General features: G+C 66.1%; 51 protein-coding genes and 1 pseudogene (2 of these 52 only partly in view). 33 read left to right on the top strand and 19 right to left on the bottom strand.

Translation table 11 applies throughout. The features are described from left to right. Nucleotides 1-178 carry the 5' portion of an ATP-binding protein gene (locus ACVOJ1_RS11160; protein WP_346480432.1) on the bottom strand. It extends 1,841 nt beyond the left edge of the window, so only the first 178 of its 2,019 coding nucleotides appear in the window; its start codon is at nt 176-178; its stop codon lies off the left edge, out of view. Nucleotides 179-438: 260 nt separating this feature from the next. Here ACVOJ1_RS11160 and ACVOJ1_RS11155 point away from each other — a divergent pair, with 260 nt between their 5' ends. From ACVOJ1_RS11155 to hglS, 4 genes and pseudogenes are all read left to right on the top strand, one after another. Further along, a complete protein-coding gene (locus tag ACVOJ1_RS11155) occupies nt 439-2,310 on the top strand; it encodes a DUF262 domain-containing protein (protein WP_346480431.1) in 1,872 nt (623 codons plus the stop codon). 45 nt (nt 2,311-2,355) lie between these two features. Continuing rightward, nucleotides 2,356-2,589, top strand: a pseudogene (locus ACVOJ1_RS11150) (HAD family hydrolase); the annotation flags it as partial. Nucleotides 2,590-2,620: 31 nt separating this feature from the next. Beyond that, a complete protein-coding gene (locus ACVOJ1_RS11145; protein WP_053519656.1) occupies nt 2,621-3,109 on the top strand; it encodes a hypothetical protein in 489 nt (162 codons plus the stop codon). A 100-nt stretch (nt 3,110-3,209) separates the two neighbouring features. Beyond that, complete coding sequence (hglS, locus tag ACVOJ1_RS11140; protein WP_262218526.1) at nt 3,210-4,571, top strand: 2-oxoadipate dioxygenase/decarboxylase HglS; 1,362 nt, start codon at nt 3,210-3,212, stop codon at nt 4,569-4,571. Between the two features lie 168 nt (nt 4,572-4,739). On the opposite strand, the gene ACVOJ1_RS11135 is transcribed toward hglS, so the two are convergent. Beyond that, nucleotides 4,740-6,254, bottom strand: coding sequence for an acetyl-CoA hydrolase/transferase family protein (locus ACVOJ1_RS11135; protein WP_053519658.1), 1,515 nt, complete (start codon nt 6,252-6,254; stop codon nt 4,740-4,742). 318 nt (nt 6,255-6,572) lie between these two features. Here ACVOJ1_RS11135 and glnE point away from each other — a divergent pair, with 318 nt between their 5' ends. Continuing rightward, on the top strand, nt 6,573-9,368 hold the full coding sequence (glnE, locus tag ACVOJ1_RS11130; protein WP_346480430.1) for a bifunctional [glutamate--ammonia ligase]-adenylyl-L-tyrosine phosphorylase/[glutamate--ammonia-ligase] adenylyltransferase: 2,796 nt from the start codon (nt 6,573-6,575) through the stop codon (nt 9,366-9,368). 111 nt (nt 9,369-9,479) lie between these two features. Here glnE and ACVOJ1_RS11125 read toward each other — a convergent pair whose 3' ends face one another. Beyond that, the gene (locus ACVOJ1_RS11125) at nt 9,480-10,046 is read right to left on the bottom strand and encodes a queuosine precursor transporter (protein WP_053520117.1); all 567 of its coding nucleotides are present in this window, start codon (nt 10,044-10,046) and stop codon (nt 9,480-9,482) included. Nucleotides 10,047-10,147: 101 nt separating this feature from the next. Continuing rightward, complete coding sequence (locus ACVOJ1_RS11120; RefSeq protein ID WP_346480429.1) at nt 10,148-11,107, bottom strand: mitochondrial fission ELM1 family protein; 960 nt, start codon at nt 11,105-11,107, stop codon at nt 10,148-10,150. A gap of 126 nt (nt 11,108-11,233) precedes the next feature. Between ACVOJ1_RS11120 and ACVOJ1_RS11115 the strand changes: the two genes are divergently transcribed. Both ACVOJ1_RS11115 and ACVOJ1_RS11110 read left to right on the top strand, forming a co-directional pair. Further along, complete coding sequence (locus tag ACVOJ1_RS11115; RefSeq protein ID WP_053520115.1) at nt 11,234-11,824, top strand: malonic semialdehyde reductase; 591 nt, start codon at nt 11,234-11,236, stop codon at nt 11,822-11,824. An 85-nt stretch (nt 11,825-11,909) separates the two neighbouring features. Continuing rightward, a complete protein-coding gene (locus tag ACVOJ1_RS11110) occupies nt 11,910-12,620 on the top strand; it encodes a YceI family protein (RefSeq protein WP_074902043.1) in 711 nt (236 codons plus the stop codon). A gap of 103 nt (nt 12,621-12,723) precedes the next feature. On the opposite strand, the gene ACVOJ1_RS11105 is transcribed toward ACVOJ1_RS11110, so the two are convergent. Further along, nucleotides 12,724-13,125, bottom strand: a complete 402-nt coding sequence (locus tag ACVOJ1_RS11105) for a hypothetical protein (protein WP_346475270.1) — start codon at nt 13,123-13,125, stop codon at nt 12,724-12,726. Between the two features lie 180 nt (nt 13,126-13,305). Here ACVOJ1_RS11105 and ACVOJ1_RS11100 point away from each other — a divergent pair, with 180 nt between their 5' ends. Further along, the gene (locus ACVOJ1_RS11100) at nt 13,306-14,130 is read left to right on the top strand and encodes a hypothetical protein (RefSeq protein WP_346480428.1); all 825 of its coding nucleotides are present in this window, start codon (nt 13,306-13,308) and stop codon (nt 14,128-14,130) included. A gap of 17 nt (nt 14,131-14,147) precedes the next feature. On the opposite strand, the gene ACVOJ1_RS11095 is transcribed toward ACVOJ1_RS11100, so the two are convergent. Both ACVOJ1_RS11095 and ACVOJ1_RS11090 read right to left on the bottom strand, forming a co-directional pair. Then, on the bottom strand, nt 14,148-14,945 hold the full coding sequence (locus ACVOJ1_RS11095) for a siderophore-interacting protein (protein WP_346480427.1): 798 nt from the start codon (nt 14,943-14,945) through the stop codon (nt 14,148-14,150). A 59-nt stretch (nt 14,946-15,004) separates the two neighbouring features. Further along, entirely contained in the window at nt 15,005-15,562 is a 558-nt protein-coding gene (locus ACVOJ1_RS11090) for a PadR family transcriptional regulator (RefSeq protein ID WP_053520111.1), read from the bottom strand. A gap of 573 nt (nt 15,563-16,135) precedes the next feature. Between ACVOJ1_RS11090 and aceE the strand changes: the two genes are divergently transcribed. The 3 genes from aceE to ACVOJ1_RS11075 all read left to right on the top strand — a co-directional run bounded on the left by aceE (nt 16,136) and on the right by ACVOJ1_RS11075 (nt 21,604). Further along, a complete protein-coding gene (gene aceE / locus ACVOJ1_RS11085; RefSeq protein WP_065175416.1) occupies nt 16,136-18,823 on the top strand; it encodes a pyruvate dehydrogenase (acetyl-transferring), homodimeric type in 2,688 nt (895 codons plus the stop codon). Between the two features lie 97 nt (nt 18,824-18,920). Then, the gene (locus ACVOJ1_RS11080; RefSeq protein ID WP_346480426.1) at nt 18,921-19,991 is read left to right on the top strand and encodes a protein kinase domain-containing protein; all 1,071 of its coding nucleotides are present in this window, start codon (nt 18,921-18,923) and stop codon (nt 19,989-19,991) included. Between the two features lie 62 nt (nt 19,992-20,053). After that, nucleotides 20,054-21,604 (top strand): UDP-N-acetylglucosamine--peptide N-acetylglucosaminyltransferase SPINDLY family protein, encoded by a 1,551-nt coding sequence (locus ACVOJ1_RS11075; protein WP_346480425.1) that lies wholly within the window; start codon nt 20,054-20,056, stop codon nt 21,602-21,604. A gap of 395 nt (nt 21,605-21,999) precedes the next feature. On the opposite strand, the gene ACVOJ1_RS11070 is transcribed toward ACVOJ1_RS11075, so the two are convergent. After that, a complete protein-coding gene (locus tag ACVOJ1_RS11070) occupies nt 22,000-22,374 on the bottom strand; it encodes a hypothetical protein (protein WP_346480424.1) in 375 nt (124 codons plus the stop codon). Nucleotides 22,375-23,072: 698 nt separating this feature from the next. On the opposite strand from ACVOJ1_RS11070, the gene ACVOJ1_RS11065 reads away from it, so the two are divergent. Next, complete coding sequence (locus ACVOJ1_RS11065) at nt 23,073-24,212, top strand: YncE family protein (protein WP_346480423.1); 1,140 nt, start codon at nt 23,073-23,075, stop codon at nt 24,210-24,212. Nucleotides 24,213-24,553: 341 nt separating this feature from the next. On the opposite strand, the gene ACVOJ1_RS11060 is transcribed toward ACVOJ1_RS11065, so the two are convergent. Then, entirely contained in the window at nt 24,554-25,669 is a 1,116-nt protein-coding gene (locus ACVOJ1_RS11060) for a hypothetical protein (protein ID WP_346480422.1), read from the bottom strand. A gap of 287 nt (nt 25,670-25,956) precedes the next feature. Here ACVOJ1_RS11060 and ACVOJ1_RS11055 point away from each other — a divergent pair, with 287 nt between their 5' ends. Together ACVOJ1_RS11055 and ACVOJ1_RS11050 are read left to right on the top strand one after the other, a co-directional pair. Then, the gene (locus ACVOJ1_RS11055) at nt 25,957-27,810 is read left to right on the top strand and encodes a PAAR domain-containing protein (RefSeq protein WP_346480421.1); all 1,854 of its coding nucleotides are present in this window, start codon (nt 25,957-25,959) and stop codon (nt 27,808-27,810) included. Continuing rightward, nucleotides 27,807-28,484, top strand: a complete 678-nt coding sequence (locus ACVOJ1_RS11050) for a GAD-like domain-containing protein (protein WP_197571270.1) — start codon at nt 27,807-27,809, stop codon at nt 28,482-28,484. Before ACVOJ1_RS11055 ends, ACVOJ1_RS11050 begins: the two co-directional genes overlap by 4 nt. 48 nt (nt 28,485-28,532) lie before the next feature. Here the strand turns inward: ACVOJ1_RS11050 and ACVOJ1_RS11045 are convergent, their stop codons facing one another. Continuing rightward, entirely contained in the window at nt 28,533-29,009 is a 477-nt protein-coding gene (locus ACVOJ1_RS11045) for a nuclear transport factor 2 family protein (RefSeq protein ID WP_053518805.1), read from the bottom strand. A gap of 219 nt (nt 29,010-29,228) precedes the next feature. Between ACVOJ1_RS11045 and ACVOJ1_RS11040 the strand changes: the two genes are divergently transcribed. Continuing rightward, on the top strand, nt 29,229-30,041 hold the full coding sequence (locus ACVOJ1_RS11040; protein WP_346480420.1) for an alpha/beta fold hydrolase: 813 nt from the start codon (nt 29,229-29,231) through the stop codon (nt 30,039-30,041). 20 nt (nt 30,042-30,061) lie between these two features. After that, entirely contained in the window at nt 30,062-30,232 is a 171-nt protein-coding gene (locus tag ACVOJ1_RS11035; RefSeq protein WP_346480419.1) for a hypothetical protein, read from the top strand. Here the strand turns inward: ACVOJ1_RS11035 and ACVOJ1_RS11030 are convergent. Next, complete coding sequence (locus tag ACVOJ1_RS11030) at nt 30,229-30,972, bottom strand: hypothetical protein (RefSeq protein ID WP_346480418.1); 744 nt, start codon at nt 30,970-30,972, stop codon at nt 30,229-30,231. The genes ACVOJ1_RS11035 and ACVOJ1_RS11030 overlap by 4 nt on opposite strands. Nucleotides 30,973-31,111: 139 nt before the next feature. On the opposite strand from ACVOJ1_RS11030, the gene ACVOJ1_RS11025 reads away from it, so the two are divergent. Further along, nucleotides 31,112-31,708, top strand: coding sequence for a hypothetical protein (locus tag ACVOJ1_RS11025; RefSeq protein WP_253161724.1), 597 nt, complete (start codon nt 31,112-31,114; stop codon nt 31,706-31,708). Nucleotides 31,709-31,762: 54 nt separating this feature from the next. Continuing rightward, nucleotides 31,763-32,731: a polysaccharide deacetylase family protein gene (locus ACVOJ1_RS11020; RefSeq protein WP_346480417.1), complete on the top strand. Its 969-nt coding sequence runs from the start codon at nt 31,763-31,765 to the stop codon at nt 32,729-32,731. Between the two features lie 3 nt (nt 32,732-32,734). Here the strand turns inward: ACVOJ1_RS11020 and ACVOJ1_RS11015 are convergent, their stop codons facing one another. Both ACVOJ1_RS11015 and ACVOJ1_RS11010 read right to left on the bottom strand, forming a co-directional pair. Next, entirely contained in the window at nt 32,735-33,577 is an 843-nt protein-coding gene (locus tag ACVOJ1_RS11015) for a class I SAM-dependent methyltransferase (protein WP_346480447.1), read from the bottom strand. A gap of 561 nt (nt 33,578-34,138) precedes the next feature. Further along, nucleotides 34,139-34,555 carry a hypothetical protein gene (locus ACVOJ1_RS11010; protein ID WP_053518813.1) on the bottom strand — a complete coding sequence of 139 codons (417 nt, stop codon included), beginning with the start codon at nt 34,553-34,555 and terminating at the stop codon, nt 34,139-34,141. 85 nt (nt 34,556-34,640) lie between these two features. Here ACVOJ1_RS11010 and ACVOJ1_RS11005 point away from each other — a divergent pair, with 85 nt between their 5' ends. Further along, a complete protein-coding gene (locus ACVOJ1_RS11005) occupies nt 34,641-34,925 on the top strand; it encodes a hypothetical protein (protein WP_065175406.1) in 285 nt (94 codons plus the stop codon). Nucleotides 34,926-34,949: 24 nt separating this feature from the next. On the opposite strand, the gene dmeF is transcribed toward ACVOJ1_RS11005, so the two are convergent. Next, entirely contained in the window at nt 34,950-35,924 is a 975-nt protein-coding gene (dmeF, locus tag ACVOJ1_RS11000) for a CDF family Co(II)/Ni(II) efflux transporter DmeF (RefSeq protein WP_346480416.1), read from the bottom strand. A gap of 51 nt (nt 35,925-35,975) precedes the next feature. Here dmeF and ACVOJ1_RS10995 point away from each other — a divergent pair, with 51 nt between their 5' ends. Next, complete coding sequence (locus ACVOJ1_RS10995; protein WP_049417302.1) at nt 35,976-36,260, top strand: metal-sensing transcriptional repressor; 285 nt, start codon at nt 35,976-35,978, stop codon at nt 36,258-36,260. A 24-nt stretch (nt 36,261-36,284) separates the two neighbouring features. On the opposite strand, the gene ACVOJ1_RS10990 is transcribed toward ACVOJ1_RS10995, so the two are convergent. Further along, a complete protein-coding gene (locus ACVOJ1_RS10990) occupies nt 36,285-36,662 on the bottom strand; it encodes a MerC domain-containing protein (RefSeq protein ID WP_053518817.1) in 378 nt (125 codons plus the stop codon). Nucleotides 36,663-36,729: 67 nt separating this feature from the next. On the opposite strand from ACVOJ1_RS10990, the gene ACVOJ1_RS10985 reads away from it, so the two are divergent. Further along, nucleotides 36,730-38,055, top strand: a complete 1,326-nt coding sequence (locus ACVOJ1_RS10985; protein WP_346480415.1) for a GTP-binding protein — start codon at nt 36,730-36,732, stop codon at nt 38,053-38,055. 10 nt (nt 38,056-38,065) lie between these two features. Here ACVOJ1_RS10985 and ACVOJ1_RS10980 read toward each other — a convergent pair whose 3' ends face one another. Continuing rightward, a complete protein-coding gene (locus tag ACVOJ1_RS10980) occupies nt 38,066-39,676 on the bottom strand; it encodes an ATP-binding cassette domain-containing protein (protein ID WP_346480414.1) in 1,611 nt (536 codons plus the stop codon). A 163-nt stretch (nt 39,677-39,839) separates the two neighbouring features. Continuing rightward, the gene (locus tag ACVOJ1_RS10975) at nt 39,840-40,739 is read right to left on the bottom strand and encodes a LysR family transcriptional regulator (RefSeq protein ID WP_053518823.1); all 900 of its coding nucleotides are present in this window, start codon (nt 40,737-40,739) and stop codon (nt 39,840-39,842) included. Between the two features lie 157 nt (nt 40,740-40,896). On the opposite strand from ACVOJ1_RS10975, the gene ACVOJ1_RS10970 reads away from it, so the two are divergent. Together ACVOJ1_RS10970 and ACVOJ1_RS10965 are read left to right on the top strand one after the other, a co-directional pair. Then, nucleotides 40,897-42,075: a serine hydrolase domain-containing protein gene (locus ACVOJ1_RS10970; protein WP_346480413.1), complete on the top strand. Its 1,179-nt coding sequence runs from the start codon at nt 40,897-40,899 to the stop codon at nt 42,073-42,075. Further along, nucleotides 42,072-43,256: an MFS transporter gene (locus tag ACVOJ1_RS10965; RefSeq protein WP_128988049.1), complete on the top strand. Its 1,185-nt coding sequence runs from the start codon at nt 42,072-42,074 to the stop codon at nt 43,254-43,256. The genes ACVOJ1_RS10970 and ACVOJ1_RS10965 overlap by 4 nt, the downstream gene beginning before the upstream one ends. A 3-nt stretch (nt 43,257-43,259) precedes the next feature. Here the strand turns inward: ACVOJ1_RS10965 and ACVOJ1_RS10960 are convergent, their stop codons facing one another. Further along, on the bottom strand, nt 43,260-44,876 hold the full coding sequence (locus ACVOJ1_RS10960) for an EAL domain-containing protein (protein WP_262100737.1): 1,617 nt from the start codon (nt 44,874-44,876) through the stop codon (nt 43,260-43,262). A 226-nt stretch (nt 44,877-45,102) separates the two neighbouring features. Here ACVOJ1_RS10960 and cycA point away from each other — a divergent pair, with 226 nt between their 5' ends. The 4 genes from cycA to ACVOJ1_RS10940 all read left to right on the top strand — a co-directional run bounded on the left by cycA (nt 45,103) and on the right by ACVOJ1_RS10940 (nt 50,888). Continuing rightward, nucleotides 45,103-46,476 carry a D-serine/D-alanine/glycine transporter gene (cycA, locus tag ACVOJ1_RS10955; RefSeq protein WP_180875803.1) on the top strand — a complete coding sequence of 458 codons (1,374 nt, stop codon included), beginning with the start codon at nt 45,103-45,105 and terminating at the stop codon, nt 46,474-46,476. A 61-nt stretch (nt 46,477-46,537) separates the two neighbouring features. Continuing rightward, the gene (locus ACVOJ1_RS10950) at nt 46,538-47,314 is read left to right on the top strand and encodes a transglycosylase SLT domain-containing protein (RefSeq protein ID WP_197571260.1); all 777 of its coding nucleotides are present in this window, start codon (nt 46,538-46,540) and stop codon (nt 47,312-47,314) included. A gap of 133 nt (nt 47,315-47,447) precedes the next feature. After that, nucleotides 47,448-48,800, top strand: coding sequence for a hypothetical protein (locus tag ACVOJ1_RS10945; RefSeq protein ID WP_346480412.1), 1,353 nt, complete (start codon nt 47,448-47,450; stop codon nt 48,798-48,800). Between the two features lie 9 nt (nt 48,801-48,809). Then, entirely contained in the window at nt 48,810-50,888 is a 2,079-nt protein-coding gene (locus ACVOJ1_RS10940; RefSeq protein WP_346480411.1) for a gluconolaconase, read from the top strand. Here the strand turns inward: ACVOJ1_RS10940 and ACVOJ1_RS10935 are convergent. Further along, nucleotides 50,866-51,270 (bottom strand): YciI family protein, encoded by a 405-nt coding sequence (locus ACVOJ1_RS10935; protein ID WP_065175397.1) that lies wholly within the window; start codon nt 51,268-51,270, stop codon nt 50,866-50,868. The two genes, ACVOJ1_RS10940 and ACVOJ1_RS10935, sit on opposite strands and share 23 nt — an antisense overlap. Nucleotides 51,271-51,457: 187 nt before the next feature. Between ACVOJ1_RS10935 and ACVOJ1_RS10930 the strand changes: the two genes are divergently transcribed. The 6 genes in view from ACVOJ1_RS10930 to ACVOJ1_RS10905 are tightly spaced (at most 54 nt apart) and all read left to right on the top strand, a layout consistent with a single transcriptional unit that may run on beyond the window. Then, on the top strand, nt 51,458-51,871 hold the full coding sequence (locus tag ACVOJ1_RS10930; protein WP_346480410.1) for a YciI family protein: 414 nt from the start codon (nt 51,458-51,460) through the stop codon (nt 51,869-51,871). A gap of 51 nt (nt 51,872-51,922) precedes the next feature. Then, complete coding sequence (locus ACVOJ1_RS10925) at nt 51,923-52,345, top strand: VOC family protein (RefSeq protein WP_065182537.1); 423 nt, start codon at nt 51,923-51,925, stop codon at nt 52,343-52,345. A gap of 38 nt (nt 52,346-52,383) precedes the next feature. Next, a complete protein-coding gene (locus ACVOJ1_RS10920; RefSeq protein WP_263177196.1) occupies nt 52,384-52,794 on the top strand; it encodes a VOC family protein in 411 nt (136 codons plus the stop codon). 30 nt (nt 52,795-52,824) lie between these two features. After that, the gene (locus ACVOJ1_RS10915; protein WP_053518847.1) at nt 52,825-53,181 is read left to right on the top strand and encodes a DUF1428 domain-containing protein; all 357 of its coding nucleotides are present in this window, start codon (nt 52,825-52,827) and stop codon (nt 53,179-53,181) included. A 45-nt stretch (nt 53,182-53,226) separates the two neighbouring features. Further along, nucleotides 53,227-54,495 (top strand): RNA polymerase sigma factor, encoded by a 1,269-nt coding sequence (locus tag ACVOJ1_RS10910; protein ID WP_346480409.1) that lies wholly within the window; start codon nt 53,227-53,229, stop codon nt 54,493-54,495. Between the two features lie 54 nt (nt 54,496-54,549). Then, nucleotides 54,550-55,504, top strand: the 5' portion of a protein-coding gene (locus tag ACVOJ1_RS10905; RefSeq protein WP_053518851.1) for a M28 family metallopeptidase. It continues 695 nt past the right edge of the window; only the first 955 of its 1,650 coding nucleotides appear in the window; the start codon lies at nt 54,550-54,552; its stop codon lies beyond the right edge, outside the window.

Raw genomic sequence — 55,504 nt, 5'->3', positions numbered from 1 at the left:
CGTCTGCTACACGGATGGCATGGAGCCCATTGAGTTCATTCGGTTCCAGAATGACCTTGACGTGCTGGGCGCCTGCGTCAAATCCGTTCCAGATTAGCTCCGAGACTGCCGTGATCGGGCTGACGTTGGACGCCAGCGACTTCAAGAAGTCTGGCTTGGCCTCGATCTTGATATCCATGGATTGGTTGTCGGCCATACCGTAGAGCGCTCCCCAAGTGGTAGTTCGCCGTCCTGGCCCGGACAAGCCGGCTGCGGGTATGGGGGAGGTGGCCATGAACGGTGAACGGCTAGAGGATACCGGGGCAGAGTTGTTCGGGCTATGCCCGCTCTGCGGACTCTGGGCCGGGGCCATCTCAAGGCCTGCGACCCCGGTTCGGCCTCATCGTTGACGGCGACCTCGGGGCATAATCCAGTTGTCAGGGGAGATCGGAGCGGGGAATGAAGTCGGAGACTTGGACGATCCAGCAGGTGTTCCAGGATCGGAAGCAGTACAAGGTGCCGTTCTACCAGCGGGCCTACGTCTGGACTTTGGAGAAGCAGTGGCCGTTGCTCTGGGCTGATATCAAGGACAAGGCCGAGGAGCGGCTGGCCAACACCCAGCCTGCGCCGCACTTCCTGGGCGCCATCGTGGTCGAGCCCCAAGAGAAGGTGGGCCTGCGGGGCGTGGATACTCTCCACATCATCGACGGCCAGCAGCGCCTGACCACGCTGCAGTACGTCCTGGCCGGCATCCGGCTGGCCACCCGCGAATTGAACATCACCGACTACGACTCGTACTTGGCGGCGGTCTTGGACAACCCCAATCCCACTACCATGGCCAATGCCGAGGTGGAGGTGTTCAAGGTCTGGCCAACATTCTCCGACCAGAAGGCGTTTGTGTCGGCTATGACCGCCGACAAGCTGGCCACCTTGCAGGCGCGGTATCCCGCTCACTTCACCCAGGCTGGCACCTTCCGGCGTATCGGGATTGTCCACCCGCCCGCGCTCAATGCGATCTGGAACTTCGCCGAATGGGCCAAGGCTTGGATCGAGGCCAATGGCGGGACGGACGCCGTCGAAGCCCTGGTCATGTCGGTGCTAACCGATCTGAAAGTGGTCCTGATCCAGTTGGAGAAGGGCGACGACGCCCAAGTCATCTTCGAGACCTTGAATGGGCGAGGGGCCGAGCTCCATGCCACCGACCTGATCCGGAACCACCTGTTCATGACAGTGGACAGCAGCAAGGAAGATCCGGCGGCGTTGTATGAAGCGAAGTGGAAGCAGTTCGAGCAAGACACCTGGAAGGTCGCCGAACGGCGCGGTCGTATCACCAAGCCGCGCCTGGAATGGCTGATCTTCTCGGCCATCCGTGCCCAGACAGGGCAAGAGGGCGACCTGGCTCGCCTGTACGTCGATTTCAAGAACTTCGCCCAAGGGCTGTCCACCACCGAGCAGTTGGCCATGCTGGACACCTACGGCAAGCACTACCTGCAACTGATCCAAGGCAAGGGCGACTTGCCGGTGGCCCGGTTCGGGCGGCGGCTCCAGCCGTTCGACACCACGACCACCCACCCGTTGGCCTTGCGCATATCGACAGCTGACGTGCCCGACAGCGAGAAGACCGCGATGTTCAACGACATCGTGTCGTACATCGTTCGTCGTGCTGTCTGTGGCCTGACCCCCAAGAACTACAACAACTGGTTCATGTCGGTACTGCGTCAGTGGATCAAGGGCGAGCCCACGCGGGAAGCCTTGAAGGACCTGCTGGCGTCATCACCGAACAGCCCGGCGGCGCGCTGGCCTGAGGATGACGAGTTTGTCCACGCCTTCCAGACGGCACCCACGTACTACGGCAATCTGGACGCGGGTCGGTGCCGAATGCTGCTCACGGAGCTGGAGGGCTGGTTGCGCCTGACCAAGCGCACGGAAGAGCCCATCATCCCCGACCTGTCCAATCTGGACATCGACCACATCCTGCCCAGGTCGTGGTACGAGCATTGGACCTTGCCCGATGGCAGCAAGGCCACGTTTGCCGAGAGCCAGGCCGCCGAGCAGCAGGAGTTGGTGGGATCTGTCCTGTCGGATCACTACCAGGCCATTCGCCGCCGCGCCAAAGCCATTCCCACGTTGGGGAACCTGACGCTGCTCAACCTGTCGGTCAATCGCGAGGCCCAGAACAAGGACTTCGCTACTAAAAAGCAACTGCTGATCGCCAACACTGTGTTGAGCCTCAATGGCGACTTGATGGCCCGCGAAACCTGGGATGAGGACGCGATTGCAGTTCGTGCCAAGCGTCTGGCAGACGCGGCCACGCAACTGTATCCGCGCTGACAAAAGGACTCCCGGATTGCTCCGGGAGTCCACCAGACTATGAGATTCGACCTGCCGATCGAGCGCTTCGTGATGGTCGGCAATTCGCTGCGCTCGGACATCGAGCCGGTGGTCACGCTGGGGGGCTGGGGCATCCATACGCCCTATGCGGTCACCTGGGCGCACGAGACCCAGCACGGCGTGGCCGACGACGAGCCGCGCATGGTCAGCGCCGATACCGCCTGGGACTGGCCGGCCGCACTGGCCGCGATCGAAGCCAAGGCCAGCGTCGCGGCCTGACAGGGCGCGACGGCTGCGGCAGAATCGGGGCATGAATGCTCGCCTGCTCACGCTGCTGATGCTCCTGCTGCTGGCGCCGGCCACCGTGCTGGCACAGCAGACGGCCGAACGCTCGGCAGCCTATGAGGTGGACACCGGCGACCGCTGGATCGACGCCCAGCTGCGCGACATCAACCACTACGCCGAGCGCTACCCCGATGCCTTCCTCGACGAGGTCTCGCGCTATGCCGATGTGCCGCGTGGCTATGTCAGCGCGCTGTTCAGCACCCACGGCTGGCAGGCGGGTGATCTGTACTTCGCCTGCTTCTGGGCCAAGGCCAGCGGCCAGACCTGCCGCGACAGCGTGCGTGCCTTCAGCCGTGACCCGGCCGGCGGCTGGCAGGCCGTGGTGAAGCGGATGCCCAAGGCACCGGACAACCTGCACTACCGCGCCGTGCGCCACGCCATCGTGGCCAGCTATGAGCATTGGGACCGGCCGATCACCCTGGATGCCACCCTGAAGCGCCAGCTCAACCGGTAGCGCCGGTCCGCTCCATGCTGCTCTGCATATCGCCGCCGGCCCCGCGCTCCGGCGACAATACGGGTTCGAGCTGTTCCCCGTTCCCGTAATCGAGTGACTGATGAGCGCCTCTTTCGTTTCGCCTGATGTGATCCGCCGCCTGTTCGCCCAGGCCATGTCCCGCATGTACCGCACCGAAGTGCCGCTGTACGGCACGCTGGTGGAACTGGTGGAGCGGATCAACGCGCAGGTGCTGGCGCAGGACCCTGCATTGGCTGCGCAGCTGCAGCGCAACGATGAGCGCGGCCGGCTGGACGAGGAGCGGCACGGCGCGATCCGCGTCGGCACCGTGCAGGAGCTGGCCACCCTGCGCCGCCTGTTCGCGGTGATGGGCATGTTTCCGGTCGGCTACTACGACCTGTCGGTGGCCGGTGTGCCGGTGCATTCCACCGCGTTTCGCCCGCTCACCGGTGCGGCGCTGGCGCAGAATCCGTTCCGCGTGTTCACCTCGCTGCTGCGCCTGGAACTGATCGAGGACGAGGCCCTGCGTGCGCAGTCGGCGCAGATCCTGGCCCGCCGCCGCATCTTCACCGATGCCGCCCTGGCCCTGATCGACCAGGCCGAGCGCGATGGCGGGCTGTCGCAGCACGACGCCGAGCGCTTCGTAGCGGAGGCGCTGGAGACCTTCCGCTGGCACGGTGACGCCACCGTCGACCTGCCGACCTACCATGCGCTGCACCAGGCACACCGCCTGGTGGCCGACGTGGTCAGCTTCCGTGGCCCGCACATCAACCACCTGACCCCGCGCACGCTGGACATCGATGCCGCGCAGGCGGCGATGATCGAGCAGGGCATGGCTGCCAAGGCGGTCATCGAAGGTCCGCCGCGCCGCGCCTGTCCGATCCTGCTGCGGCAGACCAGTTTCAAAGCGCTGGAAGAAGCCGTGCATTTCCCCGATGACCAGGGCGGTGATGCCGGCACCCACACCGCGCGGTTCGGCGAGATCGAGCAGCGTGGCCTGGCCCTGACGCCGAAGGGGCGCGCGCTGTACGACCAGCTGCTGGCGCAGGCGCGCAACAGCGAAGGTGCCGGCAGCACCGGTGGCGACTATGGCCAGCGCCTGCAGGCAGCGTTCGCAGCGTTCCCGGACGACCATGACACCCTGCGCCGCGAGGGTCTGGGCTACTTCCGCTACCAGCTGACCGAGGCCGGCCGCGCCGCGCCTGGCGGGATTGGTGACCTGCCGGCGGAAGCCCTGATCGCGGCGGGGCTGGTGGTGGCCGACCCGATCGTCTACGAGGATTTCCTGCCGGTCAGCGCCGCAGGCATCTTCCAGTCGAACCTGGGGGGCGAAGAGCAGCGCGCCTATGCCGCACATGCCAACCGCGAAGCGTTCGAGCAGGCGTTGGGCGTGCCGGTGAACGATGAGTTCGACATCTACGAGCGCCTGCAGGCCGAATCACTGGCGAGCCTGCGCGGTTGATGCGTTGGTCGCCGGGCATGGCCCGGCGCTACCAGGGACAATGCAAGGGTAGCGCCGGGCCATGCCCGGCGAAGCGGCGAAGGATGCAGCGGTAGCGCCGGGCCGCGCCCGGCGAAACGGCGAAGGATGCAACGGTAGCGCTGGGCCATGCCCGGCGAACCCTATGCCTCAACCCTTCATCGTGCCCGTATCGAGCCACCGCTGGTGCCAGGACAACGCTTCCGGCAGCAGGTGCGGGGTGTGCTTGCCATAGCTCTCACGGCTGGCGCGGTCGAAGTAGTCCTGCAGCTGCGGGCGGAAATCCGGGTGCGCGCAGCGGTCGATCAGCACCTGCGCACGCTTGCGTGGGGTCAGGCCGCGCAGATCGGCCAGGCCCTGCTCGGTGACGATCACCGAGACATCGTGTTCGGTGTGGTCGACGTGGCTGGCCATCGGCACGATCGCCGAGATGGTGCCGTTCTTCGCCGTGGACGGGCTGAGGAACGCCGACAGGAACCCGTTGCGGGCAAAGTCACCAGAGCCGCCGATGCCGTTCATGATCCGCGTGCCCATCACGTGCGTCGAATTGACGTTGCCGTACAGGTCCACCTCGATCATGCCGTTCATGCCGATGCAGCCCAGCCGGCGCACGAGCTCGGGATGGTTGGAGATTTCCTGCGTGCGCATGATGATGCGCTCGCGGTAGAAGTCGATGTTCTCCTTGAACGTCTCGTTGGCCTGCGGGCTCAGCGCGAAGCCCGTGCACGAGGCATAGCTCAGCACACCGTCGCGCAGCAGGTCGAGCATGCCGTCCTGGATCACCTCGGTGAACGCGGCCAGATCACGGAAACCACTGCTGGCCAGGCCTGCCAGCACCGCATTGGGAATGTTGCCCACGCCGGACTGCAGCGGCAGCAGGTTCGGCGGCAGCCGGCCGTGCTTCACTTCGTGCTTGAGGAAGTCGATCAGGTGCGCGGCGATCTGCTCGCTGGTCGCATCGATCGGGCTGAACGGGCTGTTGCGGTCCGGGCCGTTGGTGCGGACCACCGCCACGATCTTGTCGGGGTCGCAGCGCAGCGCGGTATCGCCGATGCGGTCGTTGGCGTTGACCAGCGGAATCGGCTTGCGATGCGGCGGCAGCGCGGTGCCGTAGTAGATGTCATGCATGCCATCGACGCCGGCCGGCTGCCACTCGTTGACCTCGACGATCACCTTCTTCGCCAGGTCCAGCCAGGTCTTGTTGTTGCCGACCGAGGTGGATGGCACCAGCGAGCCGTCCTCGCGGATGGCCGAGACTTCCACCACGGCGGTGTCGATCTCGCCGTAGAAGCCGAACCAGACGTGCTGCGCAACGTGGCTGAGGTGGATGTCGATGTAATCCAGCTTGCCTTCATTGATACGGTTGCGCGCATCCGGGTCGCTCTGGAAGGGCATGCGCATGGCGATGCCATCGGCCTTGGCCAGCGCACCGTCCAGCTCCGGCGCGGTGGAGGCGCCGGTCATCAGCTTGATCTGGAAGGGCTGGCCCTGGGCATGCACCGCTTCGATGCGGCGCGCCAGTTCCACGGGGACGGCCTTGGGATAGCCCGAGCCGGTAAACCCGCTCATGGCCACGGTTTCACCCGGCTGGATCAGCGCGGCTGCGGCCTCGGCGGAGACCACGCGGTCGCGGAGACGCGCGTTGGCGATGCGATCAACAGACATGACGACAGTGTTTCTGGGGGGAGCCTCGATTATCGGCCATCCCCCGGCGTACGGGGGGGCTACCTTCGTGGAATGGCTTTTCGCGGGCGGGGCTATCCATACCCGCCGGTTCTGTTTTGCAGTGCAGCGTGCAAAGTCCTTTCGCAGCCCGCAGGATGGCCCTGCATCCCGACGTGGGGGAGGGAGCAGAGCCCGCTGGCAGTTCGCTGCAAGCGGGCTTTTTTATTGCCCGCTGCCCAGGATGAATGCGCGCGATGGACGGCGGCGCAGCGACTTCCCGCCGTTGGCAAAGGCGCCCGGCGCCGCGAGAATCAACGCATGACCCTCGCCCCCGCCGAACTGCCTGCCGCGCTGCAGCCCCTGGTTGATCGTGCCCTGTCGCGCCTGGCCCAGGTGGCTCCGGAACCGATTCCGGCCGACCTGCGGCCCCTGCTGACCCACCTGGCCATCGCCAGTGACTTCGCTCTGGACACGCTGGTGCGGCAGCCCGGCCTGTTGTCGCAGTTGGCCCAGCCGGGGTGCCCGCCGTTGCCGACGCCGGTGCTCGACCCGGTGCAGCCCGGTGAATGGCCGGCGCAGCTGCGGCGTTGGCGTGCGGCGATGTCGACCCGCCTGGTCTGGCGCGATCTGGCCGGGTTGGATGACGTGGCGCAGACCCTGGCCGGCGCCACCGCCCTGGCCGAAGACTGCCTGCGGCTGGCGCTGGACGCCCTGCAGCAGGAATTCGCACAGCGCCACGGCGTGATCCGTGATGACGAGGGCCGCGTCGAGCAACTTGTCGTATTTGGCCTGGGCAAGCTCGGCGGTGGCGAACTCAACTTCAGCTCCGACATCGACCTGGTCTACGCCTACCCGCAGGGCGGTGAATCGGACGGACCGCGTCCGCTGGCCGCCGAAGAATACTTCGCGCGGCTCGGCCAGCGCCTGGCCAAGCTGCTGGATGAAACCACCGTCGATGGCTTCAGCCACCGCGTCGACCTGCGCCTGCGCCCGTTCGGCAGTGCCGGCCGCGTTGCGCTGTCGTTCGCTGCGATGGACCAGTACTTCCAGCGGGAGGGCCGCGACTGGGAGCGCTACGCCTGGTTGAAGGCACGTGCCGTGGCCGGTGATATCGCCGCCGGTGAGGCGTGGCTGCAGACGCTGCGCCCGTTCGTCTATCGACGCTATCTGGACTTCACCGCGCTGGACGGACTGCGCGAGATGAAGGCTGCGATCACGGCTGAAGTCGCCCGCCGCGAACTGCATGAAGACATCAAACGCGGTGCCGGTGGCATCCGCGAAATCGAATTCCTGTGCCAGGCACTGCAGCTGATCCGTGGCGGCCGCGAACCGGCCCTGCGTGAACGTCGCCTGCTGGTGGCGCTGCAGGCGCTGGTGGCGGCGGGCCAGATCGCGCCCGAAGACGGCGCATCGCTGGAGCAGGCCTACCTGTTCCTGCGCCGCCTGGAGAACCGGCTGCAGATGCTGCGCGATGCGCAGACGCATGTGCTGCCCAGCGATGCGATCGACCGCGAGCGCATCGCCCTGGGCCTGGGTTACCCCGACTGGGAAGCGCTGCGCGCTGCACTGACCGTGCAGCAGCAGCGGGTCAGCACCGAGTTCGCTGCGTTGCTGGCACCGCGCAAGGGCCAGGCGGCGCCGGATGCGCTGGCCAACTACTGGCGCAGCCTGCCGGGTGGCAGTGACGCGCCGTTGCTGGCCGAAGCCGGTTTCCTCGATGCGAACGGCGCCGATCAGTCGCTGCGCGATTTCGCGCAGAGCACCGGCGTGAAGTCGCTGTCCGACGCCGCGCGCGCGCGGCTGGACCGCGTGCTGCCGGCGCTGCTGCACGCCGCCACGCGCTCGCCGCAACCGGATGCCGCACTGAAGCGCGTACTCGGCCTGCTGCAGGCGGTGCTGCGCCGGACCAGTTATCTGGCCCTGCTGGACGAACAGCCCAGTGCGCTGGCGCGGCTGGTGGATGTGCTGGCGCGCAGCGCGCTGCTGGCCGAGCGCCTGGCGGCCTATCCGTTGCTGCTGGACGAACTGCTGGACGTGCGCGTGTCCGGCCCGATGCCGGATGCGGCCGGCATGCTGGCCGAATGCCAGCAGGCGCTGACGGTCGAAGACCCGGAAGCCGCGTTGCGCTGGCTCAACGAAACCCGGTTGGCCCTGAGTTTCCGCATGGCGATGGCCACGCTGGACGGCCGCCAGGGCGCGGTCGACAGCACCCGCCAACTGGCCGAGCTGGCGCAGGCGGTGGTGGTCACGGTGCTGGCCATGGCCGAGTCCGACATGCAGGCCGCCCACGGCGGCATTCCCGGCGGGCGCTTTGCGATCATCGGCTATGGCAGCCTGGGGGGCCTCGAACTCGGCTTCGGTTCCGATCTGGACCTGGTGTTCCTGCACGATCATCCGGCGGGCGTGGAGGCCAGCGATGGCGCGCGCGCGCTGGAGCCGGGACGCTGGTACGCGCGGCTGGCACAGAAGGTGATGGCCCTGCTCGGCGCGGTCACCGCCGCCGGTCGGCTGTACGACATCGACGTGCGCCTGCGGCCGGACGGCGGCAAAGGCTCGCTGGTCTCGTCCCTGGCCAGTTACACCGAATACCAGCGCGAACGCGCGTGGACCTGGGAGCATCAGGCGCTGGTGCGTGCGCGCGGCGTGGCCGGTGATGTCAGCCTGCTGGCCGACTTCGAGCAGGTGCGTGCGCAGACCCTGGGCCGTGCACGCGACCCCGCCACCCTCTATGCCGATGTGCTGAAGATGCGAGGGCGCATGCGCACCGAACTGGACCGTAGCGATGCCGCGCGCATCGACCTGAAGCAGGGCGCCGGTGGCGTGGTGGACCTGGAGTTCCTGCTGCAGACCGGTGTGCTCGAGCGCAGTGCACAGGTACCGGCGCTGCTGTCACCCCGCGACACGCCGTCATTGATCGATGCACTGGCCGCAGCGGAATTCCTGCCGGTTGCCACCGCGCAGGCACTGCACGCTGCGCATGCCACTCTGCTGGATGTGGGCCTGGCCTGCACGCTGGACCGTCGCCCGCGGCTGGCACCGACCACACCGGCCATCGAAGCGGCCTGCGCAGCAATCAGTGCGGCCTGCCGGGCGGCCGGCCTGCCGTTCGGCTGATCGGCAGCGAGGCCGCCGGGCATGGCCCGGCGCTACCCGAACAGGCGCGCTGCGCCATGCCGGCGTCATCCAAACAAACGCAGCGGTAGCGCCGGGCCATGCCCGGCGGAATCACCGCGCGCTTTCCGCGCGCAGCGGCGCCATCTTCCACAGCAGCGCGCGGAACGGCGCCAGCAGGCACACGCCAATGGCCAGCTTCACGGCCAGATCGCCCGCCGCCCAGCTCACCCACGGCAGACTGGAACCGGCAAAGGCGATCGACCAGAAGATCGTGGTGTCCACCGTCGCGCTGCAGGTGGTGGCTACCATCGGCGCACGCCACCAGCTGCCCCGGCGCAGGCGGTCGAATACGGTGATGTCCAGCAGCTGCGCCACGATGAAGGCCGAGCACGATGCGATGGCGATGCGCGGCGTCGCCACCCAGACCGACAACAGCACCGCCACCGCGAAACCGATCCAGGCTACGCGCCGGGCGGGTCCCGGGCCGAAGCGACGGTTGATCAGATTGCTCACCAGGAACGCGACGGGATAGCTGAACGCACCCCAGGTCAGCCAGTCGTTGATCGGGTACTGCACCAGCACGTTCGACAGCAGCACCACCGCGCCCATCGCCAGCACGGCCAGCACCAGGGCGCGCGGGGTCAGCGGGGCAAAAACGGGGGCAGGACGCACGGACATGGCGAGCCAGGAGGACAAGGGGAATCGCCCATTATCCGCCCGGCCAAAGGCAAATCCAAAACCACCCGTTCAGGAACACACCAGCCGTCAACGGTGGGGCGTTACCCCAATGCCAGCCGCGCCCTGACCTCGGCGGCGATGCGCGCGGTTTCGCGCAGCGGCTCGATGCGGTCGTACTGCCAGTCCAGCCAGCGTGTCTGCAATCGCCCGCGCTCGTGCAGCTGCTGCTGGAAGCGGGCGAGGCGTGCCTGCGCGGTCTCCGCCAGCGCCACCATCACCGGCATGCGCGTGGCGCAGGCTTCAGAGAGCAGGTTCACCGAATCGGGCGATACCACCACACGGTTGGCCCAGCCGAGCAGGCCGCCATACGGATTCACCCCGTCGCCGCCATCGCCCCAGATCACGTGCGGCAGGTCGGCGAAGGTCGCGCGCAGGATCTCGGCCAGTGCCGGCGGGGTGCGTCGCGAGGTGGTGGCCAGCAGGCTGCCGCCTTCGCTGCGGATCTGCGCGGCCAGGGCGCGGAACACACCGACCATCGCCGTTTCGTCCCACGGCGCCAGCGGCGTCGGGCCGCCCACCAGCAGTGCAGTGCGCGGACCGGGCAGGGTGCTGAAGCCGGCGAACGCGGCCCGTCCCCAGGCCAGCCAGTCGTCATCGACCGGGTTGAGGCTGCCGATCAAGGTCAGCACATTGCTGCCGCGCAGGCGATCATGCTCGGGTACCACCACCACGTCCCAGTGGCGGGCGCCGATGCGCGGGTCGAGGATCTGCACCACCTGCGTGCCGCGGGCGCGCAGCACGCGCAGCGCACCGGCGGCCTGGCGGCCACAGCCGATCGCCAGCGCGGGGCGCTCGGCCGCCAGTGCCGCGAACGCATCGCCGTAGCCGTTCACGTCACCGGGCAGGCGCCGTGGTGACATCCAGCGCCAGGGCGCCTGAGGCTGCAGCACCACCGGCCGATAGGTGCCCTGGCGCAGCGCCGAGGCCAGCGCGACCGCCTGGCGGACATTGCCTGCACGGCCATCGGTGACCGTCCACGGTGCGCTCGATCGTTTCACCATTGGCATTAATTCGTTTCAGCCCTGCTGGGTGTTGCAACAGTCGCGACACTCTACACTGCGGCTGGTCGTTTCGCCCCGCGTTGCCCGCGGGCACTGACTCCCCTTCGCCGCCCTGGAGATGCACCGATGTCCCACGCGCTTGACGCCGCCGCACTGGATCAGCTGTTCCGCACCGCCCGCACCCAGAATGCCTTCCTCGACACCCCGGTGGACGACAGCCTGCTGCAGGAACTGTACGAGCTGGTGAAGTGGGGCCCAACCGCGGCCAACGCCAGCCCGGCGCGCTTCGTGTTCGTGAAGTCGGCCGAAGCCAAGGCCAAGCTGGCCCCCGCGCTGTCCGAAGGCAACCATGACAAGACCATGGCCGCACCGGTCACCGTCATCATCGGTTTCGACCTGGATTTCCATGAGAAGCTGCCGTACCTGTTCCCGCACGCCGACGCCAAGTCCTGGTTCGACGGCCCGCAGGAAGGCCGCCACGAGGCCGCCATCCGCAACGGCAGCCTGCAGGGCGCCTACCTGATCCTGGCCGCGCGCGCGCTGGGCCTGGATGCCGGCCCGATGTCCGGCTTCGACCCGGCCAAGGTCGATGAAGCCTTCTTCGCCGGCACCAGCATCAAGTCGAATTTCCTGGTCAACCTGGGGTACGGTGACCCGGCGGGCCTGTTCCCGCGCCTGCCGCGTCTGTCGTTCGACGAAGCGGCGCGCATCGCGTAAGTCGCTGTATCGGTTTCGGGCCCGCCGGTTGCGGCGGGCCATTGCTGCACCCTGTACCCACCCTACGATCCGGAGAGTTCCTCAGATGAGCGCCACCCGTAAACTGCTGCTGCCGCTGGCCCTGACCCTGGCCATCGCCGCCTGCTCCAAGCCGGCCGATACCGCTGCCCCGGCCGCTGATGCCGCCGCTCCGGCCGCCACCGAACAGCCGGCCGCCACCCCGGCTGCCGATGCTGCCGCTGCCGCGCCGGCCGCCGAAGCGATCCAGATCGCCTCGGGCACCTACAAGCTCGACCCGAGCCACACCGACGTGCTGGCGCAGTGGAGCCACTTCGGCTTCTCCAACCCGAGCGCACACTTCGGCAACGCTGAAGGCACCCTGGTGTACGACGCCGCCGACGTGACCAAGTCCACCGTGGAAGTGAAGCTGCCGCTGAGCGGCCTCAACAGCTTCACCGCCAAGTTCGACGAGCACCTGAAGAGCGCCGATTTCTTCGACGCTGCCAAGTTCCCGGCGGCCACCTTCAAGAGCACCAAGGTGGAATCGGCCGGCACCAACAAGCTGACCGTCACTGGCGATCTGACCATCAAGGACATCACCAAGCCGGTGACCCTGGACGTCACCATCAACGGCGGCGGCGAGCACCCGATGGCCAAGGTTCCGGCCGCCGGCTTCGATGCCACCACCACCCTCAAGCGCAGCGATTTCGGCGTGGGCGCCTACGCCCCGAACGTCAGCGATGAAGTGAAGATCCGCATCACCACCGAAGCCACCGGCGAGAAGCCGGCGGCTTGATGCACCCCGCTCACTCGTCGTGAGAAGGCAGAAGGCCCGCTGTGAAGCGGGCCTTCTTTTTTAGCGCCGGGAACGCGCGTTGGCCGCTACCGGGTACGTGCGCTCAGCGCAGCGCGCCCAGCCACGCTGCACACGCCTCGCTCGGGCTCTGCTTGGCCTTCACCGTCATGCCACTCACCCGCACGAAGGTCTGCGCGGCCTGCGCCACCACCTGACGGGCGATCAACGCGGCCTGCCTGGTTGCCGCCTGCTGCTTGCGCAGCTGCACGATATGCACCGACGGCCGGCCCACCGGCGCGTATTTCTGGTCGCGGCGCAGCACATCGGCTACCTGCGCCACTTCGTACTCGGCCTGCAGGAACCGGCGTTCGGCGTCCAACAGATCCCGCAGCGGTGCACGCAGGGCGGCCGGATCAGCGAAGGCCGCCAGCGCGCCATCACAGGCGGCGTCGTCGTTGAAGCGGGAGCGCAGCGCATCGACGCCGGCCAAGGTCAGTTTGCCCACAGGGGCCTCGTTGCAACTGGAAAGGAGCGCGATTGTCGCATCTGCCCGGGTCGATCCGCTGCCGGCGTCATGCGCCGCTCCGTGGGACAAGGGGTCTGACCCCGTGGCATGGGCCGAAGAGCCACCGAGGGCGAACCCGGTCCTACAATCGCCTGCTGTTTCATCCACGGAAGGAAGGCCATGCAGGACGTGCAGTACTGGTTGAACGAATTCTGGGCCGGGTTGAGCGTGCTCGATCTGGCCGTGGGCAGCGTGCTGGGCGCGCTGCTGGGCCTCATGGTTGGCCTGGCCGGCTGGTACGCGCTGCGCCGCCGCGGCTGGTTGCAGCGGCGCAGGCGCTGGCATCACTGGCTGCTGGCCAGTTACGCGCTGCTGCTGCCGCTGGGCACCGCCTTCTTCGGCCTGCAGCTGGGTTTCACCGCGGGCGCGCACCGCGCGCTGCTCCAGCAGATGGACCATTTCCAGCCGCATCTGCAGACGCTCGTGGCCCAGTGGAGCCACGGGTTCACCGACTCGCTTGACGACCCGCGCATGCGCGATGCGCTGCACAGCGAAGGCACGGTGGGCGATGTGGCCGAAGCGGTCGCCTCGGCCTACCTCAGCGAACACCCGCTGCCGGTACTGGATCGCCTGGGTGACGGCGTACTGGCACGCGCCAGTGGCTGGGTGATCGGCAAGGTGCGCGAAGGCGTGCTGCGCGGGCTGGTGGAAGACACCCTGGTGGACAAGGCCAGTGTACTGGGCGTGGAGCCGACGGTGGTGCGCGAAGCGCTGACGATGCGCGTGGACGAACTGCTGCACACCCGCGGCGTGTTGCGGCTGGTGAAAGCGCAGATCAACGGCATGATGCCGGGCGTGTATTTCGGCCTGCTGCTGCCGTGGCTGGTCGTTGTGCTGCTGATGGCGCTGGAAATCTGGGCGGCGCACCGGTTCGGATGGCGACAGCAACGCGTTCCGGTGGCTGCCTGCTGCAGAGCCGGGCCATGCCCGGCTCACGCAGACTGAGGCAAAACGCGGCGTGCTCAGTCGCCGTCGGTATCGTCCGGGTGCGCCTTCCAATAGCCGGTCGAACGGATCCAGTCGCGCGGCACGCCCAGATGGCCTTCGATGAACTTGCGCATCATCCGTGCGCGACGCGATTCGGTGGCGATCCAGTAGAACGTGTCGCCCTCCGGTGCCTCGAAGTCGGTCAGCATGTCTTCCAGCAGCGTGCTGCTGGCCGCCGGGAAGCCATTGCGCTCCAACCAGTGAATCTGCACGTTCTCGTACTGCGGCAGGTCCTGGCGCTCGGCTTCATCGCTCACTTCGATGAAGGCCTGCACCTCGGCGCCCTCCGGCAGCACATCCAGCCAGCGGGCAATGGCCGGCAGCGCGGTCTCATCGCCAATCAGCACGTAGGCGGCGTAGCTGTCGGCCACCACGAACGAGCCGCGCGGGCCGCCGATCACCAGCCTGTCACCCGGCTGCGCCCGTTCGGCCCATGGCCCGGCAATACCCTGGTCGTGCAGCACGAAGTCGATGGCCAGTTCGCCGGCGTCGTGGTCCCACCAGCGTGGGGTGTAGTCGCGTGCCGGCGACGGCTGCTTGCCGTCCGGGTAGCTGCGGCCTTCGGCCGTCAGCACCGGCAGCACCATTTCGCCGCTGGCGTTGGGGAAGAACAGCTTGATGTGGTCGTCGGCGCCGGGCGAATCGAAGCCGGCCAGATCATCGCCACCCAGCACGACGCGGCGCATGTGCGGGGTGACCACCTCGGTGCGCAGCACCGTCAGTTCGCGGAATCTCACATCCAGGCGCAGGCGCGCGTTGTGATGCTCAGTCATGGGAATACCTGTAAAGGTGTCGCGCAGGGGGCGCGGCGTAGGGGGAGACCTGGCTGGAGTCAGTCTGGCTGGGTCGTTGAAGAGGTGGGCTCGCTACCGGTGGTGCCGTTGATCAGTGCCGATGCCTGCGACAGCAGCGCCGCCACCTGCTCGGCCTCGCCTTCGGCCCAGCGGCCGTGGTGATGCACCAGCGCCCGCTTGAAGTCACGTAGGGCGCTGGCCAGCGGCGGCGGCAGCGATGCCTTGGTGATCTCGCGGGCGCGATCGAAGGCCCGTCGCTGGGCCAGGCGCACTTGGGTGCGCTGCACCTTCAGCTCGAACTCGCCGGCGGCGGTGATGCGGAACACCCGGCGGCCATCCACTTCCTCCGATGCCACCCAGCCGGCCTGCTCGAAGCTCGCCAGCAGCGGGTACATGGTGCCGGCGCTGGGCGTGTAGGCCTGCAGGAACTGGTTGCTGATCAACTGCATCAGCTCGTAGCCATGGCGCGGCTGCTCGCCGATCAGGGCCAGCACCAGCAGGCGCAGGTCGCCCCGGCTCAGCACGCGTGGCTGGCCATGGCGGCGGGGCACGGCCGATTCGCTGGAACGGGTTCTGGGGGAAGGGGAACGGCTCATTTCGATATATCGGTAACGAGTATCGAAACGATATATCGATAGGGCAGGCGCCGGCAAGCATCGATCCGGCCACAACCGTGCTGCGTTTGGGCCACGTACACAGAAAGGGCGCCCTTGCGGTGCGCCCCGGGGACCACTGTGGAAGGGAGCGAGGCAGCCAGACGGCGGGCCGTTGCGGCAGTGCCAACACTCGCCGTCACCTTGCGCGGCCGGCGCAGCTCGGTCCAGAGCCGGGCGCGACACCGCATCAGTCATTCAGCTGCGGTGCCCCCGGCGCAGGCCCACACGCGGTCGGCCGTGCCCTACAACGGTCATCGCCCTGGGTAACACTTCGTTCTGCACATGCGCCAGGCGGGCAATCGCGACGTGCCCGAAGCGGTCCGAGGCCCGCCGCAGCGGCCTGCAGCGCGCCTGCTGGCCCGCCGAAGACAGGCGGGACATGCCTTGCGGACACTGGCTGCATGCGTCCATACGCCAGCGTAGCCAAGTGACGAAAGCCCTTGGTGCGCTACACTTTGCGGTCTAGATATCTATACAACAGTCGCGCGCGTGCGTGCGGTTATGGGAGCGCTAATGAACTGGTTGAACGAGGTGCTGAACAACGACCCGAATCCTGTGGAAACCCAGGAGTGGATCGAGTCGTTGAAGGCCGTTATTGATGTCGAGGGCTCCGAGCGCGCGCATCAGCTGCTGGAAGGCATGGTGGAGCTGACCCGTCGTTCGGGCGCCTACCTGCCGTTCTCTCCCACCACCGAATACGTCAATACCATCGAGCCGCAGTTCGAGGCCAAGAGCCCGGGCAATGCCGAGCTGGAATGGCGCATCCGTTCGATCATCCGCTGGAACGCGATGGCCACCGTGGTCCGCGCCAACCGCAAGCCGGGCGACCTGGGCGGCCACATTGCCTCGTTCGCCTCCGGCGCCACCCTGTACGACGTGGGCTTCAACCACTTCTGGCGCGCCCCGAGCGACAACCACCCGGGCGACCTGCTGTTCATCCAGGGCCACAGCGCCCCGGGCATCTACGCCCGCGCCTTCCTGGAAGGCCGCATCAGCGAAGAGCAGCTGGACAAGTTCCGCATGGAAGTGGACGGCGGTGGCCTGTCCTCCTACCCGCACCCGTGGCTGATGCCGGACTTCTGGCAGACCCCCACCGTGTCGATGGGCCTGGGCCCGCTGGCCGCCATCTACCAGGCGCAGTTCATGCGTTACCTGGAAAACCGTGGCCTGATCGAGAAGTCCGACCGCAAGGTGTGGTGCTTCATCGGCGACGGCGAGTCGGACGAGCCGGAAACCCTGGGTGCCATCGCCCTGGCCGGCCGTGAAGGCCTGGACAACCTGATCTTCGTGGTGAACTGCAACCTGCAGCGCCTGGACGGCCCGGTGCGCGGCAACGGCAAGATCATCCAGGAACTGGAAGGCGTGTTCCGCGGCGGCGGCTGGAACGTCATCAAGCTGCTGTGGGGCGGTTACTGGGATGCCCTGCTGGCCAAGGACACCAACGGCGTCCTGAAGAAGCTGATGATGGAAACCGTCGACGGCGAATACCAGAACTGCAAGGCCTTCGGCGGCGCGTATACCCGCGAGCATTTCTTCGGCAAGTACCCGGAGACCGCCGCGATGGTCGCCGGGCTGTCCGACGACGACATCTGGCGCCTCAACCGTGGTGGCCACGACCCGCACAAGGTGTACGCCGCCTACCACCAGGCCGTGAACACCAAGGGCATGCCGACCGTCATCCTGGCCAAGACCGTGAAGGGTTATGGCATGGGCAGCGCCGGTGAAGCGCTGAACCCGACCCACCAGACCAAGAAGCTGGACGACGAAGCCGTCAAGCACTTCCGCGACCGCTTCAACATTCCGGTGACCGACGAGCAGCTCAAGGACGGCCAGGTGCCGTTCTACAACCCGGGCCCGGACTCGCCGGAAGTGCAGTACCTGCAGGAGCGCCGTGCCGCCCTGGGCGGTTACCTGCCGCAGCGCCGCCGCAAGGCCGACAAGAGCTTCAACGCACCGAAGCTGGAAACCTACGAGCGCCTGCTGAAGAGCAGCGGCGAACGCACCTACTCCACCACCATGGCGTTCGTGCAGAGCCTGAACATCACCCTGCGCGACAAGGAGCTGGGCCCGCACATCGTGCCGATCGTGGCCGACGAAGCCCGCACCTTCGGCATGGAAGGCCTGTTCCGCCAGATCGGCATCTACGCGCCGTTCGGCCAGAAGTACAAGCCGGTGGACGCCGACCAGCTGATGTTCTACCGCGAAGACCAGAGCGGCCAGGTGCTGCAGCAGGGCATCAGCGAGCCGGGCGCGATCAGCTCGTGGATGGCCGCCGGTACCAGCTACTCGGTCAGCAACGTGCCGATGCTGCCGTTCTACATCTACTACTCGATGTTCGGCTTCCAGCGCGTGGGCGACATCGCCTGGCAGGCCGCCGACATGCGTACCCGCGGCTTCCTGCTGGGTGGCACCGCCGGCCGCACCACGCTGAACGGTGAAGGCCTGCAGCACGAAGATGGCTTCAGCCATCTGGTGGCCGGTGGCATCCCCAACGTGCGCAGCTACGACCCGACCTTCGGCTACGAAGTGACGGTGATCCTGCAGCACGGCACCAAGGCGATGATGGAAGACCAGGTAGACGAGTACTACTACCTGACCCTGATGAACGAGAACTACGCCCACCCGGACATGCCGGAAGGCGCAGCCGAGGGCATCGTCAAGGGCATGTACCTGCTGACCGACGCCGGCAAGCCGAAGAAGGGCGAACTGCGCGTGCAGCTGCTGGGTTCGGGCACCATCCTGCGCGAAGCCATCGCCGCCGCCGAGCTGCTGGACAAGGACTTCGGCGTGACCGCCGATATCTGGAGCTGCCCGAGCTTCAACGAACTGCGCCGCGACGGCTTCGATGTGGAGCGCCACAACCGCCTGCATCCGGAAGGCGAGCAGCGCAAGGCCTACGTGACCGAGCTGCTGGAAGGCCGCCAGGGCCCGGCGATTGCCGCTACCGACTACGTGCGTGCGTATGCGGACCAGATCCGCGCGTTCGTGCCGATGTCGTACACGGTGCTGGGTACGGATGGCTTCGGCCGATCGGATACCCGTGCGAACCTGCGTCGCTTCTTCGAGGTTGACCGGTACTACATCGCGCATGCCGCGATTGCGGCGCTGGCGAAGGAAGGGAAGATGACCGCGAAGGATGTTGCCCGGGCGATCAAGCAGTACAAGATTGATCCGGAGAAGGCTAATCCTGTTGGGGTTTGATTAGCATCCGGATTTGGCGAAGAAGAGGCGACCATTGGTCGCCTCTTTTTTTGTGCATAATCAATCAATCGGTTCAGTCATAGCAAGGAGCAGGGGGATGACTATCGTTGCGACGCCGGCTGATGATCTCGAGGGGCAGATTCTTGAGAGCGGCTGGCTAATTGGCGCAAAAATTGGAAAGAAGAAAGGTGGTACTGGTTCAAATTTCGGAGTGTGCTATTCCGCCACAAGAGGTTCTGAGTTGGCCTTCTTGAAAGCCGTAGATTTTAGGACGGCTCTCGCCCACTCCGACCCAGTTCGAGCAATGCTAGCTCTTAGTACCGAGCTTACATGGGAGAAGGATGCACTAGAGTTCTGTGCAGAGCAGGGTCTCTCAAAAATTGTCAAGCTAATCAGTCACGAGTATTTTAATCCACCGGGCAACATTGATCCGGGTATGAGGGTCTCGTGTTTAGTCATGGAGGTCGGCGCGGGGGATCTCAGAGGCGAGCTTTCAGTGAATGCGCAACGTCCATTTTCCTGGGTGTTGTCCGTGATGCGAGACGTTTGCCTTGCAGTCGATCAACTTCATAGGAAGGGCGTCTGCCACCTCGATGTTAAACCTTCCAATGTGATTGCAATGGAGTCATCCGATTGCCAGAACGTGCCCGTAAAGCTTGGTGATCTTGGTCGCGTGATTAGAAAGGGCGTCGCCGGCCCCTTTGATAGCTTCAACTGGCCGGGGGATAGGGGTTATCAGCCTCCAGAAAAGTGGTATGGTTTTCGTTGCGCGAACTGGAATGATGAACGAGAGGCCGGAGATGCTTTCCTTGTCGGGAGCCTATTCGTGTTCCTGGTAACTCAGATTCCGATGTCGACGATGATCTACAACGAGTTGCCCGATCCATACAAGCCTGAGTCGTATAGAGGGACCTTTGGTGATGAGTTAATAAATGTGCTGAGGCTTGCGCAAGTGCGCGCTTTGACTGCTCATGTTATTCCATCTATACCAGGTGTTTTTCGGGATGAGCTTGAGAAAATGCTACTTGAGCTGACGCATCCGGATCCCCGTGTGCGTGGAAATGCTCAGGCTCGTAGAGCCGGCGCAGTGGGTATTGATCGTTACCACCAGCGGTGGTACCAGATGGCTAGACGGATGAAATATGATGAATCGAGGGCGGTCGTATGACGTACGCGCTCTCGCGCCGTAGGCTTCTTCCCAAATGGCGTCGCATTACATCGACTCTTAACATGGCGGAGGCACAGCCGGAAGATCGAGCTGGCGTTCGTCCTATTGCTCTGGACAAGGACGATCTTCAGCGGGCTATTGATGCGTGGCACAGAAATCCGACATCAGGCCATATGGGTGATGTTCTCTCTTTTGCCGTTTCAACCGAGAACGTTGACGCGGTACGAGATGTACTACAAGTTGCGTTAAATCAGGGGGCCGGCCTTTCTTCTACCCAAAAGAGATTTGCAGAAAATCTTCTTGGGGCTAAATCTCAATATGAAGCGGTTAGCGGCGTTCTGAATAGTGCTAGATACTTGGCAGAGCGGACGAGACAGGTGAAGCTTTTGTTTAGTGCGGATCCAGGAAATCCCCTTGTTCTGCTCGATATGGCTCAGCTTCGCTTGGCCCAAGGCAACGTAAAAGGAAGTGAGAGGCTACTTCGATCGGCCAAGCAATTTTCGCCGAATGATAGGCTTGTGCTGCGCATAACATCCAGATTTCTAACTCACATAAATAGGGCCGATGAGGCCCACCATCTATTGGCAAGTCATGCGAGGACAGCAAGTGACCCCTGGTTAATGGCAAGTGAAATAGCACTTTCCCAGGTTGTTGGAAAGAGCTCGAAATTCATAAAAATTGGTCAGCGAATTCTCAAGGAGAAATCCCGATCAATCAAGAGCACAACGGAGCTTGCCGCTGCTTTGGCTGGTGTGGAATTGGCTTCCGGAAATTATAAGCGAGCGCGTGAGTACTATAGGGGTTCGTTACTTGCTCCGAACGACAATGTTATGGCCCAAGTCGTCACAGATCAGAAGATTCTCTCTCTTGATGCCTCATCCTCCGTTTTGCATTCAGGCGGGGTGAATCCTTACGAAGCGAAAGCGCTAATATCCTGGAGAAATGTAGACTATGTCGGGGCGCTTGAAGCCGGAGTTTTGTGGCACACGGAAGAGCCATATTCAAGTCGCCCGCTGCAATTTCTAACTTCCTTCCTAAGTGCTAGCGCAAACTATGAGGACGCGATAATGCTTGCTCGTAGGGGACTTGTTGCTGATCCTGACGATATTGGACTTGAGGTCAACCTAGCCTATGCACTTGCAGCAACTAATGACCTGGTGGAGGCCGAGCGTCTGGCGAAGAAGGCCAAGTCGTCCGACCCTCTGAAATTTGCTGCTCAAGCGACGGCTACATTAGGCTTGATCGCCATGAAGCGGGGGGACTTCGTTCGCGCGGATGAGTGCTACATGAGTGCACTTGACACATTTTCGAGAAGTAATGACAAGGCACTTTATTCAATCTGCCAGGCATACTACGCTCGAACGGCGTTTGACTGTGGTCACGAGAACGTGAGTGATATTATAGATGCTGCCGTTGAAGGTTACAAAAATAGCCCCGTGCCTGATTCTGCATTCATACTAAAAGGTCTCGGTGCAGATATATCGAGGCGCGCAGAAAGCGAGGCTGGAGTAAAGCGCGCTATGCAATGGGAATTTGATGTAAAGAAAGCAGAGCTGATTAAGAGAAATGTCTTGGTTGATGTGGGTGCGCCAATAATAGTAAATAAAAGATAGGCGGCATATTAATTTTGTGTTTAAATACTTCGCGTGGAGTTTATTTAAGGTCTATTGAAACACTCGCCATCGGTTCTCAAGCCTAGCTCGATATTTGATTTCAGATAAGCTGTGCGCGACTAGTGCTGATTGGCGAGTTGGTTGCTGGAAAAGCTCTCGTCGTTCAGTCGCTCGGATGCTTGGTTAGTGGCGGAAAGTTTGAATTCATGGGGGCGGACTGGGGCACCTGTCAGGTGCCTATTCGATGTAATCAAAATTAGAGCTGTCTGCGGCGAGATCTTCCAGCAGCGTCCAGTTGATTCCTCAGGCGAGTTCTCCATTCGCCCGCGGCAACTGAGGCGCCGAGTCAGCAACCGAACTTTGATAACTACCAGAGCCAGCCCTTATGCGGCGGCCTATATCCGCACCTGCAACCGCTCAGTAACCTGCGCAGTCAATGCCACACAAGCCATCTTCAACCCCTCCATCACCCGATCCCCCACGTACTCCTCGGGCGCGCCATTCTGCCGCGTGCGCTCCGCAGCCAGCATCAGCTCTGCCACCACGCGCAATCCCGCCAACGCGCAATCTGCATCCGCCAGCTGAAGACAACGCCCCGGTAACTGATGCCGCTCCGGCCACGGTTGACCGTCCGCGGCCGCACCCTTTCCGATGCGACGCAGGTTGGAGACAAATCCGTTGGGATCGGGGGATGCGTCGCGCTCGGGCTCGGGCTCGGTATTGGCCGGATCGTACTGCGCGTGCAGGGAACGGAAATCCGATTCGTTCATGGCAATGCTCCGTACAGGACAAACAGAGTCGCCACCGATGGAGGTGGCGGGACGATGCGTGGCTCGAAAACCGGGATGATGTAGCGTCATTGAACCGGCGAGTCCTGAGACTCCCACGCACCGCCCGCCATGAAGGCCGACGGATTGCCAGCCGGCACCCCAAACGAGGTGCCGACTGGCAAGCGTAAACAACTGACGCGTACATCATCTCGGGTTTTCGACGCCCGGCCACCCGTTGTCGGTGGCGCGCCAATCTGCTCACGCCTGCGCCCTGAAATCCAATTGGAAATTGCGGAGAAAACACGCAGATCCACAGAGCGGAACTATTGTCGCAGATGGCCGGCGTGCCGTATGCGACGACAATCTCCGCAATCGAACTTCAAGCAAGCTTTCTACGACAGGAAAGATCGTAATCAGCCTGTGCGCCCGCACAGAACGCTACCGCCTGCCGATCGCGCTGGGCCTCCTGAAATCCTCCGTCCACACCGAAATCGGGCCAACGTCATCGCCCCGCAGCCGGAAAGGCGAGCCAAAAACGACACTTCGGCCGTCGTCCTCGGCGCCACGCCTCTCTCCAGCCTGCTACCATTGCCCCGCAACCCAGCCAGCCCACCCCGTGCAGACACACCCGGGGCGGGCCGTCGCCGTACGGCCCAGCGAGCCAGGACACCCTTCCGTGCCCTTTCAAGGATGCTCGCATGTTCCGTCATTCCGCTTTCCGCTCGGCCGCCCTGGCCCTTGCCATCTCGCTCAGCGTCGGCGCCCCGGCGGCCTTCGCCGATAACGCGCCCGCCGCCAGCACCGCCACTGCGGTGCAGCGTCAGGCCATCGCCAAGGGCCTGTACGAACTGGCGTACAGCCCCACCCAGAACGCCGTGTTCGTGGCCTCATCCGGTGGCTTCGGCGATGACGCCGGCCCGTCGCAGGTGCTGCGCCTGAACCCGGCCACGCTGGCCGTGGAAACCCGCATCCCGCTGGAGCGCAAGGCGTTCGGCGTGGTGCTGGATGACGCCCACAACCGCCTGTACGTCGGCAACACCGTTGATACCTCGGTAACCGTGGTCGATACCGCCCAGAACAAGGCCGTCGGCATCGTGCAGCTGATGGAGAAGAAGGTCGGCAAGGACGGCAAGGCCGCCTACACCCACGACCTGCGCGAACTGGTGGTCGACAGCCCGGCCAACCGTCTGTACGTGACCGGCCATTCCAGCGAAGGCAGCGTGCTGTTCGTGGTTGATACCACCACCCTGAAGGTGATCAACACCATTCCGGGCCTCGGCAACGCCAAGGCGCCGGGCCTGGCGTTGGATGCCGCCAACAAGCGCGTGTATACCAGCAACCTGCTGGCCGACGTGGTAGTGGTCGGCACCGACGCCAACAAGGTGGTGGCCCAGCACAAGATCAGCGCCGAGCAGCCGATGAACATCGCACTGCACCCGGACGGCAAGCGCCTGTTCGTGACCGACCAGGGCTCGGAGATGATCCGCAGCTACATGACCAAGAGCAGCGCGGGCTTCACCAGCAAGCACCCGGGCCAGCGCGTGCTGGTGCTCGACCGCACCACCGGCAAGGAACTGGCCAGCATCCCGACCGACGCCGGCCCGCTGGGCATCCTGTTGGACGCACCGCGCAAGCGCCTGTACGTGACCAACCGCGATGGCGGCACGGTGACCGCGTACGACAGTGACAGCTACCAGAAGGTGGCCACCTACCCGGTGCCGACTCACCCGAACAGCCTGGCGCTGGATGCGAAGAACAACGTGCTGTACGTGAGCATCAAGAACGGCGAGAAGGATGCCAAGGACGCGAACGAGAGCGTGGCGCGCATCCAGTTGTAACGGCTGGAGGTGGCCGCGCTGGGAAGGCGCGGCCACCTGTTACAGGCATGGGAAGTCGCCCGATCCACTCTCTCGAATAGCCAATCCACGTACCCGAGTTCTGTAGCCGTGGGGAGCTGATGGCGGACGCGAATCGATTCCACCGGCCTGAGAGTTCTGGCCGACGCCATCCCGGGCGACAAGCAGGAAATCACTCTGCGTGATGCCTGCCGCGCTGAGCGAGCTCTGCTCAGACGGGTAGCGTCAGTCTTCCATCCAGGTTGAAGGTGCGGTAGGGCTACGCGTCGGTCGCGTAGCCATCATCGGTGCAGATAAGGAGAAGTGCGCCATGAAGGGACGCATCAGCTTCTGTCAAGGGTGGCAGCTTTTGCCGCGGCCTTGTTTACAGCAGGACACTCCAAGAAGCCGGCAACACGATCCGTTGGTATGGTTGATATTTCGCCGACTTCGTCCTTCAGCCTTACGTAGTACATGGAGGACGTGGCCGCGCGCATTCTCAACGGCTTGGTAATCTTCTGCCCTCTGTCGCTCCAGTCAATGACTTTGGAGAAGTCAGATTTGTCGCCGGTAATGGCCAATCGAAAGCACTTCATTCCACCGGAGCCGCTGCTTGAGACGACATGGCCGGCCAACCAGCCCCCAGTGACCGGCACGATGCATATCGCAACGATGATGGCCAGACTCGCATAGAAGGCTCGTGCTGCGATCATGCCGTCCTTGCTGATATTTTCAATGAGAAGAACGGCGCAAAGCTGCGCAGCACCGACGGCCACCATGGACACGAACAGGAGGATGAACATCAACCAGAAGCTTTCTATATCGGGAAACCATGTAACCATCCGCTGTATGACAAGCAGCGCCAGGAGCATCTGAACGTAGCCGGATGCCGCTGCATACCAGGCTCGCTCGAACCAGTGACGCTTCGTCTCCTTTCGGCCAAGCAGGAAGGACGCCGCTACGAACGCTGCGGCTCCAAGCGCGATGCTGAGGGGAATGGCCCACTTGTCATGACCTGGATATCGGGCCGAAAGCACGAGCGCGGCAGCGAGAATCGCGCCAGGAAGAATCAACGCGATCAGCCAGCGCTTGGTATTCCGCACTCTCTGTTTGGTGGAAAGCGCGCTCACCCTGATGCTCCCGTCCTCTTCGGTGACTGCTCCTTCGAACATGACCATCAGCGGCGTAAGAGCTAGCGCGAACAGTGCCACCGTAATGGCAGAGATGATGACCAGAAGCGAGGGCAGTCCGGAGATCACGTCGGACGAAAGAATGCTCAGGGGAATGCGCTCTGCCTGCAGGTAATAGGTCAGGCTGAGACTAGGCAGCACAATGGCGGCTGCGGCGAGCTTTGCCGGATGCCTTTCGCTCCAGGAAAGTGCATGCGAGAGCTGCTGAAGCCAAAGGCGGGAGACGGCGTCCTTACTAGGTACGTGCTTGTTTTCGGGCTCAGCAGTCACTGAACATTCTCTCCGGATCAGAATAGGAGGCGAGCCATCATCGTGTAGTTGGCTCGCTATCTACATCGGCTCACGCGTGAGAATCATTAGCAGAAGAGCCGGCTGATACTCCATTTTCGATGAGTCGCAATCGGCACTGCTGTGGTGGATTGCGGAAGAAGATATCCGTCGCAATCAACCCCTTTCACCCCAGTTTCCTGCAACTATTCGCAAATAGACGCGCGTACCGTGTTGCATCCGTCACTGCTTGCTAGCGTCCCGTCGCAGCAACAGGCGACGGAGGATGCATGTCACGGAGAGTAATCGTCGTCGGCGACAGGACGACCGGCGGTGGCGAGGTGCTGACGGGCTCACCCTTCACCGACATCAATGGAATGGCCGTCGCCCGCGTGGGCGACAGGGCGAGTTGTCCGAAGCACGGTGGATGCTTTGTCATCGTCACGGGCGATGTGACGTTCCTCGACGAAGGCCAACCGCTGGCACGCGAGGGTGATTCGCTGGCCTGCGGTTGCCGGCTGCTGGCGACCCGGCAGAGCACGGTGCATTTGCAAAGTGGCGGTGGCCCCGCGCGGTCGGCGGCGACGTCGTCACCCGCGCCGCAGGGCGCGATGGCGCCAGCGGAGCTTGTGGCGCCCGGCACGACAGCCCACCCAGTGGCCACGCCACACAGGCAAGACATCGAGCTCCACTACCACTACGGCGACCTCGATCGCACGCCGGTGCGCGGCGTTGGCTTCCAGCTGACACTGGCCGACGATAGCGTGCACACCGGCACGCTGGACGAGAATGGTCGTGCACGCATCCCGCAGGTGACGGTCGGCGCGATGCAACAGGTACAGCTGCTGTTCCAGCCGGAGCAGGACGACGATGACGACTCGCCCATCCTGGCCGCGCGCCAGCGCCTGAAGCGGGCACTGGATGCCATCGTCCAGCGCACCCATGCTGATCTCGCGCCCGAATGGCAGCAATGGGAGCAGGCGGGAACGCTCAAGCGCTGGGGCCTGTTGCAGGGTAACCAGGCGCTGGGCAGCGCGCAGGGCGCATGGGACTACGTCGTTGGCACGGTGGAAACAGTCGTGGACATGGCCGTGTTGATCTACACGACCGACCGCGAGATACGCGAATGGACGCGCCTTCTGCTGATGGGCGACCGCGACGCGCTGGACCAGCGCATCGCAACGCTGCGCGCGGCCGGCGGCACCGTAATGGCCGCCGCCAGCGAGGCCAAGGCGATGTTCAACCTGTTGATCGAAGACCCGGCGATCGCCGAGCAGCTACCCGCGTTCGCGCGCGACTGGTGGAATGCACTGCCACCGGATGAGCAGGTACGTGTCGAATCGCGCTTCGGTGCGCAGATCGTCTTAGACGTGGTGGTCTCGATCCTGCTGGCCGCGGTCACGGTGCAGCTCGGTGGCGCGGGTGGGTTCGGCTACGCCGCAGCGAAGGCCGGCAGGACGACCGCGCGCGTGGGCAAGCAGATCCTGCACCTGATGGAGGAGGTAGAAGAGGCCTTCAAGGATCTGGGTCGGGCGCTGAAGCACCGCAAGCGGAGGCAGGCGGACAGCAACCGGCGTCCGGATGGCAACCGCACCGTGGAGACCATACGGCTGCCCAGGCGCATGCCGCGTAAGGCCCTACCCTGCTTCAGCCCCCAGAAGCTGCCGGCGTCCAAGTACCCCGAAATGGACAGGCAGTTGAAGGGGCAGGAGCAGGGGCTGAACGACATGAGCGTGGAGGACTACCTCAATGCGCGTGAGGCGTTTGATCCGAAGAACCGGGATAGAAGGGCTGCCAAACAGGCAAGAGAGGACTTCAGAGGCGAGATAAAAGCTAGAAAAGCAAAAGAGCTCATGCCGTCAGTCGGCTCCGCGAAAGAGGCAGATCGACTGGCCGATGCGTATGCCGAGGAAACGATGAGAACCTTGAATGCCCTGCATAATCCCGATCTCGTAGCAGGTGGCAAGGACACCATCGCCGACTTCGGCGACGGTGAGGTCAACCACACCATCGGTCGTCAATGGAATCATGCTAAGAAGGGGCAGACCACACGCATTCAGGACCTGGATGCCGCGGCAATGCAGGTTCCGGCAGGTGAGCGACGTGCCACAAAGATGAACGGTGGATTGGAGCGCTGCAGATGATCAAGATGGTCGATGAGGAATTCGAGTACTTCTACTCGGATAAGGGTTTTGGACCGGCCGTTGACGCTCGGCCAGCTGCCCCGGCAAAGCTGCAGCAGTACCGGGGTAAGGTTCCCGACAAGCTGCTGGAGTACTGGCAGGCGTACGGCTTTGCAGGCTACGGGCGCGGTCTGTTCTGGGTGACCGATCCAGATGACTACGCGGAAGCCCTCAATGCCTGGCTCTACGGAACCGAGTTCTATACAGCCGATCGCTACCACGTCATCGGCCGTAGTGCGTTCGGCAAACTGGATCTGTGGGGAGAAAGGACCGGCCGTAGCCTGACCATCAACTGCCCATGGGCAACAATCTTTCCATCTGATGAATCCAGCTGGATGAATGAAGGGAGGAGAGACTTTCTGATTTCAACCTGGCTGGCCTTCAAGGACAAACGTGGGCTTGAGCAAGCCGACGACAACGACGACCCCCTCTTTGATCGCGCAGTGAAACAGCTCGGCCCCCTGGCTCACGACGAAATGTATGGCTTTGTCCCGGCGCTCGCACTCGGTGGGCCGTGCCGCCTGGATCACCTGCAGAAGGTCAAGGCCGCCGAGCACCTGTTGTTCCTGGCCCAGCTGGGTGAACGCCGGGTCATGGTGGATGTTGTGAAGCACGCGAAAGACCTTGGGCTGTGAAAGCAGCAGAGGGACAGAGTTGCCCTCCGCTGCATGTCCCCCCCAACCTCAATCCACCCCGCGGTGGTCATAGCTGATCACCCGCTCCACCTGCCAGGTGCCGTCCACGCGTCGCCACACCTGCACGAAGCGCGCCTGCCCCACCCACCGCTCCACACCGTCCTTGCCGCGTTCGTAGAAGCGATGGTCACCCATCTCCAATGCACGCTCGTCGTGCAGCGGGAACACCTGCAGCGAACGGTCCACCAATTCGCGGCGCAGGCGCCAGCCGCCCTGGCGCGCGCTGTCGCACATGCGGGCCACGCTGCGCCGGAAGTCCTCGCGGCTACTGGCCGACTTGCCGTCCTTGTCATGGAAGAACTCCATGTCCTCGGTGGTCATCGCCGCGGCCCGATCGGCATCGCAGGCCTCGAACGCCACCGCGAACAGCTGGGTATCGGCCTGGCGGATCTGCTCGCGCAGGGTATCGGACGGCGCAGGGCTGGCGGCAAGGCCGGCGGCGAGCAGGGGCAGGGCGAACAGCATGGCGCGTCTCCGTGGATGTCGGGCGCACAGTGGCACGCTGCGGGGGCGGTCGGCGCACGCGTGCGACGAAGCCGCGTCTGCCGGGTACGAACGGCCGGGTTCTGGGTGCGGGTGCCGGGCGCCAGGCGTGTAGGGCATGTCATGGCGCGGGCGGATTCCCTCACGGTCGCCACAGGCGGCGCTGCCTAGGCTGGTGCCATCCTTTCACCAGGAGTTCCCATGCCTGCTTCCCCCATCCGGCTGCACATCGAAGACACCGGCGGTGAGGGCCGCCCGGTCATTCTCATCCATGGCTGGCCGCTCTCGGCCGAGGCGTGGAAGGATCAGGTGCCGATCCTGCGGGATGCGGGCTATCGCGTGATCAGCTATGACCGGCGTGGCTTCGGTCGCTCCGAGAAGCCAGCCGACGGCTATGACTACGACACGCTGGCGGCCGATCTGGCCGGCATCATCGAGCAACGCGATCTGAAGGAGGTCACGCTGGTCGGTTTCTCGATGGGCGGCGGCGAGGTGGCGCGCTACATCGCCAATCACGGCGAGTCGCGCCTGCACAGTGTGGTGTTCGCGGCTGCGGTGCCGCCGTACCTGCTGCGCACCGACGATAACCCGGAGGGCCCGCTGACCCAGGACAAGGCGGACGAGATGCGCACCGGCCTGGGACAGGACCGCGAAGCCTTCTTCGATGGTTTCACCCGCGATTTCTTCAGCGCCAACGGCAAGCTGATGGTCACCGAGGCCGAGCGCCAGGCGGCGATTGCGCTGTGCCACCAGTCCGACCAGGCGGCGGCGCTGGGTTGCATGAAGGCGTTTGCCACTACCGACTTCCGTCGCGACCTGCAGAAGGTGAGCGTTCCCACCCTGGTGCTGCACGGCGACAGTGATGCCACCGTGCCACTGGAGGGCTCGGGCAAGCGCACCCAGCGCGCCATACGGGGCAGCGAGCTGGTGGTGCTGCAGAACGCGCCGCATGGCTGCAACACCAGCCACACCGACGACTTCAATCTGGCGCTGCTGAACTTCCTCAAGCAGTAACCGGCCTCTACACTCGTCGCATGCGCCAGACCCGCACGCCACCGTGGAAGAAGCCCAACCCGAAGGGCAAGAAGTCGCAGCCGTTGTCGCCTGCACAGAAGGAGGCGGCGCGGCAGCGCGCGGAGGAGAACGGGCGACCCTATCCGAACCTGGTCGACAACATGTGGGCGGCCAAGCTGCCGCGCGGTTAGCGCGGCGTTGGGCGGCCCGCTGGTGCGGGGGCGAGCAGGGGCGTCCAACCGCGTTCGCGCCAAGGTGCGAACGTGCGTGGATGGACCTGCACCGCACCGGCGGCCAGAGCGCCCCGCGCTGTCAGTGCGGCCTGCAGCTGCTGTGTCTGCATCGGCTGTGCGAACGCGACCTGCAGCAGGTCACCCTGCTGTCGTACCTGTACCGGCAGAACGTCGCGCGACTGGATTGCCAGCGGTGGGCGGCCGATGGTGTAGTCCATCTCGACCGTGCGTGCGCCCTGTGCGATGACAGGCTGCCACGCCTGCAACAGCGCGGCGTGCCGGGATGCGGGCAGGCGCACCTGGGCGATGCTCGCCGGGTAGCCGACGGTGCTTTCAACCATCACCTGGAAGCGTGCGCCGTCCGGCATGACGACGGCCCATACCGCTGCCGTGGCGAAGATCGGTATGCAGCCGACGAAGTACCAGCGGCGGGGAACCGCTGCGGCAACGGGGTAGCTCCACTGCGGATGACGACGTTGCAGGCGCCGTAGTGCCTTGCGTTCGCGACGGCGCGGTGGTGTGGCCGCAGGCAGGAGGGGCGACGTCACCGGTGGCAGCTTTGCGCGCTGGGTCTGGATGACACGCGACACGGCGTAGGCCGCCCCTGCGATCATCAACAGGCCGGTGCCGTAATGCACCAGCAGGTACAGCGTCAGCATCCAGCGCACTCCATGCAGCGGTTCTTCCTCGGTGGACATCGTACCGCCGAGCACACGTGTTGTCGCATCCGCCAGCCGACAGCCGTGATCGGCTTGGTTACGATGACAGACCGCCGACACGAGTGTAACGATGACATCCACTCCGTTCCCTCAGGGCCGCACGCGCGCCCCGGGACTGATGTTGCTTCTGCTGCAGGTGGTCGCCGTGCTGGGCCTTGGCCTGGCCGCAGGCTATTTCCATCACCGTGTGGATCTGTTGCTGGAGCCGGTGACGGCTGCCTGCGGTGGCCCGGACCCCGCGGCGCGACTGCGGATGGCTGAAGTGTTGATGGCGCGTGCCGGCGCACTGGATGATTGGCAGCCGCTGCGGTGGTTGCCGGTAGCCGGCATGGCGCTCGCACTGCTGGGTGCGATGGCCATCTGCGTGCATTGGTGGCACCGGGTACGGCGGCCCCTGCGCACCACCGCGTTGGGGCTGATGGCTCTGCATGCCAGCGCCATGGCGCTGGCGGCGTGGACCCTGCATCTGTACGAAGACGCGTGGAACAGCGTGGTCAGGCTGTCTCCGACGGCGTGTCTGGTTGATCTGACCCAGCAGGGACGCATGCCGCTGGAGCAGGCCCAGGAAGTGGTCTTCCATATTTTCACCCGCGCGCACGCGCCGCTGCAGCGCAATCCGGATGACCTGGCCCTGGTGCTGGTGGCGCTGCTGACGGCCGCGATGGTGGGCGGTGTTGCGCTGTGGCGGGCCGCGGCTGCGGAAGAGGGGCGCTGACGGCGCTCGCGCGCTGGGCTACAGTCGGCGTTCCTGCCGACACAAGGATGGTCCATGCGTACGTGGCTGTGTGCCCTGCCGTTGCTGCTGTTGTCGCTGGCGGTGCACGCCGCGGAGGTGGACCGGCGCATCGCGGTGACCATTGATGATCTGCCGTGGGCGCGCGTGGGCACCATCCTGCCTGCGGATCTGCAGACGCGCCATGCGGCGTTGATGGCGCAGCTGCGCCAGGCCGATGTGCCGGTGGTGGGCTTCGTCAACGAGAACAAGCTGGAGGTTGATGGCCAGGTGCAGCCGGCGCGGGTGCAGATGCTGCGCGATTGGCTCGACGCGGGTTATGGGCTGGGCAACCACACCTATTCGCACATGGACCTCAACGCGCAGGGCGTGGCTGCCTTCCAGCAGGATTTCCTGCGTGGCGAACAGGTGCTGCGGCCACTGCTGGCCGAGCGCGGCCAGCGGCCACAGTGGATGCGCCATCCGTATCTGCGTGCGGGCCGGACGGCCGAGGACCGCGCGGCAATGGACGGATTCTTCCGCGACCACGGGTACCGCGTGGCGCCGGTGACGGTGGACAACGGCGAATGGGTCTGGGCCTTCGCCTACGCCAACGTGATGAATGAACAGCCGCCGTCCGCGGCCCGCGAGGCTACGCTGGCGCAGCTGCGCAAGGGCTATGTGCCGTACATGCTCAACAAGCTGGACTACTACGAGCGGCAGTCGCAGGCGCTGCTGGGCTATGCGTTGCCGCAGGTCTGGCTGATGCATGCCAATGAACTGAACGCGGCCACCTTCGCCGAACTGGTGGCGGCCACCCGGCGGCGCGGCTACCGCTTCATCACGCTGGAAGAAGCCATGCGTGACCCTGCCTATGCGCGCGGCGCGGAAGGCTACAACGGCCGCTACGGCCCGAGCTGGCTGCATCGCTGGGCGATGGCCGAGAACAAGCCGAAGGACTTCTATGCCGGCGAACCGGTGGTGCCGGCGTGGGTGATGACGCTGGCGAAGGTGGATTCGGAGTAGCGCTCAGCGCTTGACCGCCAGCACGCCGTCCAGCGCGAGCTCGGCCTTGAATCCGGCCTTTTCCAGGCGCTTGGCCACTTCGCGCGGCACATCGCGGCCGCTGGTGAGCTTGTTGGGCGCGCCGGTGTAGTGGAACAGGCGGCCGCCCTTGCGCAGGACGCGGGCGAGATGGTCGTAGAACACCTGCGAATACAGTTCGCCTGCGATGCCGAAGCGCGGCGGATCATGCAGGATCGCATCGACGCTGTTGCTGGCGATCTGCTCGATCTGCTGCGAGACGTCGCCCTGGCTGAAGTGCAGGCGACCACCGGCAGCGGCCGAGTCGGGATCGGGCGACCACGGGTTGAGCGTGCGCAGCCACATCACGTCGGCGTTCTTCTCGAACGAGTGGATCTGGCCGACGCCGGCCTCCAGTGCGCAGGCGGCGAAGTAGCCGAGCCCACCACAGGTATCAAGCAGCGCCTTGCCCGCCGGTGCAACCAGCTCGACCTTGCGGCGCGCGTCCTCGAACGGCGACAGCTTCGAGGTGGGCAGCATCTTGATGCCGTCGATCTCGAAGGTCGGCGCACCCCACTCGGTAGGCACCAGTTTGATCAGTGAACCGCTGTAGCGTGAGATGGGAGCGAAGTCTTCGCCCTCCCAGTAGTACAGCGTGCGGTCCTTCAGCTTGCCCGGCCACGGGTAGTGCTGGCCGCGGAAGCTGAAGCCGTCAGCATCCAGCGTGACCGTGTCCTGGCTGCGCCCCAGGTCAAGCGAGCCCTGCCACTCGGGCGCGCCCTTGTCATGGGCACGACGCAGGGCATCGGCGCTGTCGCGGGTCAGCAGAGGGCCGGTGTAGTGGGGCACGGCAGGCATCGGGCGGTTCGGGGGAGGGCATGGTACCGCAGCTGCCATGAAGGATAGAAAGAGCGGTGTCGGATCCCAACGCAGCTGCCGGGCGCATTTTCACGAGTGCATACCCAGCCCGCCGCCGGCCCTTCAATCGTCCCTTCCCCCTGAGACGGTTCCATATCCATCGAGGCGCAGAAGGCCTGATGATAGAGCTTGGTGGCTTCCGACTGGTCACTGTATCGATAGATCAGGCGTCCAAATCCATCTGGCTTGAGATGCTGATCAACCTGGATGTGTGCTCCGTCGAAGTCTGGCCACGTTGTACGACGAACGATGATGATCTCGCCCTTGGAGTCCAACTCGGTTCTGTCGACACTCAAGGGTGTTTCTGCGAACGCAGGTACAGCCATGGCCGTCGCTAAACATAGGATCAGCGTGCGTCTGCTCATGTGTGAGTCTCCGTTTCATGGTTGCGGAGACAGTAGGCTCAACAATATCCGGCATCTTGATTGTGACCAAAGTTGTGTCTGATCGAATTTGAAACTTTCCTCATTCGCTTGAATCCCTGCACTTCGATCAATCGCACTTCACCGCATACACCGGCCCGGCACCGATCAGCATCAGTGCCATGTAGTCGCTGTCACTGGCCTTGCCCTTCAGCGTGGCGCCCCTGTTGAAGTGGAAGAGGCCGAAGCCGCCGGCCATGCGGATCAAGGCGCTGTCGATCTGTGCCGCATCGTCGCGGAAGTAGCGGCTGATCTCGCTGGAGGTGGCCTTGTGCAGCCCGTTCGGGTCGCGCTGCCATTGGCCATCGCGGTTGAAGGAAACGAAGTACTGGCTGCCTTCGCGCTCGATGCGGAAATCGGCGGTCCTGCGCGGGCTGGTGGCGAAGCAGCCTTGCAGGGCATCGGAGGAGAACGGCAGCCGTGCATCGCCACCACAGGCGGTGAACAGCAGCAGGGCACCGGGCAGCAGCAGGCGAAGCGCGCGCATGGGATGTCCCGACGAGGCAGGTGCGGCTAGTGTAGGCAGCAGGCGGGCGTGGCCCGTACAGAAATTCGGCAAGAGGACGCGTGCAATGGCACAGGGCAAGGCACCGTGGTGCGGCGTGGCCAGTGGATTGGGCCTGGTCGTGGGGTGGGCTGCAGGCACGCTTGCGGCACAGGCGGCGGTGGCCGCGGGAGGCAATGGCATCGCCGCGGGCCTCGGGGTGGGCGTGCTGGGCTCGGCACTGGTGGGCTGCGGGCTGGCGGTGGCATCGCGGGTGCGGGGTGAGCGCTGGCCCTGGATCGGTATCGTGGGCGCGGTGCTGAGTGCGCTGCCGTTGCTGATGTACCTGCTGCGGATGATGCTGAAGCTCTGAAGCCGGGGCGAGGGCTCGGCGCTGTCAGGACGGGCTGTGATGGATCTCGACCGTCACGTGCACCAGCCCCTCGTGGATCGCCAGCGCCTGGCGCACGGTATCGGCATCAAGGCGGGCGTCGCTGGTGACCACGCTGGCGCTGACCGCGTACTTGCCGCGGCCCACCTGCCAGACGTGCAGGTCGGCCAGGCGTGCCGGCCATGGGCCCTGCTCGATCACCTCGCGGACCTCGGCCACCACCGGCGCGTCCATCTGCGCGTCGAGCAGGATGCGGCCACTGTCACGCAGCAGGCCGACCGCCCACACCGTGACCAGCACGGCGCCGACCAGACCCATCACGGGGTCCAGCCAGGTGAGGCCCAGCAGCTTGCCGCCGAGCAGTGCGACGATGGCCAGCACCGAGGTGGCCGCGTCGGCCAGCACGTGCAGGTAGGCCGAGCGCAGATTGAGATCGTGGCCATGCGAAGGGGCATGAACGTGATCGTGGTGATGCCCGTGATGATGCGCGTGGTCGTGCCCATGCGCATGATGCGCGTGGCCGGGGCTGTCGTGCAGCCACCACGCACAGAGCAGATTCACGCCCAGGCCGACCACGGCGATGGCGATGGCTTCGTCGTAATGGATCGGCGCGGGAACCCACAGCCGCTGCACGGACTGCGCGGCCATCAGCGCGGCGACACCCAGCAGGGCAATGGCGCTGGTATAGCCCGCCAGGATCTCGATCTTCCAGGTGCCGAAGGCGAACCGCGGGTCGTGCGCGTAGCGCCGTGCACAGCGGTAGGCGAACACCGAAAGGCCCAGCGCCAGTGCGTGCGAGCTCATGTGCCAGCCGTCGGCCAGCACGGCCATGGAGTTGAACCACCAGCCGCCGACGATCTCCACCAGCATCATGCCGACGGTCAGCCACAGGGCGCGGCGGGTATTGCGTTCGGCAAGGGGATTGCCATCGTCGAAGCGATGGTCGTGGCGACGGGCAGCGGCGAGCGTGTCCAGATGCATGGAGTGACCGGCGGGTGGAGTTGATACCCCCATAGGGTATACGATCCACCCATGGCACATGTACACAGAAATCGAAAACAGCTGCTGACCCGGGTGCGCCGCATTGGCGGCCAGGTGGCGGCATTGGAGCAGGCGCTGGACAGGCCCGAGGGTGAAGCGGGCGACTGTGCGGACGTGCTGGTGCAGGTTGCGGCGGTGCGTGGTGCGGCCCACAGCCTGTTGATGGAGTTGCTGCACGAGCACCTGCAGGAGCATGTGGTCGGGGCTGAAGACCCGCAGCAGCGGGCGGCGGAGGCCGAGGTGCTGGTCGAACTGTTGCGGCGTTACGGGAAGTAACGCCGAGGGGGCCGTCGGCGATGCTCAGCAGTGGCGGTGCCGGCGCCGCGCGTTCCAGACGTGGGTGGCGGCCAGCAGCAGGCTGCCGGTGACGGTCAGCGGCGTTTCCCAGGCATGCGAAGGCAGCTCGAGCGCGCCGGCCAGCAGCAGGCCCAGGCCGAGACCGGCCGCAGTCCAGGCCATGACGGGCAGGCGATGGCGGCGGTCGGCCCGCCACAGGGCGTAGCCGGTGAGCGGCAGGGCGATCGCCACGAACAGCAGATGCACCCATTCGGCCTGGGCCCAGGCGCCGAACAGTGGCAACGCGGCGGCAAGCAGGGGCAGCGCCAGGCAGTGCAGCAGGCACAGGCTCGACAGGGCGAGGGCTCCGGCATCGAGCAGTGCGGGGGAAGGGGACTTCATGGGGAGGTTCCTTGCGTAACAATTGTTATACAGTAACATTTCTTTCCCGCAGCCAGAACGCTCCGACATGAACACTGTTTCCCGCGCCGACCGCCGCCTGCCCGTCACCGTGCTGTCCGGCTTTCTGGGGGCCGGCAAGACCACCCTGCTCAACCACATCCTGCGCAACCGCGAGGGCCTGCGCGTGGCGGTCATCGTCAACGACATGAGCGAGGTCAACATCGATGCGCAGCTGGTGCGCGACGGTGGCGCCGAACTGCGCCGCACCGAAGAGACGCTGGTGGAATTCAGCAACGGCTGCATCTGCTGCACGCTGCGCGAGGACCTGCTGCAGGAAGTGCGGCGGCTGGCTGACAGCGGCCGCTACGACTACCTGCTGATCGAATCCACCGGTATCGGCGAACCGATGCCGGTGGCCGCGACCTTCGCGGTGCGCGATGAGCAGGGCTTCAGCCTGAGCGACATCGCCCGGCTGGACACGATGGTCACCGTGGTCGACGGCAGTGCCTTCCTGGCCGACTTCGGATCGACCCTGCGCCTGGCCGAGCGTGGCCAGCAGGCGGGACCGGACGACGACCGCGGGGTAGTCGACCTGCTCTGCGAGCAGGTCGAGTTCGCTGACGTGATCGTGGTCAGCAAGATCGACCAGGTGGAGGAGGAAGTGCTGCAGGAGACGCTGGCCGTGCTGCGCGGCCTCAACCGCGATGCGAAGCTGCTGCTGTCCAGCTTCGGTGATGTACCGCTGACGGAACTGCTCGATACCGGCCGCTTCGACTTCGAGCGGGCGCAGCGCGCACCGGGCTGGGTGAAGGAGCTGCGTGGCGAGCACACGCCGGAAAGCGAAGCGTACGGCATTGCCAGTTTCGTCTACCGTTCACGGCGGCCGTTCCATCCGGCCCGTTTCGCGCGCGCGTTGCGCAGTGGCATGCCCGGCGTGATCCGCAGCAAGGGCTGGTTCTGGCTGGCCAACCGCATGGACTGGGTGGGCGAGTTGAACGCGGTTGGCGCGGCAACGCGCACGCAGGCCGCAGGCTTCTGGTACGCCGCGCGTGATCGCGTACGTGCAGGCCTGGAAGACACCACGCCGCTGCTGCCGCCGACGCCCCTGCCGTACAGCGATGTGGGCTGGGCGCGCCAGCAGGCCAACTGCTGGAGCGCTCCGCTGCCGGGCGTGGAGGACTTCCCGGATCGCGACGCGCATGCCGCGATGGCGCGGCTGTGGCACCCGCTATGGGGGGACCGTCGGCAGGAGCTGGTGGTGATCGGCGTGCACATGGACGAGCGCGCGGTGCGCGCGGAACTGGACGCGTGCCTGCTGGATGACCAGGAGCTCCGCGCCGGCCCGCTGCTGTGGCAGCAGCTGCCTCAGTCGTTCCCAGTGTGGAAGCGCTGACGGGAGGGGTTCAAGGGCGTGGGTCGTGCCATTGCCAACCGTCTGCCGTCACCTGCAGCACCTGCGTGGGCCGCAAGGCCTGCAGCAGGTGACGGTCGTGGCTGACCATCATCAATCCGCCCGGCCATGCATCCAGCAGCTGTTCCAGCGCCTGCAGTGCCCCCAGGTCCAGGGCATTGCCGGGCTCGTCGAGCAGCAGCAGCTGGGGTGCCGGGTCGGCATGCAGCACGCTGGCCAGTGCGCCCTTCACCCGTTCGCCGTCGCTGAGGCTGCTGGCGGGACGCTGGATGCGCTGCGCATCCAGCCCCAGCAACGCCAGGCGCGTGCGCAGCTCGCCAGGATCGGCGGCGGGGTTGGCGGCCTGCACGCTGTCCAGAATGCTGCGCGTACCGCACAACCCCAGCAGCTGCTGGTCCAGCAGGGCCAGCGGCGCCAGGCGCTGCACGGCGCCACTGCGCGCGGGCAGGTGATCGGCCAGCACACGCAGCAGGGTCGATTTGCCACTGCCGTTATCGCCGATCACGGCGATGCGTTGCCGGCGACGGATCTCCAGCTGCAACGGCAGGCTGCAACCGTACGGCAGTACGAGATCAGTCGCCTGCAGCAGGCGCGTACTGCCACGTTCGCCCTCGCCTGCAAACAGGGCCAGCTCGGGTGTGGCCTGCACGGCCGATGAAGCGGCGCGCAACTGCGCGGCACTGGCCTGCAGGCGCTCGTTCTGGATCTGCTGCGCACGCCCGTGGCTGGCTTCTGCGCGCTGCTTCTGCCGGCCGAGCAGGATCGGTGCCTGGTTGGCCTGCTTCGCCTCGCGCGTGCCGCGTGCCTGCCGCTGCTGTTGGCGTTCGTGCTGCTCGCGCGCGCTGCGCTGCTGCCGCCGGTGCTGCGCACGTGCGTGGTCAAGCTGTGCGTCCGCTGCGTCCCGCTCGGCGGCGCGTGCCTCGGCATAGTGCTGCCAGGGGCCGCCGTAGCGACGCAGGCCGTGCGCGTCCAGCTCGACGATCTGCTGCATGTGCGATAGCAGTTCGCGGTCGTGGCTGATCACCAGCAGACCGCCGGTCCACTGCTGCAGCTGCGCGTAGAGCTGCTGCCGATGGCGGGCGTCGAGGTGATTGCTGGGCTCGTCCAGAATCAGCCAGTCGGCGCCACTGGCCCAGGCGCCGGACAGCGCCACCTGCATCGCCTGGCCACCGCTGAGGCGGGCCGCCGGCTGCGCAGGATCGAGATCGTCCGGTAGCTGTTGCGCCTGCCAGTGCTGTGCCAGCCGCTCGCGCAGATCCCAATGCTCGCCGATGCAGGCGAAGTCGGCCTCGTCGATGCTGCCGGCTTCAATCCGCGCCAGCGCCGCCAGCTGCGGGCCGACGCCGGCCAGCTCGCCGACGCTGCCACGGGGTGGGTGGCCGGGCGTGGGCAGCAGGAACACGTTGCCGCTGCGGTGCACGTCGCCGCTGTCCGGCGTGATCTGCCCCGCCAGCAGGCGCGCCAGCACGCTCTTGCCGGCACCGTTGGCGCCGACCAGGCCGGTGGCGACCGGTTCAAAGGAAAACGACAGGTCTGAAAACAGCGACCGGCCATCGGCCAGTCGATACGACACGCGATCGAGCGTGAGGAAATGTGCGGTCATGCGACCTCCATGGATGCCGTGTTCTCCCCTGCGCGCAGGGGCGGGAAGCGTCGGGCCGTCTAGTTCGAAGACGGCGGCATCAATGGCGCATCGGTCGCGAGCCTCAAGGAGGAATGAGCGGCCAGTATAGCGCCGGCGGCTGAACGATCGCGCTGCGGCGTGGCTACGGCACGGTGTCCAGGCGCGCGCCGACGAAGTCGATGAACACGCGCAGCTTCGGCAGTACGTGGCGCCCCGAGGGCCACAACAGGTGGAAGGTGCCGCAGGAGTGCACGTACTCGTCCAGCACCGTCACCAGGCGCCCGTCGGCCAGCGTATCGCGCACTGAATGCACGGGTACGAAGGCCAGGCCGACATCGCGCAGGGCCAGGGCCACGCGGGCTTCGATGGTGTTGGCGACCATGTGCACGGGCAGTTCCTGCACGGGTTCGCCTTCGGGCCAGTGGATCGGCCATGGCTCCAGCTTGCCGCTGCTGGGGAAGCGGTAGTGCAGCAGCGTGTGCTGCAGCAGGTCGGCCGGGGTGCGGGGCGTGCCACGCCGCTGCAGATAGGCAGGCGAAGCAACGACACGCCGGGGAAACACCCCCATCCGACGCGCGTTCATGCGCGAATCGCTGGGCTCACCCACGCGCAGCACTGCGTCGAAGCCTTCTTCGATCACGTCCACCAGGCGGTCACTGAAGTCCAGGTCGAGGCGGATGTCCGGATACGCCGCCATGAATTCGGCCATCAGCGGCAGGGTGAGGTCGCCGACCAGCGGCAGGCTGATGCGCAGGGTGCCACTGGGCGTGGCATGCGGTTGCGCCAGTTCGGTACGCGCGGCATCGCGCTCGTCGAGGATGCGCCGGCAACGGGCCAGGAACAGCTGGCCCTCTGCGGTGAGGGTGATGCTGCGCGTACTGCGGTGGAACAGGCGTACGCCCAGGGCCTGTTCCAGCCGCGCCACGCATTTGCCCGCCGCGGAGGCGGAAATGCCCTGCAGGCGGCCGGTTTCGACGAAGCTGCGGGTGTCGGCTGCATGCACGAAGGTCTGCAGGTTGGCGAGATTGTCGAGAACGGACATGGGCGTGGCAGGCAGGGGAGCGGCATGATGGCCGTCCGGTTCCGGGCATCATGCCCATTGCGGACTCCCCGGTCCATGATGCGCGGAGCGGCAACCGGCTTTTTGCCGGCGTCCAGGCTGCCTAAGGTGGCGGCCTCTCCTCCCACGGACTGCCGCCATGAATGCCGCTCTTTCCCCAGTGACTGAACCCGCCCTGCCGTCGGTGCAGCGCCTGCTGCAGCAGGTGCACCCTCATCGGCTGGTCGGTGCGGTCGTGCAGGTGCGTGTGCACGGGGTGCTGCGCCACGCCAGCGCCACCGGCCTGGCCGACCGTGAACGCGGCGAACCGATGCGCCGTGACCATCTGTTCCGCCTGGCATCGGTGAGCAAGCCTCTGCTGACGGTGGTGATCCTGCGCCTGGTCGCCGAGGGCGTGCTTGATCTGGATGCGCCCGTGCAGCGCTGGCTGCCCGATTTCCGGCCGGCGCTCGCCGACGGCAGCACCCCGGCCATCAGCCTGCGCCAGCTGCTCAGTCACAGCAGCGGCCTGGGCTACCGCTTCCTGGAAGCCGATGCGCACGGCCCCTACGCGCGGGCCGGCGTCAGTGATGGCATGGATGCCAATCCGCTGTCGCTGGCCGACAACGTGCGGCGTATCGCACAGGTGCCCCTGCTGTTCCCGCCGGGCAGCCAGTGGATGTATTCGCTGGGCGTGGACGTGGCCGGGGCGGTGGCCGAAGCCGCAACGGGCGAGACCCTGCAGGTGCTGTTCGAGCGCCTGCTGGCGACGCCGCTCGGCCTGCGCGACACCGCCTTCGCAACCAGCGACGCGAGCCGCTTGGCCACGCCCTATGTCAGCGACGACCCGCTGCCACACCGCCTGCGCGAGGGCGAGGTCGTGCCGGTGTTCCCGGAAACGGTCGGTATCGAGTACAGCCTGGCCCGGGCCACCGATGCCAGCCGCTATCCATCGGCCGGCGCGGGCCTGGTCGGCACGGCCGACGACCTGATGACCGTGCTCGAGGCGCTGCGCGACGGGCAGGCGCCTGCGCTGCTGCCGGCCCCGCTGCTGGCGCAGATGGGCACGCCGCAGGTGGGTGAGGCGGGGCCGCCGGAGCCGGCAGGCTGGGGCTTCGGCCTGGGATTTGCCGTGCTGCGCGATGCGGTTGCCGGCGCAACGCCGCAGGCGCCAAGCAGCTGGCGCTGGGGCGGTGCCTACGGCCACAGCTGGTTCGTCGACCCGGCACGGGGCCTGAGCGTGGTGGCGCTGACCAATACGCTGTACGAGGGCATGGACGGTGCATTCGTGGATGAACTGCGCGATGCGATCTACGCCGATCTGGAGGCTGCACGATGAGTGGCCACGCGATCGATGCGGCCGCACCCGCGGGTGCGGCCTCGCGCCTGCCCTGGGCCGGCCTGCTGGCGCTGGCCGGCGGTGCCTTCATCACCCTGCTGACGGAAACACTGCCGGCCGGGGTGCTGCGTCCGATGGGCGCCAGCCTGGGTGTGAGCGATGCGGCGGTGGGTCAGCTGGTCAGCGTATACGCGCTGGGTTCGGTACTGGCGGCGCTGCCGATGACCGCGCTGACCCAGCGTTTGCCGCGTCGTCCCCTGTTGCTGGCCGCGATCGCCGGCTTCGTGCTGGTCAATACGCTGACCGCGTTGAGCAGCAGCTACGCGCTGATTCTGGCGGCGCGCTTCCTGGCCGGCGTCAGTGGCGGCCTGCTGTGGTCGCTGGTGGCAGGTTACGCCGCGCGCATGGTGGTGCCTGAGCTGCAGGGACGCGCCATCGCGGTGGCGATGATCGGATCGCCGTTGGCCCTGTCACTGGGCGTGCCAGCCGGTACCCTGCTGGGCCAGCAGATCGGTTGGCGCTGGGCGTTCGCCCTGATGAGCGTGCTGGCGGTGCTGCTGCTGGTCTATGCGCGCTGGGCCTTGCCGGCCCTGCCCGCAGCCGGCTCCGGACGGCGTGTGTCGCTGGCTGCGGTATGGCGCATGCCGGGCGTGCGCAGCACCTTGCTGGTGATGGCGCTGTACGTACTCGCGCACAACGTGCTGTACACCTACATCGAGCCTCTGGCCTTGCAGGCCGGTGCGGGGGCCTGGCTGGACCGCCTGCTGCTGGCGTTCGGCATGGCGGCCCTTGTCGGTATCGCGATCGCTGGCTGGGGTGTGGACCGCCACCTGCATGCGCTGGTCTGGAGCACGGTGCTGGGCTTCATCGCCGCCGTCATGGCGCTGCTGTTGTGGCCGGTGAGCGCGACCGCACTGCTGCTGGCGACGATCGTGTGGGGTATGGCGTTCGGTGCGGTGCCGACCCTGTTCCAGACGGCACTGGCGCGGCGCGCCGGCGCGGCGGCCGACCTTGCGCAGTCGATGCTGGTGACCGGCTGGAACCTGGCCATTGCGGCCGGCGGCGTGGCCGGTGGCCTGGTGCTGCAGTCCGGCGACGCGCGCCATCTGGGCTGGCTGCCGCTGCTGTTGCTGGCGGCAAGTGCGGTGTGGCTGATCGCACGCCCGAAGGCCTGGGCGTAACGCTTACGGCAGTGGCTCCTGTTCGATCGGTACGCTGCGCGGGTTCTGCATCTGTTCGCGCGCTGCGCCGTAGCGCTGCTGCCGCTTGTGGTGGAACGCCACGAATTCGTCACGTGGCAGCGGCCGGGAGAACAGCCAGCCCTGCCCGAACTGCACCTTCTGACCGTGCAGATAGGCCAGCTGCGCTTCTGTCTCCACGCCTTCGGCCACGACCCACAGGCCCAGCTCGCGCGCCATGCCGATGATGTGCGGGGTGACCGGGCTGGTGGCACTGTCGGTGCCGATCGCATCGACGAAGGACTTGTCGATCTTCAGCGCATCCAGTGGCAGCTGTGCCAGGTACTGCAGGCTGGAATAGCCCACGCCGAAATCGTCGATGGCGACGCTGTGCCCGGCGCGGCGTGCCGCGGCCAGCATCGTGCGGGCGCGGTCCAGGTCGAGGAAGCCGCGCTCGGTGGCCTCCATCCAGATCTGCTGCGGCAGGATGCCGCTGCCGGTCATGTGCTTGGCGATCATCTTCAACGCGCGGCCGCTGCTGATGTCTTCGGCCGCAAGGTTGATCGCCACGTGCGCGCTGCGATCGCCGACCAGCAGTTCGCGCAGGTCGCGCACCACGTTCTCGATCACCAGATCGGTGACATCGCCGATCATGCCGGCCTCTTCGGCCAGCGGAATGAACAGGTCCGGACGCACCTGGGTGCCGTCCGGACGCTGCCAGCGCACCAGCGCTTCGGCGCCCACGCAGATGCCGGTGTCCAGTTCGATGATCGGCTGGTAATGCAGGTACAGCTCGCGACGGCGGATGGCGGTGGCCAGTTCACCCCGCAGCGACAGCCGGCGGCGCGACAACCAGATCACCAGGCCGGCACCGGCGGCGGCCAGCAGCACGCCCAGCGGCACGAACAGCCACGCCTGCTGGCGGAAGCTGGCGGTGAGCGCGGTCCGCGGGGTGGTGGCGATGGCCAGCCATTCTTCATTGCGAGCGGTGGCGTACAGCGTGTTCTGGTCCAGACCAATGCCGGGATCGCGCAGCAGGGTCTGCAGCAGCGCCGGATCCATGTCGTTCTGCCGGGCCAGCAGGCGGCCGTCGGGGCTGGCCAGGGCCAGCCGCACGTTCGGATCAACGATGACATCGACGAAGCGGCGGGGATCGACCAGTACGTCGTAGGAGCCATACAGGATCGACAGCACCTTGCGGCGGCCGCTGGTCTCGGGACGCACATCGACCGCGATGCCGGCGCCGTCGCTGGTGACGTGGTCCGGCCTGGGCTGGTTCACGTCGGACAGGAACGGCCCCCATGAGGTGCACCGCAGTTTGCCGCCTTCGAAATAGCCCAGCTGATCGGCCGAAGGGGTGGTCATCACCAGCGTCTGCATGCGCCGGATGTGCTCCGGGCTGCAGGCGGGGAGTGCGGTGGCCTCGGCTGATTTCAGTGCGGCCAGTGCTTCCTGGTAGGACAGGTCCGCGCGCCGCAGGGTGCGCTCGGCGATGTCGTGCAGGCGCTGCTGCTCCACGCTCACGGCGCGGTCCCACGTGGCGTAGGCCATGACGGCGATGGGAATGGCCGCCGCCAGCAGCGCCAGCGCGGTTCCCCCGATGATGATCCGCAGTCGGCTCACGTCCGGGGCTCCAGCAAGGCAGGCAGGGCAGGGCGCATGGTCGGGCCGATCCTTGGGCAGATGCGGCTATCTGAGCATGCCGCCGCGCCGGGCGGAATGGGACGAATCAGGTATTCGGTCACATTGTGGTGAAAGCGGCCAACTTTGCCGGATTCAGCCCGTCCCCAGCTGGCGCAACCGGCCCGGGAGGACTACCGTCGGACGCTTCGCCCGCCGATTCCGCGCCATGACCGACCCTGCCCAGCCCCCCGAGCATCTGCGCCGCAGCCTGTCCAACCGCCACCTTCAGCTGATTGCCATCGGCGGTGCCATCGGCACCGGTCTGTTCATGGGATCGGGCAAGACCATCAGCCTGGCCGGCCCGTCCATCGTGTTCGTCTACCTGATCATCGGCGCGATGCTGTTCTTCGTCATGCGCGCGATGGGGGAACTGCTGCTGTCCAACCTGCAGTACAAATCCTTCATCGATTTTTCCACCGATCTGCTCGGGCCCTGGGCCGGCTTCTTCTGTGGATGGACCTACTGGTTCTGCTGGATCGTCACCGCCATCGCCGATGTCATCGCCATCGCTGCGTACGCACAGTTCTGGTTCCCCGGACTGGATGCGTGGATTCCGGCACTGATGTGCGTGCTGTTGCTGCTGGGGCTGAATCTGGTGACAGTGAAGCTGTTCGGTGAGATGGAGTTCTGGTTCGCGCTGATCAAGATCGTGGCGATCTGCGCGCTGATCATCACCGGCGCCGGCCTGGTGGCGTGGGGCTTCACCTCGCCCAGCGGGCACACCGCCTCGCTGGCCAACCTGTGGAACGACGGTGGCATGTTCCCGATGGGACTGGTCGGCTTCTTCGCCGGTTTCCAGATCGCGGTGTTCGCCTTCGTCGGCATCGAGCTGGTGGGAACCACCGCCGCTGAAACCGCCGACCCGGAGCGCAACCTGCCCAAGGCGATCAACTCGATCCCGGTGCGCATCATCATCTTCTACGTGCTTGCGCTGGTGGCGATCATGGCAGTGACGCCGTGGCGGCAGGTGGTGCCGGACAAGAGCCCGTTCGTGCAGCTGTTCGTATTGGCCGGGATCCCTGCCGCCGCCAGCCTGATCAATTTCGTGGTGCTGACCTCGGCAACGTCCTCGGCCAACAGCGGCATCTTCTCCACCAGCCGCATGCTGTATGGCCTGGCGGAAGAAGGCCACGCGCCGCGCGGCCTGTCGAAACTGTCGCGCGCGGCGGTGCCGGCCCGCGGGCTGCTGTTCTCCTGCCTGTGCCTGCTGGGCGGCACGCTGCTGATCTACCTGATTCCGAATCTGGTGACCGCCTTCACCCTGGTGACGACGCTGGCGACGGTGCTCTTCATCTTCGTCTGGTCGCTGATCCTGGTGGCCTACATGGTCTACCGCCGCCGTTACCCGCAGCGCCACGAGGCCTCGATCTTCAAGATGCCCGGTGGCGTGGCGATGTGCTGGGCGTGCCTGGTGTTCTTCGCGGGCGTGCTGGTCCTGTTGAGCCTGCAGGCCGATACCCGCCAGGCCCTGATCGCGAGCCCGGCGTGGTTCGTGCTGCTGGGCGTGGGCTACGCGCTGCGCAGCCGGATGGCCCGCTAGGGGCGCGGCCGCCACCGCATTCACCCATCGTTAGCGGGGGCGGCCGGATGATCCGGCCGCCATGACCCGCCGCCCCGTCCTCGCTGCGCTGATGCTGCTGCCCCTCCTGTGGGCCGGGACGGCGGCTGCGCGCACGGTGTACCGCTGCGTGCAGGGCAACACCGTCAGCCTGGCCACCGCGCCGGAACCCGGTTCGCGCTGCACCGCGCGAGATATCGACGACAACGCCATCCAGACCCCGAACCTGTGGGGCAACATGGGGGTGTTCAGCGGCGTGCTGTACGAACGTGAGCAGGACGGCCGGCTGGTCTATTCCACCCGCAATCTGCCGGGCTCGCGGGTGTTCCTGAAATTCACCGTGGCCACGCCGCCGGGCGAGCCTGCGCATGAGGGCCTGGGCCGGGTCGGCAAGCCGCAGCTGGCACCGCACGCGCGGCAGTTCAGGGCGGCAGCGAAGGCGACCGGTGTTGATGATGCCTGGCTGCGTGCCATCGCCCACGCAGAAAGCAACTTCGACGCGCTGGCGGTGTCCAGCAAGGGCGCCCAGGGCGTGATGCAGCTGATGCCCGAGACCGCACTGGAGTACGGGGTGAGCGACCCGTTCTCGCCACAGCAGTCAATCGACGGTGGCGCGCGCTACATGCGCGCGCTGCTGCGCCGCTACAACGGCGACCGCACGCTTGCCGCGGCCGCGTACAACGCTGGCATCGGCGCGGTGACCCGCTACAAGGGCGTACCGCCCTACGCGGAAACGCTGGCCTACGTGGACAAGGTGATGGCGTTGTACACGCGCTATCGCGAGGCGATGGGCATCCGCATCGAGGTGCCGGCAAAGTAGCCACTCGTCGGACGGTGATTGTGGTCGCCCCTCGGCCGCGGCAGGATGGCGCTGCACGGGTGGGCGGGGGAGCGCCGGCCCGGGCGTCGAGGGACAATCCGGCCTGCAGCATCGAATCCACAGGGGGATGTGCATGAAGCCTATCAGGAGCGTGGTCGCGGCATTGCTGTTCGCGATCGCATGCAATGGCTGTGCCAGCAAGAACGTGTTGTATCGCGATGCCGAACGACGACAGGACGCAACCGCGCTGTTCCTGGACCGTGAGGGCAGTCTCTACCCCGCAGCCAGCGTGGCGGTGCCGGTGCAGAAGATGCTGGAAGGGGCACGCCCGTCGTCGGCGGAGTTCGCGACGCTCCGGCATCTCTACCAGCAGTCGGCGGTGCCAGGTGCTGCCTCGGCAGCGGCGTGGCGCAGCCTGCTTGCCGATACCGGGGTGACGCCCGACGCCGCCTTCACTGACACCTGGCAGCAGATCCAGCAGGTGCTGCGTGCGCGCGCCTCGCAGCAGCTGGATCGTGCGGCGGAGGACGGCCGTGTGGTGGTGCTGCTGGTGCACGGCTACAACAACGACTACCGCGAGGCGGCCGCCTGGTACGAACGGGTGGAGCGTGATTTCCGCGAGCGCGGGGCGGCCAGCGGGCAGACGTTGTCATTCGTGCGCGTGTACTGGGATGGCATGCATGGCAACGCGTTCCTGATCTGGGGCGCCGCCCAGCTCAACGGGCCCTACGTGGGGCTGGAGCTGCGCAGGGTGCTGGCGGGTGTGGACAACAGGGACATGCCGTTGCGGGTGTTCACCCACAGCTCGGGTGCGTACGTGATGAACAACGCATTGGGCAACGGCTCTTCGCCGCTGCGCGGCATGCAGGACGCCTACTACCGTCGCGCTGCCGGTCTGGATGGCTATGGATTCCCGACGCTGCGCAACCTGCGCATGGCGATGCTGGTACCGGCGCAGCCGCCGACGGCGATGGCCAACTACCATCATCCGCGCCTGGAGCAGACCTTCGGCACGATCCCCGACCGGTTGATCCTGGGCCTGAGCCGGCACGATTTCGCCACCGGCAAGGGCCGCCGGCTGGGGTCGTGCAGGATGGCGGGCAACACCTGCATGGCCACCCACATCCGCTATTCCTGCGCAGCGGTACGGCGCGACCTGCGCAGCAGCGAATCGCACGGGCGAAAGCAGGTGTGGGCCGTCGCGTTTCCGCAGCCCGCGCTGAAATCGCATCCACATCCGGTAGCGTCCTACATGCAGGATGGCGACTGGAAGCTGTTCGCCGACGCGCTGCTGCTCGACACCGCGCTGGAGCCGGCCAACCAGGCTGCGCTGTGCGAGCGGAGGGTAGGGCCGCTGAAGCACAGCGATGCCTGGCCTGACGAAATCAAAGTGCGCGCTGCAACAGCACCCGAGCGTGCGGCTGAGGCCGATGCGGGTTGGCATTGGTGGAACTACTGGCTAAGTTCGTCGCTCCCCGTTGAATGATGGAACACGATGGCGCGGCGATACTGGATGGCGGCGGTTGCGGTGGCAACCGCCGGTGCATTGGCGGCGACCTTCTGGCTGCCGGACGAACCCCACCCCGAGACACCTGCGGTACCGGCGCCGACGCCGCTGGCATGGACCGCGCAGATCGAACTGCTGGCCGGTGATGGCCATCCGGGTGATCGGGATGGGGCCTCCGCGCAGGCGCGCTTCGCCGATCCCTACGCGCTGCTGCGGCTGGCCGATGGCAGCGTCTACTTCACCGATGGCGGCGACAACAACCGCATCCGCCGCCGCCTGCCCGATGGCCGCGTCGAGACCGTGGCCGGGCAGGGCGAAGGTCGCGTCGATGGCCCGGCACTGCAGGCACGCTTCCACACGCCGTCCGGCATCGCCGCCGATGCACAGGGCAATCTGTACGTGGCCGACACCGGCAACCATGCGATCCGCCGCATTGGCGTCGATGGCCAGGTGACCACGGTGGCCGGCGGCGAGCAGGGATACGCCGACGGTCCCGGCGCGCAGGCACGTTTCGATGCACCGATGGGTATTGCGGTGGATGCGCAGGGGCAGATCTACGTGGCCGATACCTGGAACGACCGGATCCGGGTGATCGGCACCGACGGCAGTGTGCGCACCCTCGCCGGGGGCGATCGGCCTGGTTTCATCGACGCGGCAGGAGGCGAGGCGCGGTTCGATACACCGGTGGCGTTGGCCTTCGACGCGCACGGAGCCCTGCTGGTGGCGGATCTGTTCAACAACGCGGTGCGTCGTGTGGGTGCCGATGGCACGGTCAGCACGTGGGTCGGCAGTGGCGGGGTCATCAACGGGCCGCTGTCGCTGGCCGCGACCCATGATGGCGTGCTGTATGTGGGCGACCTCGAGGGACGCGTGGTGCAGGTCACCGCACAGGGCCACCAGATCGCACTGGTCGGTAATGACCGACTGCCGCGGCTGGCGCGCCCCAGCGGCCTGGCGCTGGATGCGGACGGCAGCCTGCTGGTGGCCGACGCGGCCGGATACCGGCTGCATCGGCTGCGGCCGCTGCCGGTGGGCGAGCTTCCGGCCCCTGCGCTGGTTGGACCCGCCGCTGATGCAGCGCTGCCGGACACGGCCGGGCGCTGGCCGCTGGCACCGCAGGAGGGCTGGCACGAAGTGGTCGGCACGCTGGGTGAGGTGCGGGGCAATTTCAGGGGTGAGAGCCGGCACCATCTGCACGGCGGCTTCGATGTGCGCGGCGATGTCGGCCAGACCGTGCTGGCCATTGCCGAGGGCAAGATCAGCAGCCCGGTGGCCAGCTGGAGCCTGGGCGGGCAGGGCGAAGGGCTGGCGGTGGACCGGCTGAAGTACATCCACATGCGGGTGGGCCGCACGCCGCGCGGGGAACCGTTCGACGCGCGCTGGCAGGCGCTGTATGACGACCAGGGCGCGCTGGAACGCATCCGCGTGCGCCGGGGCACGCGCATCCACGTGGGCGATCGCCTGGGCAGCATCAACAGCCAGGCGCACGTGCATCTGGCGGTGGGCACCAGCGGCTTTGAAACCAACGCGGTCGCACTGGGGTTCCGCAACTTCGCCGATCACTTCGCGCCGCGCATCACCGATGTGGCGCTGCTGGACGCCAACGACCAACTGATGACGGCGGGGAGCGACGGCAGCGTGATGGTCGCGCGGCAGGGACGGGGCGTGCAGATCGTGGTCGAGGCCTGGGACCAGGTCGACAACAACCTGGCCCGGCGCAGGCTGGGCGCGTACCAGGTGGGCTACCAGATCCTGGATGCGGCCGGTCGGCCGCTGCAGGGCTACGAGCAGCCGCGCTGGAACATCGTGTTCAACCGCATGCCGCCGCAGAATGCCGCCGTAAAGGTTGCCTACGCACCGGACAGCGGCATCACGGTGCACGGCAGCGCCGTCACCCGTTTCCGCTACCTGGTCACCAACACCGTGCGCGATGGCCTGATGGAGACCGGCCGCTGGCAGCCGGCAGCCCTGCCGCCGGGGGACTACATCGTGCGTGCCAGCGTGCGCGACTACAGCGGCAACGAGGGTATCGGCAAGCGCGAGGTCAGAGTACGGCTGCTGCCATAGCGGGCGGGGCGCCGCAGCGCTCGCGCTCGGCGTCCATGTCCTCCAGCGGGCGCACTTCGATGCTGCCGAACCGTGCCCACGGGAACTCGCGCGCGATGCGCATCGCCTCGTCACGGTCGCGCGCGACAATGAGATTGAAGCCGGCCAGCAGTTCGCGGGTTTCGGCGAACGGGCCATCCAGCACCCGGCTGTGGCCATCGCGGACGCGCAGGGTCTGCGCGGTATCCACCGGCTGAAGTTTCTGCGCCAGCAGCAGCGTGCCTTCGGCCTGCAGCCTGTCGGCGTGGGCCAAGCAGTCGCGCATCAAGGTGTTGAACGCCTCGGTCGGCAGGGCCTGCAGCAAGGCAGGTTCGATGTAGATCAGAAGCAGGTACTGCTGCATGGCGCGATCCTGGCGGGGCGGGGCGGACCTGCATGATCGCGCAGGTTTGCGCCGGGGCATGTTGCAGCGCGGGAGACCGGTGCCCGATGCCCCCCCCAAAAAAAAACTTTCAGAATTTGTCGATTCCCCGTCCCCTCGTTCGTTGTAACAGTGAAGGGCGCGCACCTGCGCCCCACGGGAGACCCACATGAAAGTCATGGTGATCGTCAAAGCCAACGCCGATTCCGAAGCCGGACGCCTGCCCAGCGAGCAGGAGCTGACGGCCATGGGCGCCTACAACGAACAGCTGGTTGCCGCCGGCATCATGCTGGCCGGTGAAGGCCTGCATGCCACCGCGCGTGGCCGCCGCATTCACTTCGGCGGCGCTGGACCGCAGGTCGAGAGCGGCCCGTTCGCGCCCGTCGCCGACCAGATCGCAGGCTTCTGGCTGTGGAATGTCCGCTCGCTCGACGAGGCTGTGGAATGGGCCAGCCGCGCCCCCTTTGGCAGTGGTGGCACGCTCGAGGTGCGCCCGCTGATCTCCGCCGAAGACTTCGGCGAAGCCTTCACCCCCGAATTACAGCAGCAGGAACAGCGTCTGCGCGAGCTGCTCGAAGGCTGAGCCCCACCGCGCCGCGAACACTCGACATCTTCAACCGAACGGAGCACCCCGATGAAACTGATTCCCTTCCTTGGCTTCAGCGGCCAGGCCCACGAGGCGATGGCCTTTTACGCCAAGGCCCTGGGTGGCCAGGTCACCTCGGAAATGAAGTACCGCGACATGCCCCCCTCCGACGGCTCGCCGGGGTGCAACGAGATGCCGGCCGACACCCTTGACCACGTGGCCCACAGCCAGCTGGAAATCGGCAGTGCCATCCTGATGGCCGCCGACGGCCCCGGTGCCGGCGAAGGCGGCTCGACCACCATCAATGTCGATGTCGACAGCATCGAGGAGGCCGAGCGCGTGTTCGCCGCGCTGGCCGATGGGGGCCAGGTGCAGATGCCGATCGCCGAGACGTTCTGGGCGCACCGCTGGGGCATGTTGACCGATCGCTACGGCAAGCCGTGGATGGTCAACTGCATGAAGCAGCCCTGATCGCCCGCCTTCTTTCCATTTCCCAGGGAACCTGAGCAATGAGCACACCGCAACCGCAGATGATCTTCGTCAACCTGCCCGTGCAGGATCTGGACAAGTCCAAGGCCTTTTTCGCCGCACTGGGCTACCGCTTCAACCCGGCGTTCACCGATGAGAACGCGGCCTGCATGGTGGTCAGCGACAGCATCTTCGTGATGCTGCTGGTCAAGCCGTTCTTCCAGCAGTTCACCACCAAGGCGATTGCCGACGCGCAGGCGCAGACCGAGGTGATCACCTGCCTGTCCGCCGACAGTCGCAACGCGGTGGACGTGATGGTGGACAAGGCGCTTGCCGCCGGTGCCAGTGAACCGCAGCCGGCGCGCGACGAGGGTTTCATGTACCAGCGTGGCTTCCAGGACCTGGACGGACATCTCTGGGAAATCGTCCACATGGACGGCGAGCCGGGCTGAGCGGCCACGCCCGACGACAGGAGAACGCTCATGGCTTACGTCGATGCCTATGTGCTGCCGTGCCCCGAGGACAAGGTCGCGGCCTATCGCCGTCTTGCCCGCAAGGCCGGTGCGGTGTGGAAGGATCACGGTGCGCTTCAGTACATGGAATGCGTGGCCGACGACGTGGAACCCGGCACCTCGACCTCGTTCCCGCGTGCGGTGAAGGCCAAGCCGGGCGAGACCGTGATCGTGGCTTTCGTGGTGTTCCGATCGCGTGCTGCACGTGACCGCATCAACGCGAAGGTGATGGCCGATCCGCGCCTGGCCGGCATCGGCCCGAAGGACATGCCGTTCGATACCCGGCGGATGTTCTGGGGTGGCTTCAGGCCCATTGTCGAAGCGTGACTGCCGGTGCTTGTGCGGCGGGAGCGTGCATGCTGTGATCGGCGCATGCACGAGCCCGCCCTGACCCAGCGCCTGGAGACTCTCTGGCGGATGGAATCGCCAGTGTTGATCGCGCGCCTGGCGCGACTGCTCGGCGGTGATGTCGGCCGTGCCGAGGAACTGGCCCAGGACACCTGGCTGGCCGCGCTGGAGCGTTGGCCGGAGCAGGGCATCCCGGACAATCCTGGAGCCTGGCTGATGACCACTGCGCGCAACCGGGCCATCGATGTACTGCGCCAGCACCAGCGGGTGGCGCAGCAGCATGCGCAGTGGGGCGAGGCACTGCATCCGGCCGCGCTGCCGGCACCGGACGACAGCACCGCGCTGGAAGACGATCTTGGCGACGATCTGCTGCGCCTGATGTTCGTGGCGTGCCATCCGGTACTGCCCGCGGACGCGCGCGTGGCGCTGACCCTGCGCCTGCTCGGCGGGCTGACCACGAGCGAGATCGCGCGCGCGTTCCTGCAGCCGGAACCGACCATCGCCCAGCGCGTGGTGCGCGCCAAGCGCACGCTCGCGCAGAAGCAGGTGCCCTATGAAGTGCCGCGTGCCGAAGCGTTGCCCGCGCGCCTGGCCTCCGTGCTGGAAGCGATCTACCTGGTGTTCAACGAAGGCTACGCCGCCAGTGCCGGCGATGACTGGATGCGACCAGCGCTGTGCGAGGAGGCGCTTCGCCTGGCGCGCATTCTCGCCCACCGCATGCCGGCCGCCGCCGTGCTGGGACTGCTGGCACTGATGGAACTGCATGCGTCGCGCGCCGCGGCGCGGGTGGATGCGCAGGGCCGGCCGGTGCTGCTGGACCAGCAGAACCGCGCACGCTGGGACTGGCTGCAGATCGAACGCGGGCGGCAGGCGCTGGCGCGCGCGCTGTCGGCCGGCGGTAGCGACGATCCTTACGTGCTGCAGGCCTGCATTGCCGAGTGCCATGCAACGGCGCGCCAGGCCGACCAGACCGATTGGGCGCGCATCGCCGGGCTGTATTCGCGGCTGCTGCAGATCCAGCCTTCGCCTGTGGTGGCGTTGAACCGGGTGGTGGCCATCCTGCGCAGTGAGGGCGCGTTCGCTGCCTGGGCGCATCTGCAGCCGCTGCTCTTCGATGACCGTCTGCGTGACTACGCACCGTTGCAGGTCGTCCGTGGCGAAGTGCTGCAGCACCTGGGTCGGGTCGAAGACGCCCGGCAGGCGTTCCAGGCCGCTGCCGCGCTCACCGACAACGTGCGCGAACGCGATCACCTGCTGGCGCGGGCCCATCCGACAGTGCCAAAAGCGCCTTAAATCCCTCGGGCCCCTTTTGTACACTCGGCTGGGATTTCCCTGCTGGAGAGAGCAATGAAGCGAGTAGCACTGGGCGTGCTGGCCCTGTCGGTGTCGGGCGCGCTGATGGCGGCCACGCCGAAATTCGATGGCGCGCGGATTTCCGCCGACGTGAAGGAACTGGCCTCGGACGCCTATGAGGGCCGTTCGCCGGCCACTGCGGGCGAAGCGAAGACCATCGCCTACCTGAGCAAGCAGTTTGCCGACGCCGGCCTGCAGCCGGGTGGCGACCTGAAGGATGGCAAGCGCCTGTGGACCCAGGCCGTGCCGCTGCGCAAGGGCGACATCGTGGGTACGCCGCAGCTGGCCCTGCATCAGGGCGACAGGACCATCGCGCTGGAGCAGGGCAAGCAGATCGCCGTGCGCGCGGCGATGAACGGCGCCAGCACGGTGGACATCAGCAAGGCGCCGCTGGTCTTCCTCGGCTACGGCGTGAAGGCACCGGAGCGCAACTGGGACGACTTCAAGGGCGTGGACCTGAAGGGCAAGATCGCGGTCGTGCTGATCAACGACCCGGACTTCGAGACCGGCAAGGGCGACTTCGACGGCAAGGGCATGACCTGGTACGGCCGCTGGCCCTACAAGTACGAGGAAGGCGCACGCCAGGGCGCGCTGGGCGTGCTGATCGTGCATGAGACCGCACCGGCCTCGTACGGCTGGGCAACGGTCGCCGGCTCCAACACCAACACCATGTTCGATGTGGTGCGCGACAACCCGGCCGACAGTCACCCCCTGCTGGAAGGCTGGATCCAGCGCGACCTGGCCGTGGACCTGTTCCGCGCGGCCGGCCAGGATTTCGAGGCACTGAAGAAAAAGGCGCAGCAGCGCGACTTCACGCCGGTCACGCTGACCGGCGCCAGCCTGGACGCGAAGTATGCGGTGAAGACCGAGGTGATCACCTCGCACAACGTGGCGGCGCGGCTGGAAGGCAGCAGCCACCCGGACGAGACCGTGATCTACAGCGCCCACT

The organism is Stenotrophomonas sp. STEN225, from assembly GCF_056756445.1.
Note: the sequence above shows the minus strand (reverse complement) of the source record. Positions and strands in the feature narration are given on the sequence as shown.

Coding starts and splice junctions, on each gene's coding strand:
- ACVOJ1_RS11155 (WP_346480431.1), top strand. CDS start 439: ATGAAGTCGGAGACTTGGACGATCCAGCAGGTGTTCCAGGATCGGAAG.
- ACVOJ1_RS11145 (WP_053519656.1), top strand. CDS start 2,621: ATGAATGCTCGCCTGCTCACGCTGCTGATGCTCCTGCTGCTGGCGCCG.
- hglS (WP_262218526.1), top strand. CDS start 3,210: ATGAGCGCCTCTTTCGTTTCGCCTGATGTGATCCGCCGCCTGTTCGCC.
- ACVOJ1_RS11135 (WP_053519658.1), bottom strand. CDS start 6,254: ATGTCTGTTGATCGCATCGCCAACGCGCGTCTCCGCGACCGCGTGGTC.
- glnE (WP_346480430.1), top strand. CDS start 6,573: ATGACCCTCGCCCCCGCCGAACTGCCTGCCGCGCTGCAGCCCCTGGTT.
- ACVOJ1_RS11125 (WP_053520117.1), bottom strand. CDS start 10,046: ATGTCCGTGCGTCCTGCCCCCGTTTTTGCCCCGCTGACCCCGCGCGCC.
- ACVOJ1_RS11120 (WP_346480429.1), bottom strand. CDS start 11,107: ATGGTGAAACGATCGAGCGCACCGTGGACGGTCACCGATGGCCGTGCA.
- ACVOJ1_RS11115 (WP_053520115.1), top strand. CDS start 11,234: ATGTCCCACGCGCTTGACGCCGCCGCACTGGATCAGCTGTTCCGCACC.
- ACVOJ1_RS11110 (WP_074902043.1), top strand. CDS start 11,910: ATGAGCGCCACCCGTAAACTGCTGCTGCCGCTGGCCCTGACCCTGGCC.
- ACVOJ1_RS11100 (WP_346480428.1), top strand. CDS start 13,306: ATGCAGGACGTGCAGTACTGGTTGAACGAATTCTGGGCCGGGTTGAGC.
- ACVOJ1_RS11095 (WP_346480427.1), bottom strand. CDS start 14,945: ATGACTGAGCATCACAACGCGCGCCTGCGCCTGGATGTGAGATTCCGC.
- ACVOJ1_RS11090 (WP_053520111.1), bottom strand. CDS start 15,562: ATGAGCCGTTCCCCTTCCCCCAGAACCCGTTCCAGCGAATCGGCCGTG.
- aceE (WP_065175416.1), top strand. CDS start 16,136: ATGAACTGGTTGAACGAGGTGCTGAACAACGACCCGAATCCTGTGGAA.
- ACVOJ1_RS11080 (WP_346480426.1), top strand. CDS start 18,921: ATGACTATCGTTGCGACGCCGGCTGATGATCTCGAGGGGCAGATTCTT.
- ACVOJ1_RS11075 (WP_346480425.1), top strand. CDS start 20,054: ATGGCGGAGGCACAGCCGGAAGATCGAGCTGGCGTTCGTCCTATTGCT.
- ACVOJ1_RS11070 (WP_346480424.1), bottom strand. CDS start 22,374: ATGAACGAATCGGATTTCCGTTCCCTGCACGCGCAGTACGATCCGGCC.
- ACVOJ1_RS11065 (WP_346480423.1), top strand. CDS start 23,073: ATGTTCCGTCATTCCGCTTTCCGCTCGGCCGCCCTGGCCCTTGCCATC.
- ACVOJ1_RS11055 (WP_346480421.1), top strand. CDS start 25,957: ATGTCACGGAGAGTAATCGTCGTCGGCGACAGGACGACCGGCGGTGGC.
- ACVOJ1_RS11050 (WP_197571270.1), top strand. CDS start 27,807: ATGATCAAGATGGTCGATGAGGAATTCGAGTACTTCTACTCGGATAAG.
- ACVOJ1_RS11045 (WP_053518805.1), bottom strand. CDS start 29,009: ATGCTGTTCGCCCTGCCCCTGCTCGCCGCCGGCCTTGCCGCCAGCCCT.
- ACVOJ1_RS11040 (WP_346480420.1), top strand. CDS start 29,229: ATGCCTGCTTCCCCCATCCGGCTGCACATCGAAGACACCGGCGGTGAG.
- ACVOJ1_RS11035 (WP_346480419.1), top strand. CDS start 30,062: ATGCGCCAGACCCGCACGCCACCGTGGAAGAAGCCCAACCCGAAGGGC.
- ACVOJ1_RS11030 (WP_346480418.1), bottom strand. CDS start 30,972: ATGTCCACCGAGGAAGAACCGCTGCATGGAGTGCGCTGGATGCTGACG.
- ACVOJ1_RS11025 (WP_253161724.1), top strand. CDS start 31,112: ATGTTGCTTCTGCTGCAGGTGGTCGCCGTGCTGGGCCTTGGCCTGGCC.
- ACVOJ1_RS11020 (WP_346480417.1), top strand. CDS start 31,763: ATGCGTACGTGGCTGTGTGCCCTGCCGTTGCTGCTGTTGTCGCTGGCG.
- ACVOJ1_RS11010 (WP_053518813.1), bottom strand. CDS start 34,555: ATGCGCGCGCTTCGCCTGCTGCTGCCCGGTGCCCTGCTGCTGTTCACC.
- ACVOJ1_RS11005 (WP_065175406.1), top strand. CDS start 34,641: ATGGCACAGGGCAAGGCACCGTGGTGCGGCGTGGCCAGTGGATTGGGC.
- dmeF (WP_346480416.1), bottom strand. CDS start 35,924: ATGCATCTGGACACGCTCGCCGCTGCCCGTCGCCACGACCATCGCTTC.
- ACVOJ1_RS10995 (WP_049417302.1), top strand. CDS start 35,976: ATGGCACATGTACACAGAAATCGAAAACAGCTGCTGACCCGGGTGCGC.
- ACVOJ1_RS10990 (WP_053518817.1), bottom strand. CDS start 36,662: ATGAAGTCCCCTTCCCCCGCACTGCTCGATGCCGGAGCCCTCGCCCTG.
- ACVOJ1_RS10985 (WP_346480415.1), top strand. CDS start 36,730: ATGAACACTGTTTCCCGCGCCGACCGCCGCCTGCCCGTCACCGTGCTG.
- ACVOJ1_RS10980 (WP_346480414.1), bottom strand. CDS start 39,676: ATGACCGCACATTTCCTCACGCTCGATCGCGTGTCGTATCGACTGGCC.
- ACVOJ1_RS10975 (WP_053518823.1), bottom strand. CDS start 40,739: ATGTCCGTTCTCGACAATCTCGCCAACCTGCAGACCTTCGTGCATGCA.
- ACVOJ1_RS10970 (WP_346480413.1), top strand. CDS start 40,897: ATGAATGCCGCTCTTTCCCCAGTGACTGAACCCGCCCTGCCGTCGGTG.
- ACVOJ1_RS10965 (WP_128988049.1), top strand. CDS start 42,072: ATGAGTGGCCACGCGATCGATGCGGCCGCACCCGCGGGTGCGGCCTCG.
- cycA (WP_180875803.1), top strand. CDS start 45,103: ATGACCGACCCTGCCCAGCCCCCCGAGCATCTGCGCCGCAGCCTGTCC.
- ACVOJ1_RS10950 (WP_197571260.1), top strand. CDS start 46,538: ATGACCCGCCGCCCCGTCCTCGCTGCGCTGATGCTGCTGCCCCTCCTG.
- ACVOJ1_RS10945 (WP_346480412.1), top strand. CDS start 47,448: ATGAAGCCTATCAGGAGCGTGGTCGCGGCATTGCTGTTCGCGATCGCA.
- ACVOJ1_RS10940 (WP_346480411.1), top strand. CDS start 48,810: ATGGCGCGGCGATACTGGATGGCGGCGGTTGCGGTGGCAACCGCCGGT.
- ACVOJ1_RS10935 (WP_065175397.1), bottom strand. CDS start 51,270: ATGCAGCAGTACCTGCTTCTGATCTACATCGAACCTGCCTTGCTGCAG.
- ACVOJ1_RS10930 (WP_346480410.1), top strand. CDS start 51,458: ATGAAAGTCATGGTGATCGTCAAAGCCAACGCCGATTCCGAAGCCGGA.
- ACVOJ1_RS10925 (WP_065182537.1), top strand. CDS start 51,923: ATGAAACTGATTCCCTTCCTTGGCTTCAGCGGCCAGGCCCACGAGGCG.
- ACVOJ1_RS10920 (WP_263177196.1), top strand. CDS start 52,384: ATGAGCACACCGCAACCGCAGATGATCTTCGTCAACCTGCCCGTGCAG.
- ACVOJ1_RS10915 (WP_053518847.1), top strand. CDS start 52,825: ATGGCTTACGTCGATGCCTATGTGCTGCCGTGCCCCGAGGACAAGGTC.
- ACVOJ1_RS10910 (WP_346480409.1), top strand. CDS start 53,227: ATGCACGAGCCCGCCCTGACCCAGCGCCTGGAGACTCTCTGGCGGATG.